The sequence below is a fragment of the Lysinibacillus sp. JNUCC 51 genome (genome assembly GCF_015999525.1).
Lineage (GTDB): Bacteria > Bacillota > Bacilli > Bacillales_A > Planococcaceae > Lysinibacillus > Lysinibacillus xylanilyticus.
In genome coordinates this window covers 4448801-4506471 of sequence record NZ_CP065545.1, presented here as the reverse complement: position 1 = coordinate 4506471, position 57671 = coordinate 4448801, and the positions used below count along the sequence as shown (strand labels likewise).

General features: G+C 37.7%; 56 protein-coding genes and 2 riboswitches (2 of these 58 running past the window's edge). Of the genes, 14 read left to right on the top strand and 42 right to left on the bottom strand.

Features of this window, described 5'->3' with window-relative positions; genetic code table 11:
- A protein-coding gene (locus JNUCC51_RS21720; protein WP_337989721.1) for a DUF2167 domain-containing protein crosses the window boundary here: on the top strand, positions 1–671 show its 3' portion. 319 nt of this gene lie to the left of the window's left edge; only the last 671 of its 990 coding nucleotides appear in the window; its start codon lies off the left edge, out of view; the stop codon is at positions 669–671.
- A 294-nt stretch (positions 672–965) separates the two neighbouring features.
- On the opposite strand, the gene JNUCC51_RS21715 is transcribed toward JNUCC51_RS21720, so the two are convergent.
- The 5 genes from JNUCC51_RS21715 to JNUCC51_RS21695 form a co-directional block, all read right to left on the bottom strand.
- Entirely contained in the window at positions 966–1850 is an 885-nt protein-coding gene (locus JNUCC51_RS21715) for a sensor histidine kinase (RefSeq protein WP_337989720.1), read from the bottom strand.
- A gap of 13 nt (positions 1851–1863) precedes the next feature.
- Positions 1864–2646, bottom strand: a complete 783-nt coding sequence (locus tag JNUCC51_RS21710) for a hypothetical protein (protein ID WP_337989719.1) — start codon at positions 2644–2646, stop codon at positions 1864–1866.
- Positions 2639–3562, bottom strand: a complete 924-nt coding sequence (locus tag JNUCC51_RS21705; protein WP_337989718.1) for an ABC transporter ATP-binding protein — start codon at positions 3560–3562, stop codon at positions 2639–2641. The genes JNUCC51_RS21710 and JNUCC51_RS21705 overlap by 8 nt, the downstream gene beginning before the upstream one ends.
- An 82-nt stretch (positions 3563–3644) precedes the next feature.
- The gene (locus JNUCC51_RS21700) at positions 3645–4319 is read right to left on the bottom strand and encodes a response regulator transcription factor (RefSeq protein ID WP_443136964.1); all 675 of its coding nucleotides are present in this window, start codon (positions 4317–4319) and stop codon (positions 3645–3647) included.
- 82 nt (positions 4320–4401) lie between these two features.
- On the bottom strand, positions 4402–5283 hold the full coding sequence (locus JNUCC51_RS21695) for a LysR family transcriptional regulator (protein ID WP_337989716.1): 882 nt from the start codon (positions 5281–5283) through the stop codon (positions 4402–4404).
- A 259-nt stretch (positions 5284–5542) separates the two neighbouring features.
- On the opposite strand from JNUCC51_RS21695, the gene JNUCC51_RS21690 reads away from it, so the two are divergent.
- Positions 5543–6568 (top strand): DUF2332 domain-containing protein, encoded by a 1026-nt coding sequence (locus JNUCC51_RS21690; protein WP_337989715.1) that lies wholly within the window; start codon positions 5543–5545, stop codon positions 6566–6568.
- 655 nt (positions 6569–7223) lie between these two features.
- Here JNUCC51_RS21690 and JNUCC51_RS21685 read toward each other — a convergent pair.
- The 5 genes from JNUCC51_RS21685 to cdaS form a co-directional block, all read right to left on the bottom strand.
- Positions 7224–7790, bottom strand: coding sequence for an NADPH-dependent FMN reductase (locus JNUCC51_RS21685; protein ID WP_337989714.1), 567 nt, complete (start codon positions 7788–7790; stop codon positions 7224–7226).
- A gap of 12 nt (positions 7791–7802) precedes the next feature.
- Positions 7803–8858 (bottom strand): LLM class flavin-dependent oxidoreductase, encoded by a 1056-nt coding sequence (locus JNUCC51_RS21680; RefSeq protein ID WP_337989713.1) that lies wholly within the window; start codon positions 8856–8858, stop codon positions 7803–7805.
- 15 nt (positions 8859–8873) lie between these two features.
- Positions 8874–9815 carry a ring-cleaving dioxygenase gene (locus tag JNUCC51_RS21675; RefSeq protein WP_337989712.1) on the bottom strand — a complete coding sequence of 314 codons (942 nt, stop codon included), beginning with the start codon at positions 9813–9815 and terminating at the stop codon, positions 8874–8876.
- Between the two features lie 52 nt (positions 9816–9867).
- Positions 9868–10311 (bottom strand): MarR family winged helix-turn-helix transcriptional regulator, encoded by a 444-nt coding sequence (locus JNUCC51_RS21670; RefSeq protein ID WP_337989711.1) that lies wholly within the window; start codon positions 10309–10311, stop codon positions 9868–9870.
- Between the two features lie 100 nt (positions 10312–10411).
- Positions 10412–11032, bottom strand: coding sequence for a sporulation-specific diadenylate cyclase CdaS (gene cdaS, locus JNUCC51_RS21665; RefSeq protein ID WP_337989710.1), 621 nt, complete (start codon positions 11030–11032; stop codon positions 10412–10414).
- 239 nt (positions 11033–11271) lie between these two features.
- On the opposite strand from cdaS, the gene JNUCC51_RS21660 reads away from it, so the two are divergent.
- On the top strand, positions 11272–11724 hold the full coding sequence (locus JNUCC51_RS21660) for a hypothetical protein (RefSeq protein WP_337989709.1): 453 nt from the start codon (positions 11272–11274) through the stop codon (positions 11722–11724).
- 31 nt (positions 11725–11755) lie between these two features.
- Here the strand turns inward: JNUCC51_RS21660 and JNUCC51_RS21655 are convergent, their stop codons facing one another.
- Together JNUCC51_RS21655 and JNUCC51_RS21650 are read right to left on the bottom strand one after the other, a co-directional pair.
- Entirely contained in the window at positions 11756–11986 is a 231-nt protein-coding gene (locus JNUCC51_RS21655; RefSeq protein WP_100545188.1) for an acyl-phosphate glycerol 3-phosphate acyltransferase, read from the bottom strand.
- A 174-nt stretch (positions 11987–12160) separates the two neighbouring features.
- The gene (locus JNUCC51_RS21650; RefSeq protein ID WP_337989708.1) at positions 12161–13591 is read right to left on the bottom strand and encodes a DHA2 family efflux MFS transporter permease subunit; all 1431 of its coding nucleotides are present in this window, start codon (positions 13589–13591) and stop codon (positions 12161–12163) included.
- 169 nt (positions 13592–13760) lie between these two features.
- On the opposite strand from JNUCC51_RS21650, the gene JNUCC51_RS21645 reads away from it, so the two are divergent.
- The gene (locus JNUCC51_RS21645; protein WP_337989707.1) at positions 13761–14303 is read left to right on the top strand and encodes a TetR/AcrR family transcriptional regulator; all 543 of its coding nucleotides are present in this window, start codon (positions 13761–13763) and stop codon (positions 14301–14303) included.
- A 180-nt stretch (positions 14304–14483) separates the two neighbouring features.
- Here the strand turns inward: JNUCC51_RS21645 and rnz are convergent, their stop codons facing one another.
- From rnz to JNUCC51_RS21545, 20 genes are all read right to left on the bottom strand, one after another.
- Positions 14484–15416 carry a ribonuclease Z gene (gene rnz / locus JNUCC51_RS21640; protein ID WP_337989706.1) on the bottom strand — a complete coding sequence of 311 codons (933 nt, stop codon included), beginning with the start codon at positions 15414–15416 and terminating at the stop codon, positions 14484–14486.
- Between the two features lie 99 nt (positions 15417–15515).
- Positions 15516–16352, bottom strand: a complete 837-nt coding sequence (locus tag JNUCC51_RS21635) for a class I SAM-dependent methyltransferase (protein ID WP_337989705.1) — start codon at positions 16350–16352, stop codon at positions 15516–15518.
- Entirely contained in the window at positions 16349–17848 is a 1500-nt protein-coding gene (locus tag JNUCC51_RS21630) for a cobyric acid synthase (RefSeq protein ID WP_337989704.1), read from the bottom strand. Before JNUCC51_RS21630 ends, JNUCC51_RS21635 begins: the two co-directional genes overlap by 4 nt.
- Before the next feature lie 127 nt (positions 17849–17975).
- Entirely contained in the window at positions 17976–18443 is a 468-nt protein-coding gene (locus tag JNUCC51_RS21625) for a hypothetical protein (protein ID WP_337989703.1), read from the bottom strand.
- Positions 18418–18654: a hypothetical protein gene (locus JNUCC51_RS21620; RefSeq protein ID WP_337989702.1), complete on the bottom strand. Its 237-nt coding sequence runs from the start codon at positions 18652–18654 to the stop codon at positions 18418–18420. Before JNUCC51_RS21620 ends, JNUCC51_RS21625 begins: the two co-directional genes overlap by 26 nt.
- A gap of 169 nt (positions 18655–18823) precedes the next feature.
- Positions 18824–19360 carry a cob(I)yrinic acid a,c-diamide adenosyltransferase gene (locus JNUCC51_RS21615; protein WP_337989701.1) on the bottom strand — a complete coding sequence of 179 codons (537 nt, stop codon included), beginning with the start codon at positions 19358–19360 and terminating at the stop codon, positions 18824–18826.
- Positions 19361–19374: 14 nt separating this feature from the next.
- A complete protein-coding gene (locus tag JNUCC51_RS21610; protein WP_049664373.1) occupies positions 19375–19935 on the bottom strand; it encodes a nitroreductase family protein in 561 nt (186 codons plus the stop codon).
- A gap of 32 nt (positions 19936–19967) precedes the next feature.
- A complete protein-coding gene (gene cobA / locus JNUCC51_RS21605) occupies positions 19968–20735 on the bottom strand; it encodes a uroporphyrinogen-III C-methyltransferase (RefSeq protein WP_049664371.1) in 768 nt (255 codons plus the stop codon).
- Positions 20732–21370 carry a precorrin-2 dehydrogenase/sirohydrochlorin ferrochelatase family protein gene (locus tag JNUCC51_RS21600; protein WP_337989700.1) on the bottom strand — a complete coding sequence of 213 codons (639 nt, stop codon included), beginning with the start codon at positions 21368–21370 and terminating at the stop codon, positions 20732–20734. The genes cobA and JNUCC51_RS21600 overlap by 4 nt, the downstream gene beginning before the upstream one ends.
- Entirely contained in the window at positions 21363–22730 is a 1368-nt protein-coding gene (locus JNUCC51_RS21595; protein WP_337989699.1) for a cobyrinic acid a,c-diamide synthase CobB, read from the bottom strand. Before JNUCC51_RS21595 ends, JNUCC51_RS21600 begins: the two co-directional genes overlap by 8 nt.
- Before the next feature lie 11 nt (positions 22731–22741).
- Positions 22742–23863 carry a cobalt-precorrin 5A hydrolase gene (locus JNUCC51_RS21590; RefSeq protein WP_337989698.1) on the bottom strand — a complete coding sequence of 374 codons (1122 nt, stop codon included), beginning with the start codon at positions 23861–23863 and terminating at the stop codon, positions 22742–22744.
- Positions 23856–24641, bottom strand: coding sequence for a precorrin-4 C(11)-methyltransferase (gene cobM, locus JNUCC51_RS21585; protein ID WP_337989697.1), 786 nt, complete (start codon positions 24639–24641; stop codon positions 23856–23858). Before cobM ends, JNUCC51_RS21590 begins: the two co-directional genes overlap by 8 nt.
- Positions 24641–25348, bottom strand: coding sequence for a precorrin-2 C(20)-methyltransferase (cobI, locus tag JNUCC51_RS21580; protein ID WP_134019688.1), 708 nt, complete (start codon positions 25346–25348; stop codon positions 24641–24643). The genes cobM and cobI overlap by 1 nt, the downstream gene beginning before the upstream one ends.
- A complete protein-coding gene (gene cbiE / locus JNUCC51_RS21575) occupies positions 25341–26561 on the bottom strand; it encodes a precorrin-6y C5,15-methyltransferase (decarboxylating) subunit CbiE (RefSeq protein WP_337989696.1) in 1221 nt (406 codons plus the stop codon). Before cbiE ends, cobI begins: the two co-directional genes overlap by 8 nt.
- Positions 26518–27651, bottom strand: a complete 1134-nt coding sequence (locus JNUCC51_RS21570) for a cobalt-precorrin-5B (C(1))-methyltransferase (RefSeq protein WP_337989695.1) — start codon at positions 27649–27651, stop codon at positions 26518–26520. The genes cbiE and JNUCC51_RS21570 overlap by 44 nt, the downstream gene beginning before the upstream one ends.
- A complete protein-coding gene (locus JNUCC51_RS21565; protein ID WP_197143136.1) occupies positions 27651–28310 on the bottom strand; it encodes a precorrin-8X methylmutase in 660 nt (219 codons plus the stop codon). Before JNUCC51_RS21565 ends, JNUCC51_RS21570 begins: the two co-directional genes overlap by 1 nt.
- Positions 28311–28322: 12 nt before the next feature.
- Positions 28323–29084: a precorrin-6A reductase gene (cobK, locus tag JNUCC51_RS21560; protein ID WP_337989694.1), complete on the bottom strand. Its 762-nt coding sequence runs from the start codon at positions 29082–29084 to the stop codon at positions 28323–28325.
- Positions 29081–29995 carry a sirohydrochlorin chelatase gene (locus JNUCC51_RS21555; protein WP_337989693.1) on the bottom strand — a complete coding sequence of 305 codons (915 nt, stop codon included), beginning with the start codon at positions 29993–29995 and terminating at the stop codon, positions 29081–29083. Before JNUCC51_RS21555 ends, cobK begins: the two co-directional genes overlap by 4 nt.
- Before the next feature lie 14 nt (positions 29996–30009).
- Positions 30010–31680 carry a precorrin-3B C(17)-methyltransferase gene (cobJ, locus tag JNUCC51_RS21550; protein WP_337989692.1) on the bottom strand — a complete coding sequence of 557 codons (1671 nt, stop codon included), beginning with the start codon at positions 31678–31680 and terminating at the stop codon, positions 30010–30012.
- A 4-nt stretch (positions 31681–31684) separates the two neighbouring features.
- A complete protein-coding gene (locus JNUCC51_RS21545) occupies positions 31685–32056 on the bottom strand; it encodes a (2Fe-2S) ferredoxin domain-containing protein (protein WP_337989691.1) in 372 nt (123 codons plus the stop codon).
- A 138-nt stretch (positions 32057–32194) separates the two neighbouring features.
- Positions 32195–32378: riboswitch (cobalamin riboswitch) on the bottom strand.
- Positions 32379–32595: 217 nt separating this feature from the next.
- A riboswitch (cobalamin riboswitch) is annotated at positions 32596–32779 on the top strand.
- Positions 32780–32922: 143 nt separating this feature from the next.
- Here JNUCC51_RS21545 and JNUCC51_RS21540 point away from each other — a divergent pair.
- The 5 genes from JNUCC51_RS21540 to JNUCC51_RS21520 all read left to right on the top strand — a co-directional run bounded on the left by JNUCC51_RS21540 (position 32923) and on the right by JNUCC51_RS21520 (position 39300).
- Positions 32923–33669, top strand: coding sequence for an energy-coupling factor ABC transporter permease (locus tag JNUCC51_RS21540; protein ID WP_337989690.1), 747 nt, complete (start codon positions 32923–32925; stop codon positions 33667–33669).
- Positions 33670–33671: 2 nt separating this feature from the next.
- The gene (locus tag JNUCC51_RS21535) at positions 33672–33944 is read left to right on the top strand and encodes an energy-coupling factor ABC transporter substrate-binding protein (protein WP_049664351.1); all 273 of its coding nucleotides are present in this window, start codon (positions 33672–33674) and stop codon (positions 33942–33944) included.
- Between the two features lie 3 nt (positions 33945–33947).
- Entirely contained in the window at positions 33948–34718 is a 771-nt protein-coding gene (gene cbiQ, locus JNUCC51_RS21530) for a cobalt ECF transporter T component CbiQ (protein WP_337989689.1), read from the top strand.
- Positions 34718–35554: an energy-coupling factor ABC transporter ATP-binding protein gene (locus JNUCC51_RS21525; protein WP_337989688.1), complete on the top strand. Its 837-nt coding sequence runs from the start codon at positions 34718–34720 to the stop codon at positions 35552–35554. The genes cbiQ and JNUCC51_RS21525 overlap by 1 nt, the downstream gene beginning before the upstream one ends.
- A 248-nt stretch (positions 35555–35802) precedes the next feature.
- Positions 35803–39300, top strand: coding sequence for a S8 family peptidase (locus tag JNUCC51_RS21520; protein WP_337989687.1), 3498 nt, complete (start codon positions 35803–35805; stop codon positions 39298–39300).
- 440 nt (positions 39301–39740) lie between these two features.
- Here JNUCC51_RS21520 and JNUCC51_RS21515 read toward each other — a convergent pair whose 3' ends face one another.
- The gene (locus JNUCC51_RS21515) at positions 39741–40838 is read right to left on the bottom strand and encodes a glycosyltransferase family 4 protein (protein ID WP_337989686.1); all 1098 of its coding nucleotides are present in this window, start codon (positions 40836–40838) and stop codon (positions 39741–39743) included.
- A gap of 289 nt (positions 40839–41127) precedes the next feature.
- Between JNUCC51_RS21515 and JNUCC51_RS21510 the strand changes: the two genes are divergently transcribed.
- Genes JNUCC51_RS21510 through JNUCC51_RS21500 form a run of 3 tightly spaced genes read left to right on the top strand, consistent with a single transcriptional unit; the run spans position 41128 to position 43646 of the window.
- Positions 41128–41727, top strand: coding sequence for a glycosyltransferase family 2 protein (locus tag JNUCC51_RS21510; protein WP_337989685.1), 600 nt, complete (start codon positions 41128–41130; stop codon positions 41725–41727).
- A 39-nt stretch (positions 41728–41766) separates the two neighbouring features.
- Positions 41767–42795, top strand: a complete 1029-nt coding sequence (locus tag JNUCC51_RS21505; RefSeq protein WP_337989684.1) for a polysaccharide biosynthesis protein — start codon at positions 41767–41769, stop codon at positions 42793–42795.
- The gene (locus tag JNUCC51_RS21500; protein ID WP_337989683.1) at positions 42792–43646 is read left to right on the top strand and encodes an SDR family oxidoreductase; all 855 of its coding nucleotides are present in this window, start codon (positions 42792–42794) and stop codon (positions 43644–43646) included. The genes JNUCC51_RS21505 and JNUCC51_RS21500 overlap by 4 nt, the downstream gene beginning before the upstream one ends.
- A 204-nt stretch (positions 43647–43850) precedes the next feature.
- Here the strand turns inward: JNUCC51_RS21500 and JNUCC51_RS21495 are convergent, their stop codons facing one another.
- On the bottom strand, positions 43851–44978 hold the full coding sequence (locus tag JNUCC51_RS21495) for a DUF4261 domain-containing protein (RefSeq protein WP_337989682.1): 1128 nt from the start codon (positions 44976–44978) through the stop codon (positions 43851–43853).
- Between the two features lie 492 nt (positions 44979–45470).
- Here JNUCC51_RS21495 and JNUCC51_RS21490 point away from each other — a divergent pair, with 492 nt between their 5' ends.
- Positions 45471–46445 carry a proline dehydrogenase family protein gene (locus JNUCC51_RS21490; RefSeq protein ID WP_100545222.1) on the top strand — a complete coding sequence of 325 codons (975 nt, stop codon included), beginning with the start codon at positions 45471–45473 and terminating at the stop codon, positions 46443–46445.
- 34 nt (positions 46446–46479) lie between these two features.
- Here the strand turns inward: JNUCC51_RS21490 and JNUCC51_RS21485 are convergent, their stop codons facing one another.
- Positions 46480–47814 carry an AAA-type ATPase lid domain-containing protein gene (locus JNUCC51_RS21485; protein WP_337989681.1) on the bottom strand — a complete coding sequence of 445 codons (1335 nt, stop codon included), beginning with the start codon at positions 47812–47814 and terminating at the stop codon, positions 46480–46482.
- A gap of 179 nt (positions 47815–47993) precedes the next feature.
- Here JNUCC51_RS21485 and pruA point away from each other — a divergent pair, with 179 nt between their 5' ends.
- The gene (gene pruA / locus JNUCC51_RS21480; RefSeq protein WP_337989680.1) at positions 47994–49538 is read left to right on the top strand and encodes an L-glutamate gamma-semialdehyde dehydrogenase; all 1545 of its coding nucleotides are present in this window, start codon (positions 47994–47996) and stop codon (positions 49536–49538) included.
- A gap of 353 nt (positions 49539–49891) precedes the next feature.
- On the opposite strand, the gene JNUCC51_RS21475 is transcribed toward pruA, so the two are convergent.
- From JNUCC51_RS21475 to JNUCC51_RS21445, 7 genes are all read right to left on the bottom strand, one after another.
- The gene (locus JNUCC51_RS21475) at positions 49892–50038 is read right to left on the bottom strand and encodes a YrzI family small protein (RefSeq protein ID WP_100543174.1); all 147 of its coding nucleotides are present in this window, start codon (positions 50036–50038) and stop codon (positions 49892–49894) included.
- Between the two features lie 377 nt (positions 50039–50415).
- Positions 50416–51588 carry a hypothetical protein gene (locus tag JNUCC51_RS21470; RefSeq protein ID WP_337989679.1) on the bottom strand — a complete coding sequence of 391 codons (1173 nt, stop codon included), beginning with the start codon at positions 51586–51588 and terminating at the stop codon, positions 50416–50418.
- Positions 51589–52282: 694 nt separating this feature from the next.
- A complete protein-coding gene (locus JNUCC51_RS21465; RefSeq protein WP_337989678.1) occupies positions 52283–52729 on the bottom strand; it encodes a YfmQ family protein in 447 nt (148 codons plus the stop codon).
- Positions 52730–52959: 230 nt separating this feature from the next.
- The gene (pdxR, locus tag JNUCC51_RS21460) at positions 52960–54390 is read right to left on the bottom strand and encodes a MocR-like pyridoxine biosynthesis transcription factor PdxR (RefSeq protein WP_337989677.1); all 1431 of its coding nucleotides are present in this window, start codon (positions 54388–54390) and stop codon (positions 52960–52962) included.
- A gap of 222 nt (positions 54391–54612) precedes the next feature.
- Positions 54613–55236 carry a DUF6241 domain-containing protein gene (locus tag JNUCC51_RS21455; RefSeq protein ID WP_337989676.1) on the bottom strand — a complete coding sequence of 208 codons (624 nt, stop codon included), beginning with the start codon at positions 55234–55236 and terminating at the stop codon, positions 54613–54615.
- A gap of 515 nt (positions 55237–55751) precedes the next feature.
- Positions 55752–56543: a putative hydro-lyase gene (locus JNUCC51_RS21450; RefSeq protein ID WP_337989675.1), complete on the bottom strand. Its 792-nt coding sequence runs from the start codon at positions 56541–56543 to the stop codon at positions 55752–55754.
- 65 nt (positions 56544–56608) lie between these two features.
- Positions 56609–57671, bottom strand: the 3' portion of a protein-coding gene (locus tag JNUCC51_RS21445) for an NRAMP family divalent metal transporter (RefSeq protein WP_337992276.1). It continues 155 nt past the right edge of the window; 1063 of the gene's 1218 nt are visible here — the last part of the coding sequence; the start codon falls outside the window, past its right edge; it ends in the stop codon at positions 56609–56611.

Here is a 57671-nt window from a genome sequence, read left to right as displayed (position 1 = left end):
ACGAGAAAGCGGAAATCGATGCTGATGCCTTGTTAGAAAGCTACAAAGAAGGTACGGAAGAAATGAATAAGGAGTTAAGCCCTGAAAATCAGTTATTTGTTGACAAATGGGATGTTGCTCCATTCTACGACAACCAATTACATAGTTTGTCGTGGTCTTTATTGGCGCATGATTATCAAAACAAGGGTGTTATTAACTACAATGTGCGAATTCTATCGCGCGAAGGCTATATTTCGGCGATACTTGTTTCAGATCCGGCGAATTTGCAGGCCGATCGTATAGTGTTTAACAACAAGATTCTGTCGCAGTTTAACTTAAAGCAAGGTCAGCGCTATGAGGATTTTGACAAAAAAACCGATAAAGTAGCTGAATTCGGCTTAACAGGATTAATTCTCGGAGGCGCGGGTCTGGCAGTTGCGAAAAAGGCCGGCTTGCTTGCTGTACTTATCCCTCTATTGAAGAAGTTTGGGATCGTGCTTGTACTGGCTGTAGGCGCTATTTGGGGCTTTATTCGCAAAAAAATCAGATTGAAGAAAGAGCAGTCGGAGGAACAACCGACACAATCGGAGCAACCGGAACAGTCTGAGGAACCAGCACAATCGGAGCAACCGGAACAATCCGAGCAACCGGCACAGGATCAGGAGAATGACCGTAGCAAGGTTAATTTGTAAAAGTAATAACCACTAAACGTTTCGCGGATGTGGTTATTGAATTGTTTCAAAAATGGGTATAATCAAAGCCGTTCCTAATCGCTCGATAGACGAGTGACTAGGAACGGCTTTCATATCGTTTATTCATAATGTTTTAGTGTAAGTAAAATCACGCCCCCCTATCTTCAGCATTCATACCATATTTACCTATAGATTTATATTTCTAATGTAGTTATAACATTGTTTTTTCTTCTTTTAATGAAATTTCAATTGTTATTGCAAAGTTGCACTAAGCTTGCTTCTTGACTACTACTATTACAAATTCTTTTTTAAGCACACTAAAAACTCGATCATTCCATTTTCTATTTTGGCCGTTGCTTTTCCACCTAGTTTTTCTGCAAGCAGCTTGACAATAGATAGCCCTAGACCTGTGTTTTTACGTCTTGAATTGTCTGTTGTATAAAATCGATCAAAAAGCTGGTTAGGATTTAGTTGAATATTTTCGTCAATCGGATTCTTAAAACAGATATATGCATGTTCCCCCTCAAGCCACAACTTGATCGTTATATCACCTTGCGCATGCATGATGCTATTTCGTACTAAGTTTTGCACAATACGTAAAAGCTTTTCTTCATCAGAGTTAATAATGAGCGGCTCAAAATTAGGCAAGTTTACGGCTATTCCTTTTTGTTCAAATTGTGTAAAGGCACCAGCAATCTCTTCAAATACTATGTTTGATATATTAATACGATCCTTTTTAGGTTTATCTTCATTACTATGCAAATAGGAATATTCAAAAAATGTTTCTAATAATTGCTCTAGTCTTCCAACATGTTTTTGTGCGACTTCAAGCTTTGCAAGCTGCTTTTCTGTTAAGGGTTCTTTTAAAAGCATTTGTTGATAGCCCTTTATCGCAGTAAGAGGTGTACGAAAATCATGAGAAATGTTTGAAATCATTTCCTTATAGTATTTTTCTTCCCGTTTAATATACGACTTTGATTTTTGTGATTCTATTAATATGCGATTAATATTTGCCACGAGTTGATTTACATCTTTGTTTAATAGCTCTACGCTAATTGGCTGCGCATATTGCTCATGTAGACGTTGTGACAATTGTACGTTCATCAATCGTAATTGCCTTTGTATATAAAAAATATAAAACAGTAATCCTACAATGACTACAATTGCCACAACCCACATTCCCTACATCCCCTTACCTAATTTCTACTTTTCTAAATGTCATGAATGTTAAATATATAATTACTACTATAAAGATGGCGCAAATAGTAACGGCTGAAATTATATCACCTTTACTCATGCTTAAATTAATGGCCATATACTCAGCTGAATATGGTGTAAAGGATAATACTTTATCCATAATTTCAAATGAATCTTGGAAACTCGCTACCTGCCCAAAGAACATGGACATCATGTAATACGCAGCTACTACAAGCACCGATTTTCTTAAGGCAAACGCCAGTAAAATACAAGTCGTTAACTGGGCAAGATAAACCAATGTCATGGTGATCATTATTGTTACGTATTCGCCAAAGTTACCACTAGTAGTCGAAGTTAGAATACTTAAAAAACCTGCTGCTTTCCCGTCCATACTAAACGTGCTGTCCATTGATAAACCAATTATTGTAACGAGGATATACGGACTTACAAGAACAATAAGTAATATCCAATAAACAACTGCTTTACTTATGACAATTCGAATCCTAGCAAACCCACTTATAATAGGATGATGGATATTTTTTGTGTCAAAGTCTGAACAAATAAGTATAGTGGCAAGTACTGCGCCTACTATTGACATCGTGTTCATATCTGATAATAAAAAACCAACGTTGCTGACGCTTTCATTTATTGAGTTATTGCCGATCCCATACGCTATACTAAACATTGCTATTGCAGAACATGTTGTAAGTGCCAGTAAGACCCAAAATATTTTAGATTTAGTTGATTTATAGAGGTAGGCACGCACTAAATTAAACATGTCGCTCACCTCCAATTAATGTTAGGAAGTAGTTCTCTAACGTATCTCCTTGTAGACTAAATTCCGTAAGCGTTACCCCATTTTCAAATAATGAGGTTGATACATCCCCGAGATTTTCTAAAAAATCATACAATTTAATCGTTTTATTTGGCATGACTTGAAAGTTTTGTGTTTTAAGTACTGTTTCTAAAACATGTGCACATTGTTCTGGTGCTGTACAACCAATACGAATATAGCGTCTACATTCTTCGTCGAGCTGTTGTTGAGTCATTTGTTTCATAATTTTTCCTTTATGAATAATAATATAATCAGTTGTTGTTTGATAAAGTTCTGGTAAATTATGACTCGAAATTAAAATCGTCATCTGCCTCTCTTCACAAAGACGTGTTAAAAGCTGACGAATTTCAACAACACCTATAGGATCTAACCCATTCACTGGCTCATCTAAAATCAATAACTCTGGGTTAGTTAATAGCGCAATGGCAATTCCTAAACGTTGTTTCATGCCTAGTGAAAAATGCTTAGCTTTCTTATTATTTGTACTCGTCAATCCAACCAATTGCAGTATTTCATCCTCGAGCTCCTCATTTGGAATTCCCCGCATTAAACGATGATATTTAAGGTTACCTTTTGATGTCATATCAGGGCTAATCGCTGGTTGTTCAATCATGCAGGCAATACGTTTTCGTTGCTGCTGTATTTCCTTGTCGGATGATTTTCCAAATAACTCAAATGAACCATCTGTTTGAAAGCTAATCCCTGAAATAATCTTCATTAAGGTTGATTTTCCCGCACCATTTTCACCAATAAGCCCATAAATACGTCCTTCTTTTAATTCGATTGATACATCGTGAAGTACTGTATGCTTTTTATATGTTTTTGATAATTGATTCGTTTTTAATATGGTTTCTCCCATATTAAGCACCTCCCTTTCATATTCATAGATTACTCATGAAAGGTATAGATAAAGTAAAGATGGCGTATAGATTACGGATAAATTATGGACGTAAACGATAACCAAGCCCTCGAAGTGTCTCGATATAATCCGCTTGTGGATTTTTTGTCTTTAATTTATGTCGAAGATTACTAATATGGATTTTAATAATATGTTCATCCCCTAAATATTCTTCCTGCCAAATGGATTCATATAAATTTGCTTTCGTGAATACTTTCTCTTGGTTTGTCATAAACAATTCGAGCAATAAATATTCCTTTGCGGTTAGCAAAACCACTTCACCATTCACTGTAACTCGCTTAGCGACATCATCCAGTACTATATCCTTGAATTGCAGCTGCTTCATTGGTAAAGCTTGTTTTTTAACACGACGTAATACAGTTTCAATACGGGCAAGAACCTCACCAAGGTCAAAAGGTTTCGTAATATAATCATCCGCTCCTAAACGAAGCAAATCAATTTTTGTTGACACTAAATCTTTTGCTGAAATCATAACAACAGGTACATCCGAAATAGCGCGAATATCTTTTAATAATTCATCCCCACTTTTGTAGGGAAGCATGATATCAAGAAGCACAATATCAAACTTATTTTGTAAAAATGCTCGGTGACCTTCTATACCATCCATCGCACTTGTCACCTGATAATCTGCTTGCTCAAACAATTCTGTTAACATTGCATTTACATCTTCATGATCCTCAACCATTAAAATTCTCAATACAATCACGCCTTTGTTAAAATATATCAATTATTAAAATGAACAGATTGCTAAAAAATTGTTAAAATAGTTGACTATAATTTTATAAATAATCCCTCGTCTGAAATAAACATAATAACTCTGCAGGAACCTTTACTGAATCCTTATAAAAAAGATATACAGGAACACTTGGCAAAGCTATTTCATCGAAGGGGAGGATATTAAAGCGACCTTCCATCCGCTCTCTTCTCACAATCATTCGTGGCAAAAATGACATGCCTAATCCGTCTTTTATTAAGCGCTTTACCACATAGGATTGGGACACGGACACTTGTTTAGTTACTACATACTTTTCCTGAAGTTTATGTAATAAATCCGCCCAAATAGTTGGATGATGGTGTGTAAATAAAGTGTAGGTTTGAAATAATTCCTCATAATCAATATATGCTCCGGTCTCATCATCGAAAGCATCCAGAGGAATCACCATTTCTAGAGGACTCTCTACAAGAAGTTCTTGATGCCAATGTCGATAACGTGTTGGCAATAAAGAAATACCAATATGCGCCTTATCACTATTGATTAAATCCTCAATTTTTGCTGAATCCTCCACTAGAATCGATATTTCAATGGAGGGATTTTCATTGATAAACTGATAAATAACATGAGGCAATATCGTCTCCACCATTAATGGAGTCATTGCAATAATAATCTTTTCTTGAATCCCTTTAGTTGCTAACTGAAAGCGCTCAATACTTTTGTCCCATTGATGAATGATTTGCTGAGCTTCTATTAAAAAGAGTTGCCCTGCCTCCGTTAATTGCACACGATTCTTTTCACGTTTAAATAATTTTACATTCAAAAATTGCTCTAATTGATGAATATGAACAGTAATACTTGGCTGCGATAAATGTAGTTCTTCCGCGGCCAATCTGAAATTACAAAATTTAGCTGCTACTACAAAAGACTGTATCCATTTATAATCCAAAATCTCCTCATCCCCTTTCTATCAATTATGCCTGGGCATAATTGCGTCCGGATTTTGAATTGTGGATGCACAATTCATTCCTTTGAAAATCCGTGACATCCGCCGGAGGCTTTAACTTCTTTTAGCGGATGTTTGAACATCCGCTGAAAGAAATTAATGTTGTTAATCAACTTCATTAACTATATTTAATTTACTAAATTATCCAACAATAATAAACTTAAAAGTAGATCGATTACTTTTACACAAAGGGGAGATTCGTATGTTTGCTAAATTAAGTAAGCAATTTCGTACTTTTGCTAAAGATGAATGTGAAAACTCAAGTCCACTATATGAACATTTAGCAAATAAGATTGCCGATGATGATGAAATACTAAAAGTTGCCGCATTTATACCTCAAGGACAACCTGTACCTAATTTATTATTAGCTGGGGTTCAGTATTTGCTGTCATCATCAAAAGACGATTTAGTTAATTTTTATCCATCTTTAACGACAACACCATATGCAATAAATGAAGTGTATCCTGTATTTAAAGCATTCGTCTTATCTCATTTAGAAGAATTGCAGATTTTATTTCAAGAAAACCTTGTTCAGACTAATGAAATTCGGCGTTGTTCTTACCTTTATCCGATGATGACAGAAATTTATGAACGCCACCAAAAACCATTAGCTTTAATAGAGATTGGTGCAAGTGCAGGGCTTCAACTTGGAATGGATCAATACAATTATTGCTATAATCAACAACTTCACGTAAACAATTGTCATAACGATTTCGTTTTGCCCTCAGAAAATCGAGGAGAACCACTTCCAGCTTCCATTACAAATGCGCCAGTGGTTTGTAAACGAGTTGGCATCGATTTAAATCCTATTGATATTCATAATGAGGAAGACCTCCGATGGCTCCAAGCATTAATTTGGCCAGAGCATGAAGAGCGAAGACTTTTGTTAAATCAAGCACTCCCTATTTTAAAAGGACTCGATTTACAGCTAATAAAAGGAGATGCCATTAAACTTATAAAAGATATTAGTAAAGATATTAATCAAGATGCGATGTTAGTTGTTTATCATACGCATGTAGCCAATCAAATCCCAATGGAATTACGCCTTAAACTAAATGAACAATTAAAAGAGATCAGCATGGAACGACCTCTTTACCACTGTTATAACAATTTATTTGATATGCAACTGCATCAAGATTTTATTGATCAAGGAGAGATAAAATCTATACGTAATATGGAACGTCCTGATGGTCATGCTCGATGGTTCAAGTGGTCTAACAATAAATAAAAAGCACGAAAAAACGCTGCGTAAGATTTCGCTCTTATGCAGCGTCATGTTTTTGAAAACTATTATGTCAATGAAATAAGGTTTAAATACGGCTCTCCGGCAAAACGAGGGGTTGATTTCCGTTCCGGCTGGGCGCTTTGTAGCTGTCGCTTTGCTTTCGCTACATGAAAACATTTGTTGCTGCCGCTACGTTAGCACTACGCTTTCGCACAGAGCAAAGCTTCCTGGGGGCGTCCGATGAGCCGCTTCACTCGCGTTGCTCGCTCCAGGGTCTCGGGCCAACAGATGTTTTTTGCGCGAAAGCGAAGCGGCAGCAGCACCGATGTTGGTCACGAAGGCGTTATCACAGGACGTGATGGTTTTAGCCTTCGTTCCTCTATTGCTGATCCCCAAGGAGTCGCCCAACCTCCACTCCAATCAACAACTTCATAGCGCATAAATCTTCTATCATGACTCAGATTTTATAATCATAAAACGTAAGTTTAGCAAAGATCATTTTTTTCAGTGCGAAAGCGAAGTGGTAGCAACAACATGAGCAGAGGAGATTGCTCGACGCTCGCCCAAAGGAAAGGGGTAGCTTAGAACATAAATCACTTCATTTGTAGCGCTTCATACTTTCTCTATTGCGGCGACTAGTTTAATAAATTAGTAATCTCTAAAAATCATATTCCGCATCTTTTTTAGCACGAATTTCTGCAAACGCATCGGCTACCATTACTGTATCTTCAGCTAAGCGATCAAGGCGAAATAGAACATCATCATTCACAATTTCCTTCCGTAAAAAATCCTTTTCTTCAATAAAAACATATGTTGGTACGATGTGAGCTTTCATGTAAGCAAGAATTGGCTTTAACTGCTGCTCAATCATTAGGTAGTGCTTCGATGTGCCAGCTGTAACAACCGTACTCACTACTTTATCGCGAAAGGCATTGACAGGTAGTAAGTCAAAAATATTTTTCAACGTCGCAGGAATCGAAGCTTGAAATGTTGGTGTTCCAATGACAATTGCATCTGCAGCCATAATTGTTTCTGTCACATACTTTGTATCCCCATCATATTCAAAATAATTTCGTCCATCACTAAATTCCATCCTGTACTCAGCTAAATCTAGTAACGTAACTTCATGCTCTGGATATTTATCTTGTAAAATTTCAACTACTTTACTGATGGCTGTTTTAGTTTTTGAGCCGACAATTGAACCAGCCAGTGCAACAATTTTCATGCTGAGCACTCCTTATTTAACTGTATATTTTTTGATTGCAGGTAAAATATCGTTCCCTATCATTTCAATATTTTTCATTAATTTATCAAATGGTACACCGCCAAAATCAATTTGTGCCATAAAGCGCTGCATACCATAGAGCTCGTATTGGTACAGTAATTTTTCAATAATTTGTTCCTTACTTCCGACCATTAGGGCATCTCGTGTATCTGGCGCTTGCGCAAATTGTTGCTTCGGATAACCCGCGCCACGAATTGCTTGGAATCCCCCATTTAAATGGGGATACATCCCTTGTAGTGCCTCTTGAGTCGTATCAGCAACATAGAATAGGCTTGTTGTAGCAATCGGTAACTCTTGCGGATCAAAGCCACTTCGCTCCGCCGCTTCTCGGTAGGCATCTACAGATGGCTTAAAGTTAGCTGCGGGACCACCTAATGTCGTTAGCATCATTGGAATGCCCATATAACCTGCTTTTATGGCACTAGCAGGTGGTCCACCGACAGCTCGCCAAATTGGCAATGATCCATTTTTAGGTTGTGGCAAAATTTGCGCATTGTGAAGTGGTGTACGGAATTGTCCTTCCCAAGTGACAAGGTCATTGTCATTTATTTTTTTCAGCAGCTCTAATTTTTCTTCAAAAATTTCTTCATAGTCCTTTAAATCAACGCCTAGTAATTGATATGCACCAACTCGAGAGCCACGCCCTGCGACTATTTCCGCACGTCCATCAGAAATTAAATCAATCGTCGCAAAATCTTCATATACGCGTACTGGATCAGAAACACTTAGTACCGTCGCGGAACTTGCTAATTTAATTTTTGATGTAGCTTGTGCAATAGCTCCTAAAACAACTGTGTGTGCCTGTGTCGTAAAGTACGATTGATGACTTTCGCCAACACCAAAAACATCAATGCCTGCCTGTTCTGCTAGTTGGCTTGCTTCAATTAGCTCTTGGATTCGTTGCTGAGCCGAAATACGTTCACCTGTTAATGGATTTGGAATATGATCCCCTAATGAATATAGGCCAAATTCGATTCCTTTCGATTGATCAATACGGTATTTTTCCATGATTACAATCTCTCCTTAATCTAGTGGCTCTAAAATAGCTTCGATTTCTGCACGTTTTTCTTCTAAAAATGGTGGAAGATCAAGTTCTTTTCCAAGATCTTCTATTGCCGAATCAACTGTAAACCCTGGGCCATCTGTTGCCATTTCAATTAAAATCCCATTACGGTCTCTAAAATAAAGGCTTTGGAAATAATAACGATCCACAATGCCTGTACTATCAAAGCCCTGCTCCTTAATTTTGACATCCCATTGTTGTAATTCCTCCACTGTTCCGACACGTAATGCAAGATGATGAATACTACCACGACCAGGTTTCTCACTTGGCCCTTCTAATTCTTGTACAACGATTTCTCCAATTACTTCACCAGGAATGGATTGCAATACTACTTCTTTTTCACTTTCTGCAACTACTGTGTAGTTAAATAGCTCTTTCAATAAGCTTACAGTCCGTAGCAAGTAACGAACTGTTATTTCAACTGTACCCATCCCTAAAATGCGATGTTCTGCCGGGATATCAGAGCCGTCCCATGGTTGCCAATGACCGGGTGTTTCGTGACCGTGATTGTTTAATAGCACCATACGTAGCCCTTCATGATCCTCAAAAAACAATGCATCTTTACCTGCATAAGTTGTTATTTCACTATGTTCAACCTCTAACTGTTGAAAACGATTTTTCCAATATTGCAGACTGTCATAGCTTGGCACTAGTAGACCAATACGTGTAATAGCATTCGTTCCTCGAACTGTCCGTCCTGCTACGGGCATTTCAAAGAATGTTAATTCTGTACCTGCAGCTCCTGTTAAGTCTCCATAAAATAAGTGATACATGGAAGGCGAATCTTGGTTAACTGTTTTCTTTACACGACGTAAGCCGAGAATTTTTGTATAAAAATCATTATTACGTTTACCGTTTTTTGTTAGCATTGATATATGATGATGGCCGCTTAATTTGTTCATGAATGATTCCTCCTCGTTTTCAATTGACTAAGCAAGTGATAGTGTGAAAAAATTACGCTGGCGGTAACTTTTTTTCACGACTATGCTTTTCTAATTTTGTCATTAGTGTATTTAAAGTTTTCATTTCTTCTTCTGTTAATACTTCTTCAAAAAATGAAGACTGAAATTGTAGCTGACTTGGTGTTGCCGTATCAATCATCTGCTCGCCTTTAGCTGTCAGTGAGATTGTTTTGGTCTTCCAATTTTGCTTACGTTCAATAAGTCCCTCTTTTTCAAGACGAGCAAGCATCCGAGACATACCACCTTGCGTCACTGTAACTTTCTCCGCTAGCTGTGATTGCGTTAATGGTGCATAGGTCTTTATTTGTATAAGGACATCAAATTGTGCTGTTGTTAAGTCAAAACGCTTTAAAAACTCATTGGAAAGCTGGTTACTTTGATTTGTAAAGCGCATCATCCGAATCCATGTCAGTGATCCGAGCGTATATTTTCGCATCGCTTCCTCCTCCTCTTATTCATCACTTTACTACGCAAATGATAAATAAGCAAGAAAAATATCTTGAATTCAAGATATTTTTCAGTGTGAAGAACTCACACTATATAATGCCATGCGTCGTAATTGGATATAAGTTTCCTTTAAAGGCAAATGAAATTCTCCCTGTTTCTTCAGACACTACCATGATAAGCGCATCACTTACTTCACTTAACCCTAATGCTGCTCGATGCCTTGTGCCTAATTTCTTTTCCCCCGTATATCTATCTGACAGTGGCAGTACATTTGCTGCTGACTTAATTATATTTTGGCTTATTAAAACTGCGCCGTCATGCAGTGGATTTCCCGGAAAAAAAATAGATTCTAATAAAGAATGTGTTACTTCTGCGCCAATATGAATACCAGGCTGTATAATAGATGCAACAGTATCCTCCCGTTCAATAACAATTAGTCCACCGTGTCTTCTTTTAGACATATTTTGTACGCAATGCGAAAGCTCAGGATATTTTTCAGTAAACGGCGAAAGATAACAATTCAAATAAAATGTTGCAGCCTTCATTTCAATCGTTACAAATTTCTCTTTAATTTTTTCAAAATTCCCAAGAAGACAGTTTGTATTCGTATCCATTGCTTCTACACTTTGCTGTAAAGAAATAATGACCTGCAGAAGCTCTTCCTTTAATGTTTGTTTCATTGGTGAAAAATCGCAATTTGTTGGATCCACAAACAACACCCCGCTTTTAATTTTATTATGTATTTATTATTTAGTTTCTCTAAATGGAATTATTTTATTCGTCTTGAATTTGTTTATTAAACTAATACACCCTACTAATATTGTATGCTTTGTTTCTGATCAGATATTTAAATAGATAATCATGGAATTAATTTTTCATAGATTTTTTTAGATTAATTCAACATTTCCAATTTTTCCTTTTATAATTGAATAAAAATTGGAGGTGCTTTATGAAAAGAATTCCGTTGTTATCGCTATTCCTTATATTTATGATTTCATCCTCTGTTCAAGCACTCTCTTGGGCTTATCCTTTTGTCGTTTGGAAAGGAAAAGTTTATGAAGTTAAACAAAACGAATTTATTGAAGATAGTGAAATTGTTAAAAGTATAGGGGAAGTAAAGACCAAGCCAAATGATATGACTGGAGAATATTACGGAGATGCCTCAAACTATTTCCCAAAAGGAACAAAATACTATGCAATAAAAGGGACATCAACCTCCATTGCAATTGCAGTAAAAGAAAATAACCAGTGGGTTAAGGCAGTCTTTGTTCATAAAGCACCTTTTCACATAATGAACGTCATTTCAAACATTTACTTCATATCAGTTATTGTAATCATAGTACTATTTACAATGGGAGTTATATTATTCAGAAGTAAAAAGTCCAAAAAGTGTATCCATTAGTTTATGAAATGAATACACTTTTAGTTTTAGCTTACATTTGTCCAGCACGAATTTTCTTGACAATGCTGAATGTCGTATAGGCAGCGGCTGGTGCAAGTACTACAATAAAAATAAGCCAAACCGTTAAGTTATCAGTTGCTTTTAACGTGTCATAATTTGAGATAACAAACATAATTAATCCAAATAGTAATAAATAGCTCAGCACATTGGGAAAAATAACGATTAAACGCAATAGTGCTGGTGGCATTTTTTGCTGATTCATATAAACCACTCCCCTTTACTAAATTATACAAAAATATACTATTAACCGCATTATAATTCTTTTTTATTCCAAATTTCCGTTCTATTATTACTTTGTATTTGGTAAAAAAATAAGAGCCTTGCTACATTTTATTGTAGGAAGGCTCTTTAAAGTTGTTCTTTAAATGCTTAATCATTATGCTTGTTGTTTAAACTTATTTTTAGATGGAACAAATAGAGTTAAAACAAATGCAATTATAGCTAAGATTGTCATGAAATAATAGGCATCACTTGAGCCTAAAATGGAGGCAAGTGTGCGAATACCTTCAGCCGTAGCATTTGGTGTTTCTACTAGCAATGTTTTCGCATGGTTTGTCGTTTGTGCTGTGAAAATGGTAATAACAACTGCAGATCCAATTGCACCTGCAATTTGGCGTAATGTATTATTCACTGCTGTACCATGCGTGACAAGTGTCTTCGGTAAGGCATTCAAACTTGCTGTGTTTAAGGGCATTGTGATAAAACTCAACCCTATACGTAGAAAAATGGTACGTATTATTAAAAAGCTATAGGCTGTTGTTTCTGTTAAATCTGTTACAACCCACATTGAAGGAATAACAAAAATCAAACCGATAATAAATAACGGCTTTGCACCAAAGCGGTCATACATTTTTCCTGTTACTGGAGACATAAAGGCATTTACAAGTGCACCCGGTAATAATAATAAACCCGCGTCTAATGCCGTAAACCCTCTTCCATTTTGCAAATATATTGGTAATAAAATCATATCCGCATACATCATCATTGTAACAATAATGTTGATGATAGACGTTAGCGTAAATAATTTATTGTTAAAAACAGATAAGTTAAGAAGTGGATCATCAGATTTAATTTGGCGTAGGCAGAATATTGCCGTAATCATTATCCCCACAAGTATAGAAGCGATTACTACTTTATCATCCCAACCATGGCTTCCTGCATTACTAAAACCATACAAAATAAGACCAAAGCCAATTGTTGATAAAATAACACTTAATACATCTAACTTCGGTTTTGCTGTTTCTGAAACATTAATTAAGTATTTCATTGCCATAAATATAATGATCACGACAAATGGGATTATTCCAATAAATAACCAACGCCATGAATAATAATCTATAACGAAACCTGCTAATGTTGGCGCAATTGCTGGAGCGAAAATAATAGCTAGCCCAATTAAGCCCATCATACTTCCTCTTTTTTCGGGAGGGAAAATAAACATTACTATACTCATTAGCAATGGCATAATAATTCCAGCTCCTATTGCTTGAATCATACGACCTATTAGTAAAGTCGCGAAGTTCGGAGCTACTGCACAAAAAATAGAGCCTAATAGTAAAAACAGCATTGAACTTATAAATAATTGGCGTGTTGAAAAACGTTTCATTAAGTATGCTGTAATAGGGACTAGCACCCCGTTTACTAGCATAAAGCCAGTAGATAGCCACTGAACGGTTGTAGCAGAAACAGAAAATACGTCCATTAAATTACTTAATGCAACGTTTAACAATGTTTGGTTTAGTGTAGATAAAAAACACCCTAAAATAAGTACGGTTAACAGTACTTTTTTATTTATTGCTTCCGACATTAATTTATTCCTCTTCCCACTTGTTTTATTAACACTATGTCAATAAAATAGATAATAACATTTTTATTTTTCAATGCCTATTTACAATTTTTCAAGAAGTGTCAATTAAACAACAAAATTTAAAATACTATTAATTAAATTTGTATTTAATAGATAAAGGAGAATTAAATTGACTACACAAAAAAAGCAAGACCCTCGAGCTATTCGCTCTAAACGAGTATTTAAAGAAGCTGTCGTAGATATTTTGATTGAAAACCCAGATATTTCGAAACTTACAGTACAAAAAATAGCCCATCGCGCAGAGCTAAATCGAGCAACTTTTTATTTGCATTTTTTAGATATTAACGATTTATTAAAGCAGCTGGTTTATGATATTTTCGACGACTTGTTGTCGGAAATATCTCCAACTTTACAAATTGATAATTTTAATAATCAAGAACAATTAATTACGTTTTTAGATTACTTTTATAAGCACAGAAAAATTTTAGCTGTTCTATTTGAGCACCCTGGTTTCAATAGAAAAATGCATATGACATTAAAGGACTTGATTGTCATACAACGTAAAAGCGAAGGCTCTGATAGTACCAGCATAACTCTGTCAATGGATATTCTCGCATCTTCAATACTTGGGATTATCATGTGGTGGCTCAGAAACGGGGTTCACTTTAGCTCCGAGTATATAGCCAATCAAATTATTGAGCTATATCGATAATTATTGCTAACTCTCCTCTTTCTTAAAAAGAGAAAAAAATGGCTCACCCCAAAATGTGGATGTGTTTCGCTATGAAAGCATTTGTAGCTGTAGCTTCGCTTTCGCACAGAAAACATACACTGAATATAGAAAAGTACCCTTTAGATGTAGCGTCATCTAAAAGGTACTTTATGTTTTTGATTAAATTAATTGGTTGTTATTCCACGTAAAGACGGATTGATCGGATGTCAGGAAGGTTTGTGGGAAAACCTCCTGTGCATCTGCTAAAAATTTCGGTAAATCATGTGGTAAAAAGCGGGCACTTAAATGGTTCAGAAGTAAATAGTTTGCTCCAGCTTGTTGTGCCACCTTTGCTGCTTCGACATTTGTAGAATGCCCGTAGTTCGCTGCTAAATCTGTCGTAGTACCATCAAAGGTCGCTTCGTGAATAACGATATCTGCTCCATTAGCTAATGAAACAGCCTCTGGACAGTATTTAGTATCTCCTAAAATAGTGAGCGTAAAGCCCTTTTTGGGTGGAGCGACAACATCTTTCGCATAAACAACGGTGCCATCCGCAAGTTCAATATCTTTCCCAGCTTTTAATTGTCCTAACAATGGACCTTTTGGAACACCAAGAGCCAGTGCTTTTTCCATTAACAGTTCGCCAGGCAAATCCTTTTGCTCAATACGGTAGCCATAGCATGGAACTACATGTCGTAATTCACTTGCACTTACTGTAAAATGTTCATTTTCAAAAATAATACCTTCATGAACTTCAACAAATTGTAAAGGATATGTTAAATGCGTCTTTGACAAAGCTAAGGTTTGCTCGATCCATTGTTGTAAACCCTGTGGGCCAAATATCGTTAACGGCTCGTCCCCACCTTGAAATGAACGAGAGCTTAAAAAGCCAGGTAATCCGAAAATATGGTCACCGTGTAAATGTGTAATAAATATTTTCGTTACTTTTCGTGGCTTTAACGATGTATGCAAAATTTGATGCTGGGTCGCCTCCCCGCAATCAAAAAGCCACATTTCTCCCACTTCATCTAAAAGCTTTACCATTAGGGCACTTGTATTTCGGTCCTTTGAAGGCATTCCTGCGCCTGTTCCTAAAAAATGTAGTTGCACATATGCCACCTCACTTCTATATCTATATCGCTTTATTGTACCCTATCGCTCCCAATAAAAAAAACCTTTGGTCACTAGTTTTGTCCAAAGGTTTCATAATTATTTCGGTTCCCATGATACGAGTGCCGCATGGAAATCATGACGATAATAATAACGCCCGTTCTTTTCCTCAATAAACGGCAAGAGCGCTTCCTCAACATGCTCTCTATTAAAAGTATCATTTAATATTTTTTTACTTTGTGTTGTTACTAGCTGCTCATAGCTTTCATATTCATACACTCGTTCTAATGGAATGATTTTACACTCTGCATAAATATCCATTTCATATAGCAAATTTAAAAATTCTATATAATCTCTTCGTGGAAATTTAATATCGTAGCCATACTTTTCGTATAAAATTTCATAATGGGGCTGTATCGGCCCTGTTGTCATGCCAATAATTGCGCGCTTTTTAGCAAGACGATTCATATGGTAAAGTGCTGATTTGATTTCATACATACGATAAAAGCAATTGACACCAATGACTATATCGTGCGCTTCTACTTCATCTTCAGCAAGGCTTTCCCATTTTGCATGAATATAAGAAACATATTGCTTATCCTCCAAGCAATTTTCTAAATAGCTAAGAATACTTTCTGAGCTATCTACACACGTTAGCTTTCGCACATGATCAGCTAGTGGAAACGTATAATTGCCCCAGCCTGGACCAATTTCCAATACCGAGTCCTCTGGTTGAATACTTTTTTGAATTTCTTGAAAAATTTTCTCAGCATAAGGATCTGTTTGTCCAGCCTTTTTACGTGCAATTGACTGCACCCAAAACTGCTCCTCTAATTGATCATTAACCATTCTTTCAGGCATTTGGCCATGCCAGTCCTTCATACCTTCCTGCCATACAGCCTCATAGTTAATAGCTAACGGTCCTTTTCTTGTCATACATGTACCTCTATATTCATGATTTCATATACTTTTTTCATATCGAGATTAGCGCGAACATGCTTTGCCAGCATATTGTAAGCATCCTCTCTTCGTTCTGCGTCACTTTTTACATCACTTGGTAAAGCAGCAAGCCCCTTCTTCATGCGAATGTCATTGACAAGCTGTCGTGTAAAGGTGCGATTATGGAATAAACCGTGGAAATATGTTCCGATGACTTTTTCATCGGCACTTACTGCCCCATCTACTCGCCCATCTGCAAGCTGTAAAAATGGTGAAACTTCATCACGTAAAATTTTTGTACGTCCAAGATGAATTTCATAGCCAGTAAATGTATCCTGTCCTCTTGTTCCAGTCATTTGAACTGTTTTTTTATCGCCAACGAAAACAGTTTCCATTGGTAATAATCCTAGCCCTTGCGCTGAATCACCATTTCCTTCTACTGCTTCTGGGTCTAGTAACGTTTCGCCAAGCATTTGGAAGCCACCACAAATGCCAATAATTTTTGTCCCTCGTCCACGTAATTCAGCTATCGCTTGATCGAAGCCTTGTGCCTTTAACCATGCTAAATCATCCATTGTACTTTTTGTTCCGGGTAGTATGAGTAAGTCGGGCGTACCAAGCTCATTGACATTGCCAATTAATCGTACACCAACCTCTGGCTCATCAAAAAATGGATCAACATCCGTAAAGTTTGAAATGCGCGGCAAGCGAATCATAGCCACATCCACTGCAAATTCTCCAGGCTTTGGCTTTTTAAAGCGCAATGAAGATAGTGCTAATGAATCCTCAGCTTCAATATTAACCTCTACATACGGTACAACTCCAAGGACAGGAATCCCCGTTTCACGCTCTACCCACTCAATGCCATCATCGAGTAATTCACGCATCCCTCTAAACTTATTTATAATCAACCCTTTTACACGAGCACGTTCTGCATCGTCAAGTAAAGCGAGTGTACCAACGATCGATGCAAATACACCGCCTCGATCGATATCAGCAACTAGCACAACCGCTGCATCTGCTAGATGAGCCATCCGCATATTTGCTATGTCACGGTCTTTCAAATTGATCTCTGCCGGGCTTCCTGCACCTTCAAGGACAATTACATCATATGTATTTTGTAAAGTTCGTACTGACTTTTCAACGATCGGCATCGCTTCTTGTACGAATTGATTGCGATAGCTTTTGGCATCCATATTCAAAAAATGTCTGCCATGAACAATCACTTCCGATACCATATCCTGCTTTGGTTTCAGCAATATAGGATTCATATCCGTAGTTGCGACAACACGTGCCGCCTCTGCTTGTACACCCTGTGCACGGCCAATTTCTCCGCCATCTTGAGTTACGAACGAATTAAGAGCCATATTTTGAGATTTAAACGGCACTACCTTTAGCCCATCATCAGAGAAAATACGGCACAGTGCAGTACAAATCATACTTTTCCCTACATCAGATGCTGTTCCTTGAATCATAATAGATTTTGCTGGCATAGTCTTTTCCCTCCTTTTTATAGTTGCAGTGCGTGACTCAACTTGCTTCGCGGGAATATCCCCCAAAGCGGGCGGGGATTCTGTCCTGTTCCGCAGGTATTTCTCTCCAGAGCGCGAGTATTCTCACTCAAAACGCGAGTATTCTGCTTCGCTCCGCGAGTATTTCCTCTCCAAGCGCGAGTATTCTGCTTTGCTCCGCGAGTATTTCCATTACAAGTGCGAGTATTCTGCTTCGCTCCGCGAGTATTCCTCCCCAAGCGCGAGTATTCTGTCTTGCTCCGCGAGTATTTCCTCTCCAAGCGCGAGTATTCTGCTTCGCTCCGCGAGTATTTCCATTCCAAGCGCGAGTATTCTGCTTTGCTCCGCGAGTATTTCCTCCCCAAGCGCGAGTATTCTGTCTTGCTCCGCGAGTATTTCCTCTCCAGAGCGCGAGTATTCTGCTTCGCTCCGCGAGTATTTCCATTCCAAGCGCGAGTATTCTGCTTCGCTCCGCGAGTATTTCCACCCAAAGCGCGAGTATTCTGCTTCGCTCCGCGAGTATTTCCTCTCCAGAGCGCGAGTATTCTGCTTCACTCCGCGAGTATTTCCATTCCAAGCGCGAGTATTCTATCTTGCTCCGCGAGTATTTCCTCTCCAAGCGCGAGTATTCTGCTTCGCTCCGCGAGTATTTCCTCTCCAAGCGCGAGTATTCTGCTTTGCTCCGCGAGTATTTTCACTTCAAGCGCGAGTATTCTGCTTTGCTCCGCGAGTATTTCCATTACAAGTGCGAGTATTCTCATAAACTTGCGAAGTTCAACTTGATACAAGGGGGGCATCTTGCTTCACGGGATTTTCCCTCGGTCCTCGGGCGTTCCCCCCAGAGTGCGAGTATTCTCACAAACGTGCGAAGTTCAACTTGATACAAGGGGTTCAGCTTGCTTCTAGTTATTCTACCCCGTTCCGTTCGGGTATTCCCACCTATGTGAGAATCTCAAATTAGAATTCTAGGCCTTTAACAGCTGGAATTCCTTCTTCGTAATAATGCTTTGTCGCATCAATTGTTGATACTAAATCTGCCATTGCTATTAGCGCTGGGTTGGCGCTACGTCCTGTTACAACTAAATGCATTGTAGATGGGCGCTGTTGAATAGCTTCAATGACTTCGGCTATTGGAAGCACATCATCGATTGGAAATTTTGTAATAGCAAGCGCATTGTTGAGCTCATCTAATACGAGTACATCAATACTGTCGTCTTGCAGGGCAGCCTTTGTTTTTTTCCATGCCTTTGCTAACGCAGCACGATGTTCTTCTGGTGTTTTTGTCCAAGTGAAGCCGATTCCCATTTGCTCCATTTCAACGCCAAGCTTACGAAGAGCAATTTGCTCTCCGTATGTACGCTCTGGTGATTTAATAAATTGCATGTAACGTACATTAAGCCCTCGACCAACTGCACGCAATGTGACGCCAAGAGAAGCCGTTGTTTTTCCCTTCCCTTCACCTGTGTAAACTAAAAACAAGCCTTTTCTAGCCATTTTTCAAGCCTCCCTTAAAGCCATGTTGTTTTTTCTTCAGATGGTGTACGTTTCTTGTCTTTAAGCTCCTGCTCTTCTGGATAGCCAATAAAGATTGTTCCTACTACCTTTTGTGATTCACTTGCGCCAATGAATGCATGCATACGTGGATCATGAACAAGCCCTACACCACGTGTGCGCCATACAAAGCCAAGCCCTAGTTCCTCTGCTGCAAGCCACATGGACATGATGGCGCTACATACAGCAAAGACATTATCTGCTGTCGCATCTGCATCGTCTTCTACAATATCTGCTGTCACAACAATGGCCACTGGCGTTGTTTGAACTACCTTTAACGAGCTCTCTACTAAATTAGGTTTAGTTGGGAATCGCTCTTGCAAATAAGCACTTGCCATTTCCTCATAGCGTCTCATCGCATCATCTTGAATAACATAAAAATGCCATGGCTCACGCATACGGTCATTTGGAGCATAAGTAGCTGCTTGTAGAATTTGCTCGATTTTCTCTTTTTCAACAGGCTGTGCCGTGTAATTACGAATTGCTCGACGATTTTTTAAAGCCTCTATTACTGTCATGATTTGTTTCCTCCTTATGCTCAAATAACTTTTTATGAAAGGGCTAGTCCCTGTTCTTCAAACCATTGAATTTTCTCGCGTACATTGACGACTTCTCCAACGACAATCATGGAAGGATTATGATAGCCTTCTCGTTCAATAATGCTTGCAATTTCATCAAGCTGTCCTGTAATGGTACGCTGTTGCTCTGTTGTTCCCCACTCAATAACGGCGACTGGAGTAGTTGCCTTGCGACCATTTTCGATGAGCTTTTTAGAAATATAAGCAATATTACCGACACTCATATAAAAAGCGACTGTATCGATCCCTGTTGCGAGTGCAGGCCAATTTAAAAAGTCTTGTCCTTTTTCCTCACGGCCATGTCCTGTTACAAGAGCAAAACTTGTCGCAAAATCACGGTGTGTTACAGGGATACCAGCATACGCTGGGGCAGCAATTCCTGCTGTAATACCAGGTACGATTTCATAAGCAATGCCATGATTTTTTAATATTTCTGCTTCCTCTGCACCACGACCAAAGACGAATGGATCCCCACCTTTTAACCTTGTGACTATCTTGCCTTCCTGCGCTTTTTCGACGAGTAATGTATGAATCTCATCTTGAATTAAGTGATGCTTACCAGGTAATTTACCGCAGTACACAAGCTCAGCATCTTTTTTCGCAAACTCTAACAATTTCGGGTTAACAAGACGGTCATATGCAATGACATCAGCCTTTTGAATACATTCTAGCCCGTACACTGTAATGAGCTTTGGATCTCCTGGTCCAGCTCCAACTAAATACACTATTCCGTCTTTCATCGCGCTTCTCCCATCAGTATTTGTTGTAAAAATGCTTCACGTCTATCAATCTCTCCATTACGTGTCCATTCTAGTAGGCTCGGTTCAAGTAATGCTTGTAAAGCTTTACGTCTTTGTGAGCCCTTTTCAAACTTAGCAGCAATCATTAAACGTGCCTGCTGTAGGAAGCATACGTAGTCATCATAAACCTCATCAAATTGCTCTTCGAGATCAGCCTTGATTTTACGTGCTAATGCTGGACTTGCACCGGACGTTGAAACTGTTAACACTAAAGGACCACGACGCACCGTTGCTGGCGTTATAAAGTCGCTTTCAGCCTGTGCATCTGCGCGGTTGATGAGCTGCCAATGCTGGGCTGCTTCTTGTACAGCCTCATTTACTGACGTATCATTTGTCGCTGCAATAATGAGTGATGCATCATCCAAATCACGCGATTCAAATTTTTTTTCACGCCACGTAATTTGTCCTGATTCCGCAAGGGGTAGTAAGGATTCATCAAGGGTCGGACTAACAACGACAATACTAGCTTTAGCTGGAAGCAGTGATGCTACCTTTTGTGTTGCTACGTGTCCTCCACCAACAATTACTACGGTTTTATATTCAATATTGATGTGAATCGGAAAATAATTAGTCATGATTTTTCACCTTCTTACAAGCTGTTAACCAATTGTCAACAAGCTTTGGGTTAGATACGAAATGAAAATGCGTATAGCCAGCTACTAAATTTCCTGCTTGGTAGCCCTCTTGTTTGTTACCAAAGCGCCCCTTCGTTTCATAGGCCGGGGTATTATGTGAGCCGCTATATTTTGAATAATGGAATTCATGTCCCTTAGCTTCTTCATCCGTACCAATTAAAAAATTATGTTGTGTGCCAAAAATTTCTCGGTAGCCAAGAGCAGCAAGCTTTGTTTGCATCGCTACTTCTCCCGGAATAACACCAACCATGTCATAACGGTCACCGTTGCTGTTCGTAATAGCCTCAGTCAAATACATAAAGCCTCCACACTCAGCTAATGTTGGTAGACCTTTAGCAACCGCTTCACGAATAGACTGTTTAGCATTCGAATTTTCCGCTAAAATATCTGCAAATTCTTCTGGGAAGCCCCCGCCGATATACAATCCGTCTGCTTCAGCAGGTACAGGCTCATTTGCAAGTGGTGAGAAAAATTGAAGCTCTGCTCCTTTTGCACGCAGCAGATTCAAATTCTCTTCATAATAGAAGTTAAACGCGGCATCTTTCGCTACGGCAATGCAAATATTTTGAGATGGTTGTTCCGCAAATAGTTGCCCTAATTCTTGTAGAACAGGAGCCTTTGTTAATTTAAGCAATTGATCTAAATCAATAGTCTCTGCCATTAAAGAGCCTAGCTTATCAAAAAATGTATCGAGTTCTCCTCGTTCGATTGCAGGGACTAATCCTAAATGTCGACTAGGAATATCAATACCTTCCTCACGCTTCAAATAGCCGATCACAGGAATACCGCACTCCTGCTCAATAGCAGCCTTCGCAATTTCATAATGACCAACACTACCGACTTGGTTCGCAATGACACCAACAATATTCGGTTGATCTGACAACATTTGAAAACCTTTCACAACTGCTGCTACACTTCGTGCCATACTTGCACAATTGACAATTAAAATAACCGGGCTTTCTGTTACGACACTAATGTCTGCTGCAGAGCCAGCATCCGATAACGGACTTTTGCCATCATAAAAGCCCATAACTCCTTCAATAATGGAAACATCAGCATCTTTGCTTGCGCGCGCGACAATATCACGCACTGCTTCATGGGAAAACATCCAGCTATCGATATTGCGCGATACCCGTCCTGTTACGGCAGTATGATAGGTAGGGTCAATATAATCGGGACCACATTTAAAGCCCTGCACAATTTTGCCCTTTTCCTGTAATGCTTTCATAAGTCCAATGGTAAAGGTTGTTTTACCAACACCACTGCCAGTACCAGCTAGTACAAAGCGATTCGTTTGCATAGGCTTCCTCCTTAAAATGTTAATCTAGCAACAGAGATTGTAGCATTGCCCGATTTTTTCTTTTCTAGCACAAGCGATTCCACGTGCGCATAACGCATTGCTGCAGGCTCACTCACCCCGTATGCACCTGTATATTTAAATACGGTTTCCGAAGGTGATGGGAAATCAATTTCATTTAATTCCACCGGTGAATATGTAACAAATTCCCAATCATATTTCTTTGTTATTTCTAGGAAGCATTGCTCGTCCTTCTTTAAATCAATCGTACATAGCGCTTTAACACTTTTTTTCGAAAGCTTCAGCTCTGCAAGAGTTTCATCGATGACTTGCTCAATTTCTTCCACAGATGTCCCACGATTACAGCCCATGCCAAGCACGACCGATTTTGGTCGATAAATGACACCATTTTCTAGAAGCACTTCTTCTTCTGGATCAATGATGCGGTCTGTAATCAGCAATGTCGCTTGTGGTTTCGCTTCAATCGCTGCATATGTTGACGGATAAATTTTAATTTGCTCTGGCATCGCTGTGTCACGCATCCACCAGTCACGTTCCCCTGTTTCCTGAACAATTGCGACGTGCTCCTCGTTGACAACAGACGCACTTACAGGTGTCAGTTTATCCGCACTATCCCATACCCAGCCAAAACGTGCTCCAAATAAATCAACTGGAATGGTCTTTTGCACATCTGAGGCTGTCGTAATAATTGGATTTGCTCCAAGTGCTGCAGCTACTTCATGCGTCAGCTCATTGGCACCACCTAAATGACCTGATAAGACGCTAATCACATTTTCACCACGGTCGTCAATGACTACAACGCCAGGATCTGTCTTTTTATCCTTTAAAATCGGTGCTATCATACGTACAACTGCACCGAGTGAGATGATTATAATCAAGCCTTTATATTGCTTAAAAAGAGTGGGTAGCAGTAAACGCACAGTACCTGTAAACATCTGAATATGTTTTTCTGCTTCATCACCCTGTTCAAATTTACTCATGTAATATAAATCGCTCGCAGCAAAAGTATGCTGCAAGCGACGTCCAATTTGAACACCGTGCTTTGTGATGGCTACAACTGCATAAGGATTTCGTTGATCAACCTCTGGCAATACGCCCTCTTGTAACTCAATCACTTGTCTTCACACCTTTTCTAAAGCCATGTGTGAAAGTAGCATCATATAATTTCGAACGGTATTGATCCTTATCATGAATGTTCGGATCTAATGCCCAGCCAGCTAAAATCATCGCATGCTTACGAATACCGTTCACACGCATCGCTTCATCTAGTTCAATTAATGTTGTACGTACAATTTTTTGATCTGGCCAAGAAGCTCGTTGAATAACAGCTACTGGTGTATCATCTGCCCAACCAGCATTCTGTAATTCTTTTACTATTTTCTTAGTTAACGTTGCACTCAGGAATAAGGCAATTGTACAATGGTGACTCGCTAAATCGCGTAGCTTTTCAAATTCTGGTACAGGTGTACGTCCTTCGGCACGCGTTAAAATAAGTGTTTGTGTTAAATCAGGAATTGTTAATTCCGCTCCGATTGCCGCTGCAGATGCGAAGACAGAGCTAACACCAGGAATAACCTCGTAGCCAATGCCTTCTTTTTTCAATAGTGCCACCTGCTCCATAATCGCTCCATACATTGCAGGGTCTCCTGTATGCATACGAGCTACTACTTTCCCCGCATTGACACGATCTACCATGACCGCTACCATTTCCTCTAAATGCATTCCCGCCGTACGAATAACCTCTGCATCTGGTCGTGCCTTTGCAATAAGGTCCTCACTTACTAAAGAATCTGTATACATAACAACATCTGCTGTTTGTAGCATATGTAAACCTTTAACTGTAATTAAATCTGGATCACCAGGACCAGCGCCGACAATATATATTTTCTTCATTATTTACGCACCACCATTAACGTTAAATATTCTAAATCTACACCATCAAGCTCTCGTACATCCCAAATAACTTCCTCGTCAGACGTTACCTTTGTTACGACTGATGCCTTATCAAGTAAATCTAAATCACGTAGCACCTCAAGCATTAAATCAATAACTTTCGCTACTTTAATGAACACAACTGCATCGTGACTTTCAATCGCTTCACGCATTGCATCATAGTCATCATGGGCAGGGACAATCGCAACACGGTCATCGCCATCTGCTAGCGCAATTCCAAGTCGTGATGCTGAACCATTGAATGATGATATTCCAGGAACTGTTTGAATTTCAACATCAGGATGCATGTCCTGCATAAGCTTCATCATATGGATGAACGTACTATATAATAATGGGTCACCTTCTGTAACGAATGCGACGTCCTTACCTTCTTTTAATTTTTCATAAACAAGTTCAACTGATTTCGTCCACTCGCGTTCTAATACAGCCTCATCTTTTGTCATTGGAAATACTAGTCCAAGCATATCCTTTTCTTCTGGGTTAATATAGACATCTACGATACGATGGGCATAGCTTTTACTGCCTTTTAGTTTTTTCGGATAGGCAATAACAGGCGATTCCTGAATGATGCGGAATGCCTTAACTGTAATTAACTCTGGATCGCCAGGACCTACGCCCAAGCCATATAAAATACCTAGATTACTCATGATTTTCTTCCTTTCGATATGCAGAAATAATGTAAATCGGATTTAATGGGACAAAACGTGTCATATCTAATATTGGTTTACTGCGCGCAAGCTGTGCCTGCAATATGTCCACAGCAAGGCCACAAGACTTAAACGCTTCGACTGCCTTATATAAATTTTCAATTGTTGCAGCATTCAATACAATACGACCATTTGGCTTTAAGCGTGTACAGCATAATTGTAAGAGCTCCACCATTTCTCCTCCTGTACCGCCGATAAAAATCGCATCCGGATCAGGGAAATTTTCAAGTCCTGCTGGAGCTTTACTATGAATAGCTGTAATATCTACACGAAACTTTTGCTGATTTTGCAGGCAATTTTCTAAATCAGGAGCGTTTTTCTCCACTGCAAATATTTGACCTTCTGGCGCAAGCTTGCCTGCCTCAATGGCCATTGAACCCGTACATGTACCAACGTCCCAAATGATGCTATCCTTTTGTAACTGCATCGCTTGTAAACTTAAAACACGAATTTCTTTTTTCGTAATAAGTCCTTTGTCTGGCTTACGCTGTGAGAATTCTTCATCATCAATACCGAGTGCATAGCGTTTCGGTACTGAGGTTTGCTGTAGAATGACAACATTTAAAGGAGAAAAATTAGCCATTTCTAATTCATCAAGCGAATACCAACCAAATTTTTCATTTGTGCCTTGTAAATTTTCTGCCACAAATGCACGGTATTCTGTCATGCCAAAATGCTTTAAATAACTTGCTAGCGCATTCGGATTATTTTCTGCATCTGTTAGCAGTGCCACTTTCTTTTTACCATCAATACGTTGTGCTAAGCCTTTCATGGAGCGCCCATGAATACTTGTGACATAAGCATCCTGCCAGCTTTCTCCCATCTTAGAAAAAGCAAGCTGTATTGAGCTCATATATGGATAGACTTCGATGTCTAGCTTCTTCGCTAAATAACCACCGATGCCGTAAAATAATGGATCACCAGAAGCTAAGATTACTGTATTTCTTGTTTCTGTAGATAATCTTTCAACAAGTGCTGAAAGACCACCTTTAATCAAAATTTTTTCACCAGTAAAGTTCGGGAAAAATTCTAGAACACGCTCTCCACCAACAAGGACCTCACAGTCTTCAATCCACTGTACATATTGTGGTAGCAAGCTTTCTTGTCCGTTATCCCCGATTCCAATCAATTTCATCGATCGATGCAATGTCATCAGCCCTTCCTAATAATTGTCCCTGCATCGAATAGATCGATGTGGAAAGCGTTAAACCGCCCTTAATGTGATGTAATGATGAATAACAGCAAGCTTCACATAAGTGGTTAAAGAATGCATCATAGCCCTTTTCTGCCATAATTTCTCCGACCTGTGAAGCAGTGTTTGCCTCTCGTACGTTCGTAACGGTTTCTTCATCCGCACCTATATCCACTGCTAATTGAGCTAAAAAGTTAAAATCAATAGGAGCACTTTTAGAGTGCACCATCATGACACCTTGTGCCACCTTCGAGAATTTCCCCATCATACCAACAAGCGATACTTGCTTCATACCAAGTCGTTTACAATGCTTTAATGTAAAGCCTACAAAATCGCCCATTTCTATAAACGCTTCCTCTGGCAAATGAGGATATTGTGCCATCGCATACTTTTCACTACGTCCACCAGTCGTAACAACTAAATGCTCACAACCAGCCTCTTTTGCAACACTAATCGCTTGGACAATACTAGCCATATAAGCAGAACTCGAAAAAGGCACGACGGTTCCCCTTGTGCCTAAAATGGAGATTCCTCCAATAATACCAAGTCTCCCATTTAACGTTTTTTTAGCAATTTCTTCACCTTTAGGGACGGAAATAACTACATTAACGCCTCGTTTAATTTGAAATTCATCAAGTACGCCTTGTACAGTACTATGAATCATCTTTCGTGGTACCGGATTGATGGCTGCTTCTCCGACAGGCACTGGTAAGCCGGGCTTTGTTACACGCCCGACACCAATTCCACCGTCCAGATGAATGCCCGGTATATCTGACCAGCTTACTGTGCCGATAATGAGTGCTTTATGTGTTGCGTCTGGGTCATCACCAGCATCCTTAATCGTTTCACAGCTAACAGCATTATTTTGAAATGTACATTTTTCTATTGTGAATGTCGCATCTCGTCCAATCGGCAAATGAATAGTACTTGTTTCTTGCTCTTCATTTGTAATTAAGGCAAGTAATGCGGCCTTCGTTACTGCAGTCGCACAGGATCCCGTTGTATACCCGTGACGCATGTCCTTAGGATCCTTTTTAGGCTTCCGCTCCATTATTTTTTCGCCTGTTCATCCGCTAATAATGAGACAGCATTCAATGCGGCAACCGTCACTGTACTACCGCCTTTACGACCAACATTTGTAATATAAGGAATACCTTCTAGTTTTAAAAGCTCTTCCTTCGATTCAGCAGCTGATACAAAGCCAACTGGCATACCGATAATTAAATCTGGTTTCGCTAAGCCTTCTTTAATTAAACGAATTAATTCAAGCAATGCTGTTGGTGCATTACCAATTGCATAAATGCCACCTTCGTGTAATTTAGCTGCCTTTTGCATTGAGATAATCGCACGCGTTGTGTTTTGTTTTTTCGCTTCAATCGATACGTCTTCATCTGCAATATAACAGTGTAAATCGCCACCATGCTTTTGGAAGCGTTTTTTCCCTGAACCACTTTCGATCATCTGCACATCTGCAATGACATGGCGACCAGCAAGGATTGATTTAATACCCGCTTCAATTGCTCCTGGTGTAATAATAACGCTACGTCCTAATTCAAAATCGGCTGAAGCGTGAATAATGCGACGTACAATTTTCCACTCATCCTCTGAGAAATTATGCTCGCCCATTTCTTCAGCAATAATAGAGAAACTGTAATCGTAAATTTTATCTGGGTCTACTGTTAATGGTTTGAAATCTGTTTTAAAGTCCATTTGTATTGCCTCCTAAAGTGTGTTTTGTACAGCCTGTAATACATCTTCAAATGTAGAATATTGCTGTCCGTATTTTATATTTGGTCTTGCAATTAATATTGTTTCAATGCCACATGCAAGGGCTGCCTCTAGCTTTTCATCCACCGAGCCAACCTTGCCGCTTTCTTTCGTAATCATCAATGTCACATTATATTGACGAAAGAGGGCTTCGTTTAATTCCTTTGAAAATGGGCCTTGTATGGCAACAATATCTCTTTGTGCCACACCAAGTGCTTCACATTTTTCCATATTATCGAGTCGAGGAAGCATACGTGCAATCACTCGTGTATTTTCTAAGCCATGTAACACTTTTGTAAAGGTCGCTAATGTTTTACTGCCCGTCGTTAGCATAATGACTCCACGTTTTTCCGCTGCTAAATGGGCAGCCTCCTCATAATCCTTCACAACCGTAATTAGCGGGTGTGCATAATGTTCATGAGCACGTTCATAGCGAATATACGGAACATTTGCTTGCTCTGCTGCCGCCATGGCATTTTTTGAAGCTTCTTCAGCAAACGGATGAGAGGCGTCTACAACTAAACGGTACCCTCGCTCGGTAATAATCGTCGTCATTTCTTCCGCCGTTAAACGACCGACTAAATGAGGAAGGCCTACTTCTGCAAGGCTTGAAGCGGCTGATTCAGTAACGACCGTAGCTGTCACAGCATGACCTGCTGACTGTAGTTCAAGTGCTAGATTCCTAGCATCGCTCGTCCCTGCTAACATGAAAATCATTTCACCGGCTCCTCTTCATGGTGATGATGATGGTCGTGGTCGTGATCGTGGTGATGGTGGTCATGGTCATGGTCATGGTCGTGGTGGTGATGATGATGCGCATGTCCATGCACTGCCGCATAAGCACGATAATTTTCTAAATCTTGCATTCCTGTCGATGTACCATTGACAGCTTGCTCAATACGTTCTAATAGCACATTTTGTAAACGCTCATGATAACCAAAATAATTAGCAATTTGAATATCACAGTCTGCGTATTTTTCGTTAAATTGCTTGCACATGCCGTTCATACGTTCCATTAGGATACCTGTGAATAAAAAGTACGGTAGCATAATAATTTTTTTAGCACCTAACTTCACACAGCGCTCTATTCCTTCTTCTACTCGGGGATCAGTAACGCCCATAAATGTGCTTTCTACATACTGAACCGGGAGTTTTTCCCATAATAAGCGTGTAATTTTATAAAAATCACCATTTGCAGTTGGATCACTGCCCCCACGTGCAATTAATAAAATGGCTGTATCTTTATGTTCTTCTTCAGCATTAAAGCCGATTTCTGCTAAACGGTCTTCTAAAATAGCAAATATTTCTTCATGGATACCGATTGTTTGTCCATACGTGAACGTTATATTTGGATAATGCTCACGCGCATGTTCGATTTCTGCTGGAATATGTAGTTTCGAATGTCCAGCATGAAGAAGGATAATCGGAATAACATGCACCTCTGTAGCACCCTTCTTCACACAGTTCGTAATACCTTCTTCAATGTTTGGCGAAGCGAACTCTAAAAAACATGTTTCTACTAAAAAGCTATCATCGATGCGAGGTGTCATTTGCTCGATAAACTTACGTACCTCTTCATTCCCTGCTTCTAAACGGCTCCCGTGGCCGACAAATAAAATTGCTTTCATCTCATTACTCCTCACTAGTCGCCGCATGGAGCTGGCTCTACTTTTATTTTTGAAGACATATCCTGATACGTGAAATGTAGAATCTTTTTCACACGCTTGAAGTATTTAAACAAACGTTCATTTGGATGCGCATTTGCTTTATATTCTTCGATAATGTCAGTGATAAGTGGTATGAGCTGTTCAGGCTCTAACCCCTCCACAACTGGCTGGGCAGCATGTGCTGTACGACCAACCGGCTTAGCACCAATAAAAACATCAAATTTACTTTTACGATAAACAATTCCAATATCATCGAATACTGCTCGATAACACGCCATACCGCAGCCGTTAAAGCCAATATTTAATGTTTTCGGTAACGACATCCCACCAAGCTTTGCTTGAATCTCTTCTGCATACGGAATCGAATCGTACTTTTCTCCATAACAGAAGTCACAAGCTTTTAACGATAACACATCACCAAGTGGTGCTAGTAAAAAGCCAACTTCACGAAGCTTTGCTGTAGCCTCTTCAGGATCAGACGTAGGAATTTTCAAATGAATCTGATGGTCTGGTGTATACTCCATCGTCCCTTCCTCGCCAACTACCTCAGCTAACGTCATCATTTGTTGAGGAGTAAAGAACTTATTGGCTACCCCAGGACTAACCGCTAATTCAAAAATGGATTCGATTTTTTGTTGAACACGCTTAGGTGTAACTTTCACCGCGCTTGTTCCCTTCACCATAGCAAGTGCAGCTGTCGCCATTTCCAGTGATGATTTCTTAGGCTTTGATTGTGGTCTGATGGCTAAACTGGGCTTAATTCGATTGGCATTAGGATCTGTCGCAAAATCATTACTCGCTGCTCCTGTTTCTTGATTCATTGCCCATGGTTCATTTTCTTCCTTAAGTCGTTGATGTGGTCGTAACGGTTGTTTTTCTTCACCAAGTGTATATTTACGCTGATAACCACGTGGGGTAATCATTTTATTGTCGTAGAAGAATGTTGTTGAATTCCCGATAATAACTGTCGTTAACATGCCAATATCGTGTTCAAGCATTTCTGCTAAAGTAGTCATCGTAATTTCCTGACGGTCACGATACGCGCTTTTCACAAGTCCAACCGGCGTATCTGGTGAACGATATTCTAATAAAATTCGTTGTGCCTCAACGATTTGTCTCGTACGACGCCCACTCTTCGGGTTATAAAGAGCAATAACAAAATCCGCCATAGCTGCCGCTTCCACTCGTTTTGCAATTAAATTCCAAGGTGTTAAGTGATCACTTAGACTAATGGTACAAGCGTCATGCATAATGGGAGCACCTAGTAAACTTGCACAGGAATTAATAGCTGAAATACCAGGAACAATTTCTACCTCGATACCAGTTGCTTCTGTCCAGCCTAGCTCGATTAATACCTCATACACTAATCCAGCCATTCCATAAACCCCGGCATCTCCACTAGAAATGACCGATACGATACTTCCAGCCTCCGCTTGACGTACCGCTTCCTGTGCACGTGAAACTTCCTCTGTCATACCAGTACTAATAATTGACTTTGCACTAACTAAATCCTGAATAAGTTCTACATAAGTTTTATAGCCTATGATCATATCACTTTGTTGTAGTGCCTCCACAGCGCGAGTAGTAATATGTTTAAAGTCTCCAGGGCCAAAGCCAACTACGAAAATCTTACCTTTTTGCGCCATTCTGCTACCCCTCTTTCACCTTTTCAATGCCTTTTATGGCTGTTGTTTGCGCTGTACGCTGTAACGAACCTTCACGCAATGTAAAAACATGCTCATTATGTAACACTTCATGATTTAAATCTTGTACGAGCGCTCTCGCATGCTCCATTGTCGGTACTCGGTACCAATTCCCTTGAGGATAAGCAATGACAACACAAGCATCCTTACATCTGCCATTACAGCGGGTCCTTGTCGTATGTATTTCTTTATCAAGCGCTAGTAACTGTATTTCATCACGGATTGCCAGTGTAATGTCCTCAGCATCTTTTTTCATACAGCTACTGCCATTACAAATAAAAAGATGTGTTTTCATCCCCTCTAAATTCCAAGTTGTCATAGTTTTACTCCCCTCATTTGCTTTTTGGAAAAAAAAAAACCTTTACTCTAGACGAAGAGTAAAGGTTTAGTAGAAGCCAAATAAAAACGAATATTTACAGGTACTCGCTCTCGCTTCAACTTCTCCCTCCGAAAAGTTTGCATGCATCATCACATAAGCAGGTTTCCTGACTTAAGCTTCCTTTTACTTTCGCGCCTTCCTAGCTTTCACTAGTGGCATCCGCGATTTCATCAGCTATTACAGTAGCGGGGGCTGTATCGGATTTTCACCGATTTCCCTATTATCTTGAAAATATTCAAGCACTTATGGATGTTTTATATGAATTTATCTAATTGAAAACTGTTTCTATCATAGCTCATTTTTTTAAAATTTCAATATTTCTTTCTAAATTTGTGACATTTTCATTAATTTTTTTAGAAAGATGTGATATTCATTTTAGATTTATCCGAATTTTCGACATAGAAACTCAATTAAAAATATTTTCATAAAAAGTATAGCATATTTATGGAAAATCATGTTACACTTTGTCGTGAAATCTCACAACTTCATCTTTTTTCGGTGCGAATTGTTCATCATTTCGCTTAAAAGGGAAGCCGGTTCAAGTCCGGCGCGGTCCCGCCACTGTACTAGGGAGTTTTATGATAATGTCACTGTCCAAAGGATGGGAAGGCCTATAAAACGTTGAACTAAAGCCAGGAGACCTGCCGAAAAATATGTGATCGTTTCAACCTACGAGGATGGGTGTGCGGCTTAGCAAATTATAATTTTATTTGCATTTTTTCAGCTATGCATTTTTCCGCAAATGGAGAAGTGCTTTTTTATTTTCGCACGCTAATTCGAAATAATTTATTGAGGAGGAGAGATTTTTGAAATTCTCAGGTTGGAAGCTTAGTTATTTCTTATTGGCATTTTTATTCGTACCAAATCGTGCATTTGCGATGCATATTATGGAGGGCTTTTTGCCAATTGAATGGGCGATTTTTTGGTGGGTCATATCGATTCCTTTTATTATTTTAGGATTACGTTCTATTCGTAAAACCATCGATGAAAATCCTGAAACAAAAATGATATTAGGTCTATCGGGTGCCTTTGCCTTTGTGCTATCAGCTTTAAAAATTCCTTCTGTAACGGGAAGTTGCTCACATCCGACAGGAGTTGGGCTTGGAACAGTTCTTTTTGGACCATTAGCGATGAGTGTTATCGGGACAATCGTATTATTATTCCAAGCTTTACTTTTAGCACATGGTGGGCTTACAACTTTAGGAGCTAATGCCTTTTCCATGGCCATTATGGGCCCTATTATCGCTTACTATGTATTTAAGGGCTCACTAAAAATGGGGCTATCATTTTCCATCGCTGTCTTTTTAGCAGCAATGCTTGGTGACTTAGGTACATATGTTGTCACTTCTGTGCAATTAGCACTTGCCTTCCCTTCTGAGGTCGGAGGCTTTATGGCTTCATTCACAAAGTTTGCAGGTATTTTTGCATTAACGCAAATTCCTCTTGCTGTTAGTGAAGGAATTTTAACAGTGGTCGTTATGAACTTCCTGAAAAAATACAATGTCAGTGAATTAAAAGCTCTACGTGTTTTTTCAGCAAAGGAGGCTCACTAAAAATGAAAAAAAACTTACTGCTTTTAGCAATTGTTGTGTTATTAGCAATCGTTCCCCTATTTATTCAAAAAGGTGCAGAATTCGGAGGTGCTGATGGCGAAGCGGAAGCTGCGATTAGTGAAATAGATGCAAGCTACGAGCCATGGTTTGAAAGCTTATGGGAGCCACCCAGTGGTGAAATTGAAAGCTTATTATTCGCACTTCAAGCTGCTATCGGAGCTGGATTTATCGGCTATTTCATCGGCTTAATGCGCGGCAAACATAAAGAGGGTTAAGAGATGTTACTCATTGATAAGTATGCTTATTTGAATAAACTAGCGTCTGTTCATCCGTTAGAAAAAATGACGTTCTCCCTTGGACTACTTTTATTGTCGCTTATCATGAGAGATGAACGAATTTCACTCATTACATTTATTGTGATGAGTGCTTTTATCATTATCGGCGCAAAAATTCCTACAAAGTATTATGCAAAATTACTATTGCTACCTGGATTTTTTTTACTATCAAGTTTAGTATCAATTTTAATTTCTATTGCGCCAACAACTAGCACGCTACCAACGCACATATGGTCATTTTCTCTTAATAGTTGGACAATTTTTGTCGGCAGTGCAAGCCTAGAGACAGCGCAGCAGCTTTTTTTCATCGTCCTTGGCAGCATTAGCTGTTTGTATTTTTTAATTCTCACAACTTCAGTACAATCCATTTGTTACGTCTTGCGACAATGGCGTCTTCCAACTCTATTTGTAGAGCTAGTAGAACTAACGTATCGTTTTATTTTTATCTTTTTAGAAAGTATGCAAAAAATTCATCTTGCCCAACAGGCCCGCCTAGGATACAACTCCCCTATGCAGTGGCTTCGCTCGGTATCAATGCTGATTGCAGCTTTATTTGCCGAGATGTTCCAACGAAGTCGTGAACTAAACAATGCGATGGAAGCACGCGGTGGAGAAACTGTTTATTGGCAGGAGGATATTACCTATAACACGAAAAATTGGCTTGGTATTACTACTATTTTTATACTCCTCATCATTTACGGAGGTTTTTTCTAATGACAGAATTATACTTTGATTTAACACATTTATCCTACGCTTATGCTGATGGAACTCATGCGTTAACGGATATTACACTACAGCTTCCAAAGGGGAAAAAAATCGCTTTACTTGGTCATAACGGGGCTGGAAAATCAACATTATTTCAGCATTTAAACGGAATTTTGAAGCCTACCGCTGGAAGTATATCCTTTTGTGGTAAAGAACTTAACTATAGTAGAAAAGCATTAAAAAAATTACGCCAACAGGTTGGTATTGTTTTTCAGGATGCAGACAACCAGCTTTTTTCTGGCACAGTTAAGCAAGATATTGCATTTGGACCTCTGAATCTTGGCTGGACAACTGAAAAAATTGAAGAGAAAATTGCGTGGGCTGTCGCTCAAACCGAAGTCGAAGCCTTGCTAGATAAACCGATACATTTTTTAAGTGTTGGACAGAAAAAACGTGTCGCTATGGCTGGTGTACTTGCAATGGAACCTTCCGTTTTATTATTAGATGAACCGACTGCTGGACTAGATAATTATTATAGTGCACGAGTTTTACAGTATTTAGCTATGTTAGAAAACGGTGAGCGAACAATTTTACTGGCAACGCATGATATCACACTAGCTTATGAATGGGCAGATCAAATCATCGTGATGGAAGCTGGGAGAATTATTTATAATGGGGATCCAGTTGCAATGTTCTTTCAAGAAGATTTACTTGAGAGAGCTCATCTTGAACGTCCATGGGTTTTTGATATGGCTATTGCCTTACAAAATAAAAAACTATTAGAAAAAAACATCAAAATGCCTCGTTCGAAGGAAGATTTACACAGACTAATAGAGCAGCTCTAAGATAATTTGTCCATAGTTGGTACTTTTCAATTGTGGCTGAATACACTCACCTACTCAAATTTCACAAATCGAGTAAGAATAGTAGCCGTCACCTGTATAAAATCTCTTTTTATCATGAACAAAATATAATGGTAAAATATAGAATGGTACTTTTGGAAATAAATATACTCATTTACGAAACTTTTCTATTACTCATTCGTATTAGTAGAGATGGCCCAAATATTTATTAACCCAAGGAGGGAAAACAGTTGAAGAACTGGAAAAAGAAATCAATCGCTCTAGTAGCATCTGCTGCACTAATGGTACCTGCTGCTTCTGCCTTTGCAGAAGCACCGCAAAAAACAGCAAAGAACCAAGAGTTAGTGAAAGTAGCTAGCAATAAGGATCAATCATCTAATAATCAGAAAGAGTGGATTAGTAAGGATACTATTATTATCAAACATTCAGGTCTTGATAACAGTGTGCATAAGAAAATCGGCTCAAAAGTGATTCGCTCTATACCTTCATTAGGTTACGATGTTATCCAACTTAACAAAGGCACGAATTTAGAAAAAGCAGTTTCATATTATGCTAAGCAAAAAGGGGTTAAAAGTGTATCCCCAAGCTATGTGTACCATTCTTTTGGCACAAAAACAGATCCAAAGAAACAGGATATGTATCATTTAAACCTGCTTCAAATTGATAAAGCTTTAAAATTAGCAGGTAACAATAATGTAAAAGTGGCAGTTATCGATTCTGGTGTGGACTTTAAACATCCAGATTTAAAATCTCAAGTGCTACCTCCATATAATGCTGCGGCACCTGCCAATACTTCTTATACTGGTGATCACGGGACACATGTAGCAGGAATTATTGGTGCAGCAAAAGATAATGGTATTGGAGGACACGGGATTAATCCAAAAGCCAAGCTTCTTCCGATCGATGTATTCAACGGAAAAAATGGTGCTAATGATTTCGTCATTGCACAAGGAATTCTTTACGCTATCGAGCAAGGCGCCGATGTTATCAATATGAGTCTTGGCGGCTACGGTGAATCTCCATTAATGAAAGAAGCCGTTCAGACAGCGATTGATAAAGGAGTTACCATTGTAGCTGCTGCTGGAAATGAATCGACAGATAATTACTCCTTCCCTGCTTCTTTCGAAGGCGTTATAAGTGTAGGTTCTACGAATGATCGAAACAAATTATCAAGCTATTCAAACTATGGCCCATCTGTTGATTTAGTAGCGCCAGGTGAAGATATTTACAGTACAGTCCATGATGAGAAAAAAGGATCATCCTTTGTTAAATTTAGCGGAACGTCGATGGCATCTCCAGTTGTTGCAGGTGTGGCTTCCCTACTAAAATCAAAATATCCAGATTTAAAGCCACATGAAATAGAAGCAATTCTCGAAACGACGGCAAAGGATTTAGGTGAGAGTGGCTATGATCTTACATTTGGACATGGCCTAGTAGATCCTGTAAATGCATTACAGTTTAATATAAAAGATTTACCAAAACAGTATTCTGAAACAAAAGAAGAGCGCTTGAAAAACGCAAAAGTCCTTAAAAAGGATACATTGAATACAGAAAAAGGTACATTCAGCCAACCAGACGAAAAGAAATGGTACAAGGTTAATTTAGATGAAAATGAATATGCTCAACTGACATTAGAAGGTGCAAACAAATATGATTATGCATTTGATTTGTATTTCTACCCGGAAGGTAACAGCAAAGAAGTAGAACCAATTAACGTCAATGATGTTCGCGTTGGCAAGCAAGAAGGATATCTATATAAAGCAGAGCAAAAGGGTACCCTTCTTATTGGAGTTAAAGATCATAATGGCAACTATAGCTCAAAGGGCGATTCTAACTATGTCTTCACAGCTCAAACTACTAATAAATTACCAATTGATTCATTAGATATGGAGCATATGGAGAAGGTTGAAAAATTCCCATTCAGTACAGCAGATAAAAACTATACCCTACTTTCTGAAGATCATCTAGGTGACAAAGACTATTTTACTTTTTCAGTAAATGAACCAACGACACTGAAATTTGATTTAACTGGGATTCCAGGTGTTACTGCATCCATGGAGCTTTATTTAAAAGAAGAGTTAGTTAATGTACCAACAGAGGAAATCGATGCTGAAGGATTAGATGAGGCATATCCAATCCGAGCATCTTATGGTATGGATAAAGGCGATGGAGTAAACTTAGTTGTCGATGCTATACCAGGTGAAGAGTATGTAATTAGCGTATCTAATAATAACAGTAACAATTTTTCACTTGAAATGTTCTATAACGGCGGTATTGATACTGAAGAAACTGTTAGTGAATCCATCATTCCTTACACATTAAAAGGTGAAGTCGTAAGCCTTCCTCAAGATGAAGACGGCCTTACAATGAATGGGGAAATGCAAGAAAACAATATACAAAAGGACCTTTTACCTTTAGCTGAATATAAAACAAAAAAACGTAAACAAGTAAATGATTTTATGAATATATTCATGGATCCAGATGCTATGGGACAACCGGAAAACGCTGACCAAATAATAGAACAAGCAATTCGTTTTGATATTGGTAAGGATCAAAAAGCATATTTCCAAACTGAAGATGATGAAGATTACTTCACATTTACAGCTAAAGAAAATGCCGTTTATGGTTTCAAGATTCAAAAAGGAATGAACCAATCACCAGGTGGCAATATCTTCGAATACGATGAGCAAACTAATGAATTAATCCCAGTTACTTCATTAACTAACGATATGGGATTACTTAGTCTACTTCTTGGGACAACAAGTGATGAAAACGATGCTAAGACAATTGCATTGACAAAGGATAAAACCTATGTTGTAAAAGTAATGAATCTTGGTGACCGTTCTTCTGAACCATATACACTTAAAACAAGTAAAATGGCAGCTATTCCAGAAGAATATAATAGAAAAAATAATACAACAAAAACTGCTAAAACGATTGGACCTAATATCACTTACAAAGATCATCTAATTTATCAAGATGATACAGATTTTTACTATTTTAGACAACCAGGCAAAGATGAAGTCATGAGCCTACTTATTTCTTCGGTACCGTATACAAAAGAACAACTTGATAAATTACCTAAAGAACTTCAAAATGACTTGATGTTTTCAGGCTCCATTATAGAAGATACAAATGGTAATAAGAAAATTGATCCAAAAGAATTGGCCACAGAAATTCCATTTGGACAGAGTGAAGACCTCCTTCAACTACTACTAGGGCTTGGAGGAACAACAGATGTAAATACTTCATTTAAAGCCAAAAAGGATCACGGGTATTTTATCGTTATTAACGGCAGCAGTGTTGGACAAGTATCAATCCAACCGTATACTTTAACTTTGGTTGATCATAAAAAAGCAGATGAAGATGCAGATTCCAAGTTAGTTAACGGTAAACCGACAAAACCAACTGTACTTACGAAAAAAGACGGTAAATGGGTAGCTACTCAAAATCTAAATACAGGCGTTCCATTTGGTGATAAAGACTATTTTGAATTTAAAAACGACAGCAAACGCGATGTGTTCTTCTCTCTTAAAACAGAAAAAGCGCTAGATGGCGTCATCCGTATTATTGATGCAAATGGAAAAACAGTAGAAACATTAGATTATTACGGAGCTGGGGATGCTGAAGTAGGTACTGTCGAACTGGATAAAGGAACTTACTATATTGAAGTAAGTGAATATTACGGCAAAGCTAGCACTCAACCATATACACTAGAAATAAAGTAAGACTTTAATCAGTGGGGGTTTTTTCCCCACTGATTATTAGTTTTCACCAATCAGGCGTTTACGGGCAGATCATCACAAAACTAATACCTTTGCTAATTTTGAGGTAGGAGTCGCTTGCTTTCTGTACTGATAAATTACTGCCCGTTAATGCGGGATAAACTCTTGGACTGAAAAACGAAGTAGAATAATAGAATTTTCAGCTGAAGGTAGTGTAAAAGGAATATCCCCTAGATGATGAAAAATCTAGGGGGTATTTTTTATTCATTATTGTGTTATTCACCATAACGAGGGATTTATCACGAAGGTGTATGATGCTATTAACCTCGTTCCCCTACTTGCCTCTCTATTCTTCAAGGAGTTGCCCTGTCTTCACTCCAATCATCTTCTATAAATAGTTTAGGTCGAAATTATGAATCTAATTTTCATTATAAAGAACAAATTTAACTTGTCTTTTCCCCTAAATATTCAGCCACTTTTTGCACAATATTTCTCCAATTTAATTCCGCTCTTGCGAATGCTTGGAGATGTTCGCATGTATCAGCTAATAAAACTTCCTGTTTTGTTACTAGCTGCAATGTCCTTCCAACACTTTGCCAATCATGTGTCGGATGAATTGTCCCATAGCGTTGATTATGAGTAATATCCGCAGCCCCATCTACATCAGTTGTAACGATATAACAACCATTCTTTGCGGCCTCAGCAAAGACATGAGCATAGCATTCTACTAAGGAGGTAAGGCAAAAAATTTTAGCCTTTCTATACTCTTCCTCCAGTTGTACCTTATCATAAATCGGTCCCAAAATAGTGACCTGTGCCGCGAATGGATTTCCATCAAGTACGTTTGACAGCTCCTGTCTAAACGCCTCTGACATTGGTCCCACTAACCGAAACTCCCAATCTGAAAGTTGTGCTGCTAAAAATGCTTTTACAGCTAAAAGAACTTGTTTTTCAGGAGCATCTAAACGACCAACCGTTAATATTCTATTTTCTTTTTCGTTAAATAAAACATGCTCTGTCTGAAACAGCTCATAAAAGCCATTTGGAATGCGTTTAATATCTAAATTTGAAAATTCATGAATAGAGTTTTGAATGGATTCACATTCAGAGGACAATACATCACAAAGCTGGAGTAACTCCGTAAAGTAAGGATAGGTTTTCAATCGATTTAACCAAAACCGGTTAACATCTAGTTTCATATAAATTTTTCCGTTTGGATTATATTTTTTATAAGTTTTTAATATCGACAAATACGATGGATACGGCCCAATTGCAAATGCAATATCAATGTCCTTCGCATTCTCTATTAAATAGGTATTCATATTAGCAACATAGTCATCCCCAAACGGAATATGTTGAAAAGTAACAGAAGGAAAGGTTTGTTTTAAATAGGCTTCATTCATTTCAGTCGTTAAAATACTAACATCATAGCCTAAATATTCACCTAACAAAATAGGAACAAGGCACAAATCTTTAAAAATATGTGCGTCGGAGAGCTTATATGATTCCACGCTACATATGAAGGCAATCTTTTTTGACATAACATCCCCCTTTTTAAAATGAAGTACTTCATTAAATTATGATTTCTCGCTTAATAACGTGAAAAGAATAGAATAAACATCATGTATACACTAGTAAAATCACCTTATTTTTAAAATACTTCCTCTCTTTTAAATAACTAACAAATGTAAATAATTGCCCACACACCAACTCTTGCAATGCATATTGTAATAAAGAATCCTCTATGTCAATCAAAGCTAACAGCATTAGACTTTATTAAACTCCGACTTATGTCTATTCCTAATAACTATAAAAGAATCGAGGTTTTACATGAGAATTAGCTTTTTATCACCTGCCTACAATAGTGAAGAGTGGATATTAACAATGTTAGAAAGTATCCCGAAAGAATACGCCTATGAAATTATCGTCTGCGATGACGGATCAACCGACAATACTTTAGCCCTATTAGAAGACTATCAAAAAAGCTGTCCTGCCTTAAAAATAATTAACCATCCAACTAATTTAGGTGCTAGTGTAGCCTATAATCGGTGTATCGCAGAAGCTACTGGTGATTATATAGCTATCATTGATAGTGATGATCACTATTTACCCGCTATTCGAAACGTCTTATCCCAAGTTGATGGTCAGTTTGATGTTTACTACTACAACATGCTAACAAAAGCTGGCTATGCATTTATAAAAGATGAATCTAATCGATACACATTACCTGGACAATTTAAAATTATTCGAAGAAGTTTTATTGGTGATGCAACCTTTACCATAAGAAAAGATATTGCTGGGGATTGGGATTTTAACTGTGCCTTAATGGATAAAAACCCGACGAGCAAATATACAAATGAATTGGCATATTGGTATAACTTCCCAAGAGAGAATTCTGAATACGATTTACATCGAAGAGGATTAAAATGAATCGTTACTCGATGCATGTAGAAGGTGTGAGACACTACAATGTTTAAAGATAAAGTTCTTCTCATTACAGGGGGCACCGGATCTTTTGGTAATGCGGTATTAAGGAAATTTTTAAATACCGACATTAAGGAAATTCGCATCTTTTCAAGAGATGAGAAAAAGCAAGATGATATGCGTAAACTCTATCAACATCCGAAAATTAAATTTTTTATTGGTGATGTACGTGATATCCAAAGTATTCACAATGCAATGTATGATGTTGACTTTGTTTTTCATGCTGCCGCTCTTAAGCAAGTCCCCTCTTGTGAATTTTTCCCACTGGAAGCAGTAAAGACAAACATAATAGGTACTGATAATGTTTTAACTGCTGCTATTCAAGCAGGCGTTAAAAAAATTATTTGCCTATCTACTGATAAGGCTGCTTATCCAGTAAATGCAATGGGAATTTCAAAGGCCATGATGGAAAAAACGTTTATTGCTAAGTCAAGAATGGTTCATTCAGATAAAACATTGATTTGCGGTACACGATACGGCAATGTGATGGCTTCACGAGGCTCTGTTATCCCTTTATTTATTGAACAAATTAAAGCTGGCAAGCCATTGACTATTACAGATCCAAAAATGACACGCTTTATGATGAGTCTCGATGAGGCAGTAGAATTAGTTTTATACGCCTTCTCCCACGCTGACAATGGGGACATTATGGTGCAAAAATCACCAGCTGCTTATATTGAGGATTTAGCCCAAGCCCTTCTCGAAATTTTTCAAGCTCAAAATAATATACAAATTATCGGAACACGGCATGGTGAAAAGATTTATGAAGTGTTATTAACAAAAGAAGAAGCTGCAAAAGCCATTGATATGGGGAATTTTTATAGAATCCCTGCCGATAATCGGGATTTAAATTATGGAAAATATCTTGATGAGGGCTCTCCTAAAATAACGTTAACCGATGAATATAACTCTACTAATACGAAAATACTGTCCGTCACTGAAATAAAGGAAAAATTGTTAAAGCTCCCTCTTGTTCAAGAAGAATTACATAATTGGATGGGAGGAAAACCTTGAAATTTTTAGTTCTTGGAGCTACTGGAATGGCTGGCCACACGATTTCACTCTACTTATGCTCTCAAGGGCATGATGTAACAACCTATTCACGAACACCCTTTTCATACGGAAAAAATATTACGGGAGATATTTCTGATTCAAATTTTTTAAGGACACTATTACTAGATTACGACTATGATGTCGTAGTCAATTGTATCGGTGTTTTAAATGATGCCTGTGATACCGACCATGAGAAAAGCATATATCTCAATAGTTATTTGCCTCATGCAATTGTATCTTTATTAAAAAACAGGAAAACCAAGCTTATTCATTTGAGTACGGATTGTGTATTCTCAGGAAAAACCGCTCCCTATCATGAAAAAAGCATTCGCGATGGGGAAACCTTTTATGATCGAACGAAGGGATTAGGAGAAATTGAAAGCACTCAACACCTGACGTTTCGTAACTCTATTATCGGCCCTGATATGAAAGAGGATGGCATAGGCCTCTTTAATTGGTTTATGAAGCAACACGATACTATTAACGGCTATACTGGCGCAATATGGACCGGAGTTACTACCCTAACATTAGCAAAAGCAATTGAACGTGCAGCAATTGAAGGTACAACAGGCCTCTACCACCTCATCAATAATAGTAGTATTTCAAAGTTTGATTTACTGCAATTATTCAATACGCATTTCAAGGAAAATAAAGTAGTCATCCTACCCTATCAGCTCTTAAAAATTGATAAAACACTAGTCAACACACGAAAAGATTTTTCATTTACAGTACCTAACTATGAGGAGATGATCCTTGAGATGAAAAACTGGATATGGCAGCATAAAGATTTGTATCCTCATTATTTCAAATGAGTTTGGGGTTCCACTAATAATAGTTCGACCAAAAGTTTTTTAAGCTATACACATGAAGAAGGTGTTTTAATTGGCAGGAGCATTTCAAAATACTACATCATAAAAAACAATGGTATCCCTCACTTACGATTGGAATTCGCGATTAGTTAATTTGATTATGAAGTGTAAAAAAGACACCAACTACGGTGTCTTTTCTGCATGAAATTAGTATTTGATTTTAAGAGTATCCCCATCGACATAAACTCCCTCAGAACGGGAAATCGGTAGCTTTTGCTCTGCTGAGAAGCCGATCGTTTCTCCATCCCTTAAAGTGACATTCTCTTCTACAATATATCCGGAAATCGTAATCAAAAAATCGCGCAGTTCGGCAGGAGATGCTTGACTGTCCAAAATTTCAATTTCATCCTTGCCAAAGGCTTTTAACCCATAAGTATATCCATCTACCCCGGTCTCCGTTCCGACAAGGCCGAAATAAACCAGATTCAGTAAAGGAAACATATCGTCATTCTTCATGATTTCAGCCATATCCAAAAAAAGTTCAGGCTGAAATACGGTGCCGCATGTATAGATCCCTATTGCGTTAGGAAGCTTTAAACAACTGGCAGCCAGCTTAGTGTATAGCCTGCCACTGTCCAACGGGGAGCCGGAGCGAGTAAATGCAGCAAGGATGATTTGAGCTACATGCGTTTGAGTAACCTCCACGGCTTCCTTCCACATGTAGTTTCCCTGTGCATAATGCTCAGCCTCACCATCTGGTATGGGAGCCTCGATAAAACTAACCGCTAACATGCAGTCGTCCACTTCAAATACCAAGGTTCCTTCCTTTGTTTCTTCGGCAGTTTCCTCTTCCTCTGCCGACGAGCAGGAGATGTTCCAATCACTCAATAGGTTGGCTTTTATCTGATCAATATCACATTCTGCAGAGTTAAGTAGAACGAACCCGTTAAAAATACCAGAACCATTGTCTTGCGTTTCCGTCTCGTCCTCCATGGACTGGCCAGCTTCATATGCTGCAGCCCGCTGCATCCAATATTCTCGGATTAATTCTACCATCTTTACAGCTTCTTGCTCTGCAGTCGCAGGGTCATAAGGTTGCATATCGCTGAATATATGGCCGCAATGCTCGGTGTCAGACGGGTCCTCATAGCCTCCACATACGCCGAGGAGCCATTTTCCGAGCATTGATTTTTTATACTTAAATATATAGTAATGCATATCATGTAAATCAAACTCTCCTGCAATTTCTATTTTGCTAGGTTGTTTCCCGAGTTCGCGTTCATCTGCAAGCCAGTCAATCATGGATTGCATCGCTGCTTGTTGTTGAGCTGTCATTAATTCCTCTCCTTTTTGAATGGTACGATTCTACAATTATACTACCAACTTTTAGGAAGATGAATATTGCATCGAGAATTTCCCAAAAATCAGTAGTTTCCTTCTATTTCTGTATCTATTCCGCCTGGGGCTTTTGGCCAACAAATGTCTTTTACGAAAATGCGTAGTACCAACGAAATTTCCCCTAAACGTTCAACAAGCTTAGACGTTTCCCAAGATAAGTAGATTGTCATCGCGATAAATGCCACTGAAAAAAGGAGTAAAAATAATGTATGATCTATACATCACAACATAAAACATAATCACTCGTTTGAAAAGTTTTTTTTCGTCAAAAAATTTTTACTAATTTTCAAGTGTGGAGAAATTCAGTAAACACAATAATCCATGACCTTAAATAGCTTTGTAAAATAATTTTTTGAAATTTTACAGTTTTCTTTTTTTAGTGTTATAATCGCCAAGAAATTAAAACTCATTATTTTAGGAGGATTTTATATGGCATTACGTGACTTTTTTATTTACTTATCAGAAAATCAAATGCTTAATGGCGCAGCTCAAAGATATGGTTTACGAATGGGCGCACAAAGCGTTGTAGCAGGCACAACAATTCCAGAGGTCGTTCAAACGATTAAAGAATTAAACAAAGCAAACATTTCTTGTACAGTAGATAATCTTGGAGAATTCGTCTTTGAGAAATCCGCGGCAACAGCAGCGAAACAAAATATTTTAGCCGTGATTCAAGCAATTCATGATGAACAATTGGATGCACATATTTCACTTAAGCCTTCACAGCTAGGTCAAGATATTGATATCGACTTTTGCTATGAAAATTTAAAAGAGATCTTGGCACTTGCACATAAGTACGATATTTTTGTGAATTTCGATATGGAAAACTACGCACGCCTTCATAGCTCATTTGACTTACTAGAAAAGCTACACCAAGAGTACGATAATGTGGGTACGGTTATTCAAGCTTACTTCTTTGAATCAGAGGAAAATATTGAGAAATACAAAAACTTCCGCCTTCGTATTGTAAAAGGAGCCTACAAGGAAAATGATAATGTGGCCTATCAATCAAAAGATGATATTGACCGCAATTATTTAAAACTAATCGAGCAACATTTGCTAAACGGTAAGTTCACATCGATTGCAACACATGACCACAACGTTATTAATCATGTGAAGCAATTTGTCAAAAAGCATAATATTCCGAATGATAAATTCGAATTCCAAATGTTGTATGGCTTCCGCAAAGATATGCAGTATAACTTAGCGAAGGAAGGCTATAACTTCTGTACATATTTACCATTCGGTAGTGATTGGTATGGTTATTTCATGCGTCGTCTAGCAGAGCGCCCTCAAAATCTAGCACTTGTTACAAAACAAGTGTTTAATAAAAAAACAAATACAGCAATCGGCCTAGGTGTTACAGCCTTTGCTCTTGGTCGTCTATCTAAAAAAAGCAAATAATTCAACACTTGAACTCAATGAAAAAGCGAAAACATCATGAATCAATGTTTTCGCTTTTTTTATTGAGTTTATAGTTTTTAACACGATACTGTAAACTTTGTCGACGTATGCCTAATGTAGCCGCAGTTTTCGAGATATTCCCTTGGTGAAAATCTAATGCTTTGGAAATATAATACTCTTCCACCTCTTTCATGTAGACATCAAGTGGTCGAATATCATTTGGATTTTTAATAATAAATAAATCCGCATTCTCTTCCATCCCATCATCATAAATCTGCTGGATTTTCCATCTAAAATAAGCTGGTAACATATGTAAATCTACTACAGTTTCATTAGTCAAAAGGGACGAAATTTCATCAAGTAACACTTCTAACTCCTTTAAATTCCCTGGCCAATCATATTTCAAAAAGATCTCTTCGACTTCTTCTGATAACCCCTGAATGGATGAGCCAAAGCTATCACGATGGCGCTGGAAGTAATCATCAATAAACGGCATGATATCTTCTTTTCTCTCTCGTAATGGGGGTACATAAATCGTAATCCCTGAAAACAATCGATATAATTCCTTAGATAACATTTGTTCTTGAATTAAATCAATCGGGTCTTTGCCCACACTAGCAATTAGCATATGCTGATGATTCGAATGATTGTTAAACAATTCTACAATTTTTTTTTGCGCCGCTATGGATAAATACTCAATCCGTTCAGCGAAAAACGTAATATTTTCTTTTCCAGCAATGTTTTTTTCAAATTGCTTTAAAATGGTGTTTTCATCTCTGCGGCAAATCAATGTAATAAACAGATCGTTTTGCACCCTTAAATCATGATGAATTCCCTCAGCAATCATATCAATACCTGTACCCGATTCCCCTACTAACACAACGGGCATTCGACTCAATGACACAATTTTTGCTTTTTCAATAACATCTCGCATCACTTCTGATACTGCGGTAATAATATCAAAGGTCAGCGGAGCACCATACCTTCTTAATGGTTGGTACATCATATATTCAAGCTGTGTAATATCTCGTGCAAATTCCACAGCCCCTATTAAAGCTCCCTCATAGTGCAATGGATAAATATTACTAATATAGGTGACTTCTTGATTTTTTTTATTCCAATACGTTTTTTTCACATTGGGGATTGGTGATTCAGAGCTTAAAACTTTATAAATATCACTTTTCTCCGTTTCAAAATCGATAATTTCGAGTGCTCGCCTCTTCTCGAATTCATCTTCATTCACACCTTCTAATTCTCGCATTTTTTTATTATAGATTAGCAATTTGCCCTCTGTATCTACAACACAAATGCCCATATCCCCTTTTTCAATAACGTATTTATAAATATTTAATAAAATATGATTTTCCATCTTGTCCTCCTGTGTACTCCTACCCCCTATTTTATCATTATGTATGAAAGGTAAACACGAAAATTAAAAAATTGCGAAAATTATTGTTGATTAATGCCAAGCTATATTGCATTATAGAATTAATAATATTCCAAATAGTGCATAATCATTTGGCACTATAGTTCACAGGAGGAAATAATATGATTACATACAAACACGAACCATTCACAGATTTTACTCAAGAGGCTAATTACAACGCATATTTAGAAGCATTAAATAAAGTAGAGGGCTATTTAGGTCAAGACTACCCATTAATCATCGGTGGAGAACGTATTACTACAGAAGATAAAATCGTTTCATATAATCCGGCAAAGAAAACAGAAGTAATTGGCCGCGTATCAAAAGCAAACAAAGAACTAGCTGAAAAAGCAATGCAGGCTGCAGACGAAACATTCAAAACTTGGAAAAAAGTAGACCCAGCTATTCGTGCAGACGTACTATTCAAAGCAGCGGCAATTATCCGTCGTCGTAAACACGAATTCTCTGCACTTTTAACAAAAGAAGCAGGTAAACCGTGGGCTGAAGCTGATGCAGATACTGCAGAAGCAATTGATTTCTTAGAATACTATGGTCGTCAAATGTTACGTATCAAAAACGGTCAACCTGTTGAAAGCCGTCCTGGTGAATATAACCGTTATGACTATATTCCACTAGGAATTGGTATTGTTATTTCACCATGGAACTTCCCATTCGCTATTATGGCAGGGACAACGGTTGCAGCTTTAGTAACGGGTAACACTGTATTATTAAAACCAGCTTCAACAACACCTGTAGTTGCTTATAAGTTTATCGAAGTGTTAGAGCAAGCAGGTCTTCCAGCAGGTGCTGTGAACTTTGTACCAGGATCAGGTGCTGAAGTAGGTGACTACTTAGTTGATCATCCAAAAACACGCTTCATCAGCTTCACTGGATCTCGTGATGTAGGTTTACGTATTAACCAACGTGCATCTGTATTAAATGACGGTCAAATTTGGATTAAACGTGTTATCGCTGAAATGGGCGGTAAAGATACAATCGTTGTTGATAAAGAAGCAGATCTAGAGCTTGCAGCACAATCTATCGTAAAATCAGCATTTGGCTTCTCAGGTCAAAAATGTTCAGCATGTTCTCGTGCTGTTATTGTTGAAGATGTATATGACACAGTTGTTAATCGTGTAATTGAGCTTACTAACAAGTTAACAGTTGGTGATCCATCGGACTTCAACAATTACATGGCAACAGTTATTGACCAAGCGGCATTCAATAAAGTGACAGAGTACATTGAAATTGGTAAAGGAGAAGGTCGCCTTGTTGCAGGTGGTACAGCTGATGATTCAGTTGGTTACTTCATTCAACCAACAGTATTTGCAGACGTAGAGCCTTCTGCGCGTATTATGAAAGAAGAAATCTTTGGACCAGTTGTAGCTATTACAAAAGCTAAAGATTTCGATCAAGCAATTGATATTGCAAACGATACTGAATACGGTTTAACAGGTGCGGTTATTACAAATAATCGTATGAACCAAGAAAAAGCACGTGAAGATTTCCATGTAGGTAACTTATACTTCAACCGCGGCTGTACTGGTGCAATCGTAGGTTACCAACCATTCGGCGGCTTCAATATGTCAGGTACTGATTCAAAAGCAGGTGGTCCAGACTATCTACAACTTCACATGCAAGCAAAAACAACTTCTGAGTTTTTCTAAAACATAGAAATTTATAACTGAAATAAAGACTTGTTTATTTAGATAGATTAACATTAAACCCGAAGCGATAAAGCTTCGGGTTTTATATTGAAACAAACTCTAAACTACAAGAATACCTATAGACGTCAACCCAATTTGGCATATACGGCACATGTCATTTGTCTCTTTAAAAAAGACTGTTTTCGAAATGATTGTTGTTATTCAACTAACGGTGCAGGATAGCGGAAGAGTATTATGTGAATTTTGAGACTGGTAGCTAGGTTGTGTCTTTCTCCAGCCATAAAACTGCTTGGCGTCTTTTGATCATATAAATCATTTCAATTCCCACCTTTCATGTTTTTTAATTAACAAAATTAATATTGACGAATACGAATATAATTTTCTACTTTTCTTCGGTTCTCTTCAAAGATTTTTTTCGCATTTTCATTATGAAGTGCTTTCTCAAGAGAGATCTCACGTTTTGAAATAGTTATTGTGAGATCAAAAATGTTTAATATCATTTATTATCACCTCCTTAAATTACCATGAAAAATGAAAAAAACCGTAGAGAGACTCCTCTACGGTGAAAAAAGGCACAAAAATACCGCAGGGGCACACTTCTCCCTGCGGTATGGGTATGCTTAATTACAAAAAAAACCTTAAGCGATCCATTCCGATCTGGTCGAATGTGTGATTTTCATTTTTACTGAAGTTGTAACTACCAATGACATCAATTTAACGATAACGATCATTTCATTCGACCTCCTTAAGAATTTTTTGTTTACTTTGTAAGTATATCCATCTTTAAGTTGTTTTTAAACATCTTTTACCAAGATTTCCTGATTGTGTAAACGGCATAGATAAACCGGCAATTTGTTATACCTTATAAATATGGCTGTTATCGCGGTAGGTATTCTTGACCATTAATTGTTAATTTAGAAGCAGAAATCAGAATTTCTTTATTTGCTTCAAAATATGGCTCTAAAATATTGTGAAACGCTTCCCATTTTTCATCAATCTTTGTTGAATCTTCTTTTTTATCTAGCTTTAAGATTTCTTCATATAGCTGTTTCAATTTCTTGCTATCTGCTTTATTAACTTTGATTTCATAACGTAGCGACATATATTCTGACATATATTCTTCAAACGTTGGAGGTATTATGAATTGACTAATGATGTCATAAAACTCCATCGATAGTTTGTTATACAATTCATAATTTTCATCTCTTTCTGCTTTTTGACTATCTTCGTAAATAGCTTTTAGTTTTGCTAAATCTTCTGTTGAGATTTTTTCTAAATTAACACCTTCGATGTATTTTTCAAACGTTTCAGGTGGATTAAGTTCATCAAGATATGGTCGAAGTACTTTCTTAAATTCTTTCATTTTCTCTTCAGACTTTTCCTCTTGACCATCTTTTCTAAGCTTTACCCATTCCTCATAAATATCTTTAAGCTTTTTTTTATCATTTTCTGCAATAACTATATTATTTTCACTAAATTCGTAGTAGTATTCTAGAAACTCATTAAATGGTTGAGGCTGCCAACTAGCTAAAATATATGGCTTCGTGATTTGAAACATTTCTTCCTGAAGTTTAAAAAATTCCTCATATTTCTTTTCAGATTCTTTCATATCTTTCGTTTTTGAAGCTTCTTTTTCTAGCTTCTTCACTTCACTAAACATTTTTTCTAATTTTGTTAACTCTTCATTTGGTATATTTTTAGGCAATTCCTTTTTATAATCTTCGAAAGTGTAGAAGTCTGCGTAATCTTCGACTACTCCACCTTCAACTGTTATTTCCTGTCCTACTACTATGATCTTTCTCATTTGTTTCACTTGCTCGTCAGAAAATTTAGAGAAACTGATGTAGTAGTTTTTACCATCTATACCCTTTATCCCAACACCGACTCCGTTAAATTTTTTAATCGTTCCTGTAATTTGTTGTTCGATTTGAACAGTAACACCATTTGTTGGTTCTACTGAAGTAGCTCCTGCTTGAAGGGGTGTAAGAACAGCCATTCCTATTGTTAGTGCTGAAGCAATTATCCAAGATTTTTTACTAGTTTTTTTCATAATATTATCTCCCTTTTATTTGTTTCGGAGCTCAGTATCTCCAATATTTAGACGAATTACCAAAATAAAGGTTCGTTTTGTTTCTAAATTTATTAATTTTTTCTGAGTAATATGTTCAGTTCAAATACTATCTCTTCTTCTTTCATTTTTTTAACTAATTTTTTTCAAACCGTATTACCATAAGGCTCGTCTAATTAGGGAGGAGGTTAAGCAAGAAAATAAATATAGCGAATTATCTTACATATATGAATTAAATTCCAACGAAGTACAAAAAGAAACTATCATTGGATTGTTTATTATGGTGTTATTAAAATAAATGATTTAAAAAATAAACAAAAAAACTGACTTTCTTGTGAAGGAATGTACTTAAACTAACAGCGTGCTTTAGTTAAATAAGATAGACAAACCAGAAGCAACAATCTTTGAGAAAACAGCCTTAAAAAAAGAAAAACACAACTTGCGAAAAATTCATATCAATTATGCCTCCACATAATTGCATCCGGAATCGACATTTAGCTAACGTGATGAGTAGCAATATAATTCCGACTTTTTGGTCATAAAAAAATCTTCCATTCAATTTAATTGGAAGATAATTGCGGTCCTAAAATCACGTAATTTTCAGGGTAATAAAAGAGGGATTCTACGTCAGAGACCGAAGCCTCGACCGAATCCCTAATTTTTCGAAAACCTTTTTTCAATGGTTTGCATTTGTAGTTAAAACAGTGAAACTTTGTAGATGCTCAGAACTAATACTATAGGAAACAACCTTCTCCTTGTACTTCTTGACTACATCAACGTGATTGTCGTAACTAAAAACAAAGAAATTAACATCTTTTTTGCCTCTTTTTACGTTCATGATAAATGGAGTAACATTAGTCTCTGGCTGTAAAAATAATTTTTCATTACCTGGAAATATATAATGTTTTTTCAAAAATGAAGCTTTATTAAAATAGTCTGTAAATCTATTTTTTTCTTCCTCTTCTAAATTATTTCCATTAAAAGTTACCGTTACATCTTTCGAATCAAGTTTTTTATGAAGTTCAAATTTACTTACTCCCCATGCCACAGCTATACTGGGAGGGCTCATTAACAATTTAATAATAGTTCCAATCACTAGCGTAATAATCAAACCTGTTGTCATACCATACCAACTCTTTCAAAAATTTTTATTACCTACATTGCACATTGTTTCAAAAAAAAATAGTAATTTAGTTATATCGATATTTTATCATCCACCTCTCTATAATAAGGGATTTATATTTTTTATAACCATCCACTTGGATGCTTTTTTGACCATCCATTTATCTTAGAAATAAATATATTTAGCCATCCAATTGTCTTAGAAATAAATATATTTAGCCATCCAATTGTCTATATACTATTAAGAGCTTCTGCAAACCTTTTGATTCCTTCATCTATCGAATCTTCATCTTCCTTTGCGAAAGTAAAACGAACAAAACCATCTTTGGATCCCAGTGTAGAACCAGGAGCATAAATGACGCCTCTTTTAATGGATTCTTCAAGCAATTGAATTTCATTATATTTTTTTAGTATTTTACACCATATATGAATACCACCTTGAGGAATAGAATATTCCACCAGATCTTTTAAATAAGTATCAAGGCTTTTTATAATTCTATCTCTCCTTTTTTCTAATTCCTTAATTAAACTTTTTATATGAATATGAAAATTTTCTGATTCTAAAAAATCATGCGCTATCCATTGTGTATAGCTAGAATGACCGAAGTCGATTTGTTGTTTCGCATCAGATAATCTTTCAATAACCGATGTTGGGCCAATAATCCACCCTATTCTTAATCCTGATGCAACAATTTTGGACAAGGAACTAATGTATAATACGTTTCCATTCCTATCCATTGATTTAAGGGTAGAGATTTTCTCTCCTGAAAAGGCTGTTAAACTATAAGGATCATCTTCTACCACCGGAATTCCAAACTTTGAGGAAATGTCTAAAATCGCTTCTTTTTTCTTTCTATTTAATAAGGAGCCCGTTGGATTTTGAAAGTATGGATTTAAAAAAATCATTTTAATTCGGTGTTTTTTATATAATGACTGCAAATCTTCTGGGTTCATTCCATCCTTATCGACAGGTAAATAATGTACTTGTATACCTACCGATTTGAAAATTGGAAGATTATAATTATAAGAAGGATCTTCTATTGCTATTGCATCTCCAGGCTTTAACAAACATTGTACAATTAAATGTAATGCTTGTTGCGCTCCTGATGTTATAAGTATTGAAGAAGGATTAGTTTCGATTCCCCGACTTTTTTTTACGTGTTTTGTAATTGTATTTCTAAGGATTTCATTCCCCTGTGGATGATCGTATCCTAGGCTTCCAATATAAGAACGTGTTGAAGTTATCTCGCTTAAAAATCTTTTTGGGAAAAGTTCTTCTGACAATTCACCGGAAGCTAAATTTATTAATTTATGTTCAACTGCTTCTTTTCTTATTTTTTGCGTTACAGGTTGACTCGGTAAAAAAGAACCCGCCTCAATATACCTATTCCAGCTAGGAATCCGTTTTTTTGTTAAACCCCATATATCTTTACTAATGGTAGTACCACTACCTCTATTTCTTTCAATTAGCCCGATCGATTCTAATTCGTCATATGCATTAACGACAGTACTTCTATTTAAATTTAAAGTACTAGCTAAATATCTCTCTGATGGCAATGGTTTATCAGCTGGAAATGTACCATCTGCAATTCCCTTTTCAATATATTCTGCGAGTTGTTTATAGATAGCTTTTTTCGCTTTTCTATCAGGTTTCCAATCCAACTATACTCACCTCATTAATTCCTTCAAACTTGCACTTTCTTCTTATTGTAATGTTACTCCTAATAAAAAATTATATATTAATATTATTTTAATTGTAATTAACCATCCACCTTATTGTTATTTTAGGCATCCACTAAAAAAATCAATCCGTATTTTCTATTTTATAACCAATGTTACAATGAGCGTTAAATAAACTCCTTTTTCATAGAAAAAAAGCAGAAATTAATTCTGCTTTTTTACTGGAATACCAAAAACTCGGAATATATAATCTTGCTCTTGCTCTTTTGTAGCAATACCTGTCGCTAAACCTTCTGGCGATTTCCCACCTTGCATAATCATCAAAAAATTATGGTCATCATTAACTGTTGAAAAATCACCCTTTTTCCAACGATTTAATATATCTAAGTACGTTTCATAAGGTGCATGTTTATCAGTTGCACGACCTTCATATTTATCTTTGTTTTCTTCTACCATCTGTAATAAAATGTTGATTCTTTCTGGCGTAATCATAATAGAACTTTCTTTACTTTCAGCTATAATCTTTTGGTGCGCCATCTCTTGAAGCACTTCTTCTACTAGATTGCCAACGAAGGGTTCATCTCCACTTTTCCATTCATCAATCCTCTTGGAATAAGTAGTGTTTTCCCAACCCAGACCACTCGTATCCACTGTTGATTCGAACTCTTTCTTATCATTTTCTTTTGAAATAGATTGACTGCTATCTAATTCGCTCTCGACATTTTTAAAAGTTTCATTGTCATAGTTCTTTTTCATAATCAAATACGTACCACTAACACTCAATAATGCTGTTAAAACAACGATACCTAAAACATGAATCCGCTTCATTTTTTACCACCTTTATTAATATTACCACAAAATTACCATATATACTTTTCTCTGTAAACATCAGCAAAAAAAACAGGCGTGTGAAACCTGCGAATGATAGGGGTTTTGTGTTATTTTTCTTAATTCCTATGTATGAAGAAATTTCAAACAAGCATAGGCAATAAGTGCTGCGAACAGTTTTGATTGAATACGGCATTTTTAGTCGTCCCAATAGAACATGCACGTTCAAGTTTGGTTTAATCCAACGGAAAAAACTTTCTATTTGCCCAACGAGACTTATACATGTTGGCAATTTCTTCAGCAGTGATATCTATTAAACTTGTCAGGACACGTATTTCTTTACCCTCTAGATCCATGAATTGAACGACACCGTGGAGCTTTTGAAAAAAATTCAAGCTGGTGAAACTTTACTAATCGTAAAATTTCACCAGCTTTTTAGATTTCAGAAATTGGTTTTGTCCCAACCTCTTGACGTTTAATTATGAAGAAAATAAATAGATGTCTTTGAACATACCTTAAAGTATGCTCAAACTTGTTTCCTTTATATCAGTGATTAGCATATGACCCGGTGCATGGGTAATTATAATAGAAGGTTTACTTTCCATTGCTACTGCCTGAGGGGTAACGCCACAAGCCCAAAACACTGGTATTTCCCCTGGCTTGATGGACACAGCATCACCGAAATCTGGTTTTGAAATATCCGTAATACCTATTTGTTCCGGACTACCAATATGAATTGGTGCACCGTGTACATTTGGAAAACGCGAAGTAATTTGGATTGCACGAATCGCATCCTCTGGTGTCATAGGGCGCATACTGACAACAGTTGGTCCTTCAAACACACCTGCTTTTTCACACGCGATATTTGTTTTATACATTGGTACATTACAGTTTTCTTGAATATGTCTTATTGGAATACCTGCTTCAAGAAGAGGTGTTTCAAATGTAAAGCTACACCCTATTAAAAAACCTACCATATCCTCTTCCCAATAATCTGTAATATCTAATACTTCTTCAGTTAAAATACCATCCCGATAAATACGATATTTTGGAATGTCCTTGCGAATATCTGCATTTTTAGCAATTTTTGAAGGTATAAATGATCCAGGTTCAGTCACGTCTAATAATGGGCATGGCTTTGGATTTCGCTGACAGAATAGTAGAAAGTCAAAGGCATGTTCCTTCTTCAAAATCACTAAATTTGCTTGAGTAAACCCAATCGACATGCCAGAAGTTGGTCCAGAAATTTCCTGATTGCGAATAAGTTTACGGATTTCATTCGGCTCTAAAGCACTATATGTTGTCATTATCAATTCACTCCTTATAAATTAACCACCCATGAAAAGATGCTCATGGATGGTTGGATGTTAGATTAACTAAAGATTTTTGGAATTTCTTCAATAAATGTATTAATGCTGAGATATCCCATAATAACAACTACAATTGCTCCAGTTACAGTTAACCAACGTGGATGCTTATATGTACCAACAATTTCTTTTTTGTGTGCAGCGACTAACATGATGCCAAGTGATAATGGTAAAATCAGTGCATTTAATGCACCTACCAAAATTAACACATTAACAGGCTTTCCAACCAAGGCAAAAGTTGTTGTTGAAATGACGATAAATGCTATAATCACCCAATTATGATATTTCTCAATGTTAGGATGGAATGAACGAATAAACGAAACGGATGTATAAGCTGCACCTACAACAGAAGTAATCGCTGCAGCCCACATAATCATACCAAACATGCGATAACCAATATTACCGGCAGCTAGTTGGAAAACAGATGCAGGTGGATTGGCAGGATCAATAACTAAACCTTTTGAAACAACACCAAGAACCGCTAAAAATAAAGCAATACGCATTACGCCAGTAATCAAAATCCCTGTCACAGAGCTTTTTGTTACTTCTGGCAAAGATTCTTGTCCTTTGATGCCAGCGTCCAAAAGTCGGTGACCACCAGCAAAAGTAATGTAACCTCCAACTGATCCACCAACCAAAGTTACAATCGCAAACCAGCTAATTTCTTTAGGCCAAACGGTGTTCACAATCGCTTCTCCTACTGGTGGTGAAGTTTTAAAAGCAACGAATAGCATGAGTAGAATCATGACACCGCCAGCAATTTGCGCAACCTTGTCCATTGCCTTCCCTGCTTCTTTATAGATAAATATGAAAATTGCAAAAAGTGCGCTTACAATGGCACCCATAATTGGATCTATGCCAAGCATTGCATTTAACCCTAATCCAGCTCCAGCTACGTTACCAATATTGAATGCTAAACCACCTATAACAATCATAATTGCAAGGAGAACACCTAATCCAGGTAACACCTTATTGGCAATTTCTTGCCCTCGCAAGCCAGAAACAGCAATGATTCGCCAAACGTTTACCTGTGCGACAATATCTAGAATCAATGAAATTAAAATAACA

What these genes read in the sequence shown, in the direction of transcription:
- cobJ (WP_337989692.1), bottom strand. Translation starts at nt 31,680, where the DNA reads ATGGCGCAAAAAGGTAAGATTTTCGTAGTTGGCTTTGGCCCTGGAGAC.
- JNUCC51_RS21680 (WP_337989713.1), bottom strand. Translation starts at nt 8,858, where the DNA reads ATGGAAAAATACCGTATTGATCAATCGAAAGGAATCGAATTTGGCCTA.
- JNUCC51_RS21690 (WP_337989715.1), top strand. Translation starts at nt 5,543, where the DNA reads ATGTTTGCTAAATTAAGTAAGCAATTTCGTACTTTTGCTAAAGATGAA.
- JNUCC51_RS21685 (WP_337989714.1), bottom strand. Translation starts at nt 7,790, where the DNA reads ATGAAAATTGTTGCACTGGCTGGTTCAATTGTCGGCTCAAAAACTAAA.
- JNUCC51_RS21485 (WP_337989681.1), bottom strand. Translation starts at nt 47,814, where the DNA reads ATGGAAAATCATATTTTATTAAATATTTATAAATACGTTATTGAAAAA.
- JNUCC51_RS21705 (WP_337989718.1), bottom strand. Translation starts at nt 3,562, where the DNA reads ATGGGAGAAACCATATTAAAAACGAATCAATTATCAAAAACATATAAA.
- JNUCC51_RS21600 (WP_337989700.1), bottom strand. Translation starts at nt 21,370, where the DNA reads ATGACTAATTATTTTCCGATTCACATCAATATTGAATATAAAACCGTA.
- JNUCC51_RS21505 (WP_337989684.1), top strand. Translation starts at nt 41,767, where the DNA reads ATGTTTAAAGATAAAGTTCTTCTCATTACAGGGGGCACCGGATCTTTT.
- JNUCC51_RS21635 (WP_337989705.1), bottom strand. Translation starts at nt 16,352, where the DNA reads ATGACAAGAAAAGGACCGTTAGCTATTAACTATGAGGCTGTATGGCAG.
- pruA (WP_337989680.1), top strand. Translation starts at nt 47,994, where the DNA reads ATGATTACATACAAACACGAACCATTCACAGATTTTACTCAAGAGGCT.
- JNUCC51_RS21595 (WP_337989699.1), bottom strand. Translation starts at nt 22,730, where the DNA reads ATGCAAACGAATCGCTTTGTACTAGCTGGTACTGGCAGTGGTGTTGGT.
- JNUCC51_RS21470 (WP_337989679.1), bottom strand. Translation starts at nt 51,588, where the DNA reads ATGAAAAAAACTAGTAAAAAATCTTGGATAATTGCTTCAGCACTAACA.
- JNUCC51_RS21510 (WP_337989685.1), top strand. Translation starts at nt 41,128, where the DNA reads ATGAGAATTAGCTTTTTATCACCTGCCTACAATAGTGAAGAGTGGATA.
- JNUCC51_RS21650 (WP_337989708.1), bottom strand. Translation starts at nt 13,591, where the DNA reads ATGTCGGAAGCAATAAATAAAAAAGTACTGTTAACCGTACTTATTTTA.
- JNUCC51_RS21570 (WP_337989695.1), bottom strand. Translation starts at nt 27,651, where the DNA reads ATGGAGCGGAAGCCTAAAAAGGATCCTAAGGACATGCGTCACGGGTAT.
- JNUCC51_RS21715 (WP_337989720.1), bottom strand. Translation starts at nt 1,850, where the DNA reads ATGTGGGTTGTGGCAATTGTAGTCATTGTAGGATTACTGTTTTATATT.
- JNUCC51_RS21670 (WP_337989711.1), bottom strand. Translation starts at nt 10,311, where the DNA reads ATGCGAAAATATACGCTCGGATCACTGACATGGATTCGGATGATGCGC.
- JNUCC51_RS21545 (WP_337989691.1), bottom strand. Translation starts at nt 32,056, where the DNA reads ATGACAACTTGGAATTTAGAGGGGATGAAAACACATCTTTTTATTTGT.
- cbiQ (WP_337989689.1), top strand. Translation starts at nt 33,948, where the DNA reads ATGTTACTCATTGATAAGTATGCTTATTTGAATAAACTAGCGTCTGTT.
- JNUCC51_RS21660 (WP_337989709.1), top strand. Translation starts at nt 11,272, where the DNA reads ATGAAAAGAATTCCGTTGTTATCGCTATTCCTTATATTTATGATTTCA.
- cobM (WP_337989697.1), bottom strand. Translation starts at nt 24,641, where the DNA reads ATGAAGAAAATATATATTGTCGGCGCTGGTCCTGGTGATCCAGATTTA.
- JNUCC51_RS21710 (WP_337989719.1), bottom strand. Translation starts at nt 2,646, where the DNA reads ATGTTTAATTTAGTGCGTGCCTACCTCTATAAATCAACTAAATCTAAA.
- JNUCC51_RS21615 (WP_337989701.1), bottom strand. Translation starts at nt 19,360, where the DNA reads ATGGCTAGAAAAGGCTTGTTTTTAGTTTACACAGGTGAAGGGAAGGGA.
- JNUCC51_RS21630 (WP_337989704.1), bottom strand. Translation starts at nt 17,848, where the DNA reads ATGCCAGCAAAATCTATTATGATTCAAGGAACAGCATCTGATGTAGGG.
- JNUCC51_RS21495 (WP_337989682.1), bottom strand. Translation starts at nt 44,978, where the DNA reads ATGACAGCTCAACAACAAGCAGCGATGCAATCCATGATTGACTGGCTT.
- JNUCC51_RS21565 (WP_197143136.1), bottom strand. Translation starts at nt 28,310, where the DNA reads ATGGACTTTAAAACAGATTTCAAACCATTAACAGTAGACCCAGATAAA.
- JNUCC51_RS21455 (WP_337989676.1), bottom strand. Translation starts at nt 55,236, where the DNA reads ATGAAGCGGATTCATGTTTTAGGTATCGTTGTTTTAACAGCATTATTG.
- JNUCC51_RS21535 (WP_049664351.1), top strand. Translation starts at nt 33,672, where the DNA reads ATGAAAAAAAACTTACTGCTTTTAGCAATTGTTGTGTTATTAGCAATC.
- cobK (WP_337989694.1), bottom strand. Translation starts at nt 29,084, where the DNA reads ATGATTTTCATGTTAGCAGGGACGAGCGATGCTAGGAATCTAGCACTT.
- JNUCC51_RS21450 (WP_337989675.1), bottom strand. Translation starts at nt 56,543, where the DNA reads ATGACAACATATAGTGCTTTAGAGCCGAATGAAATCCGTAAACTTATT.
- JNUCC51_RS21525 (WP_337989688.1), top strand. Translation starts at nt 34,718, where the DNA reads ATGACAGAATTATACTTTGATTTAACACATTTATCCTACGCTTATGCT.
- JNUCC51_RS21515 (WP_337989686.1), bottom strand. Translation starts at nt 40,838, where the DNA reads ATGTCAAAAAAGATTGCCTTCATATGTAGCGTGGAATCATATAAGCTC.
- cobI (WP_134019688.1), bottom strand. Translation starts at nt 25,348, where the DNA reads ATGAGTAATCTAGGTATTTTATATGGCTTGGGCGTAGGTCCTGGCGAT.
- JNUCC51_RS21675 (WP_337989712.1), bottom strand. Translation starts at nt 9,815, where the DNA reads ATGAACAAATTAAGCGGCCATCATCATATATCAATGCTAACAAAAAAC.
- cbiE (WP_337989696.1), bottom strand. Translation starts at nt 26,561, where the DNA reads ATGACATTGCATCGATCGATGAAATTGATTGGAATCGGGGATAACGGA.
- JNUCC51_RS21555 (WP_337989693.1), bottom strand. Translation starts at nt 29,995, where the DNA reads ATGAAAGCAATTTTATTTGTCGGCCACGGGAGCCGTTTAGAAGCAGGG.
- JNUCC51_RS21610 (WP_049664373.1), bottom strand. Translation starts at nt 19,935, where the DNA reads ATGACAGTAATAGAGGCTTTAAAAAATCGTCGAGCAATTCGTAATTAC.
- JNUCC51_RS21490 (WP_100545222.1), top strand. Translation starts at nt 45,471, where the DNA reads ATGGCATTACGTGACTTTTTTATTTACTTATCAGAAAATCAAATGCTT.
- JNUCC51_RS21655 (WP_100545188.1), bottom strand. Translation starts at nt 11,986, where the DNA reads ATGAATCAGCAAAAAATGCCACCAGCACTATTGCGTTTAATCGTTATT.
- JNUCC51_RS21465 (WP_337989678.1), bottom strand. Translation starts at nt 52,729, where the DNA reads ATGACAACAGGTTTGATTATTACGCTAGTGATTGGAACTATTATTAAA.
- JNUCC51_RS21475 (WP_100543174.1), bottom strand. Translation starts at nt 50,038, where the DNA reads ATGATATTAAACATTTTTGATCTCACAATAACTATTTCAAAACGTGAG.
- cobA (WP_049664371.1), bottom strand. Translation starts at nt 20,735, where the DNA reads ATGAAAGACGGAATAGTGTATTTAGTTGGAGCTGGACCAGGAGATCCA.